General features: G+C 45.9%; 49 protein-coding genes. 3 read left to right on the top strand and 46 right to left on the bottom strand.

What is annotated here, in order from left to right:
- Window positions 1-1,212, top strand: a 1,212-nt coding sequence (locus R7P72_RS21900; protein ID WP_318110760.1) for an outer membrane protein transport protein, incomplete at its 5' end; no start/stop codon positions are given.
- 309 nt (window positions 1,213-1,521) lie between these two features.
- Complete coding sequence (locus R7P72_RS21895; RefSeq protein ID WP_005380525.1) at window positions 1,522-2,838, top strand: outer membrane protein transport protein; 1,317 nt, start codon at window positions 1,522-1,524, stop codon at window positions 2,836-2,838.
- 74 nt (window positions 2,839-2,912) lie between these two features.
- Here the strand turns inward: R7P72_RS21895 and R7P72_RS21890 are convergent, their stop codons facing one another.
- From R7P72_RS21890 to R7P72_RS21740, 31 genes are all read right to left on the bottom strand, one after another.
- On the bottom strand, window positions 2,913-3,686 hold the full coding sequence (locus R7P72_RS21890; RefSeq protein WP_005380523.1) for a VacJ family lipoprotein: 774 nt from the start codon (window positions 3,684-3,686) through the stop codon (window positions 2,913-2,915).
- A gap of 216 nt (window positions 3,687-3,902) precedes the next feature.
- Entirely contained in the window at window positions 3,903-5,117 is a 1,215-nt protein-coding gene (ccmI, locus tag R7P72_RS21885) for a c-type cytochrome biogenesis protein CcmI (protein WP_005380521.1), read from the bottom strand.
- Window positions 5,117-5,602, bottom strand: a complete 486-nt coding sequence (locus R7P72_RS21880; RefSeq protein ID WP_005380519.1) for a cytochrome c-type biogenesis protein — start codon at window positions 5,600-5,602, stop codon at window positions 5,117-5,119. The genes ccmI and R7P72_RS21880 overlap by 1 nt, the downstream gene beginning before the upstream one ends.
- Complete coding sequence (locus R7P72_RS21875; protein ID WP_005380518.1) at window positions 5,599-6,153, bottom strand: DsbE family thiol:disulfide interchange protein; 555 nt, start codon at window positions 6,151-6,153, stop codon at window positions 5,599-5,601. Before R7P72_RS21875 ends, R7P72_RS21880 begins: the two co-directional genes overlap by 4 nt.
- A gap of 1 nt (window position 6,154) precedes the next feature.
- Window positions 6,155-8,131 carry a heme lyase CcmF/NrfE family subunit gene (locus R7P72_RS21870; RefSeq protein ID WP_005380517.1) on the bottom strand — a complete coding sequence of 659 codons (1,977 nt, stop codon included), beginning with the start codon at window positions 8,129-8,131 and terminating at the stop codon, window positions 6,155-6,157.
- Entirely contained in the window at window positions 8,128-8,613 is a 486-nt protein-coding gene (ccmE, locus tag R7P72_RS21865) for a cytochrome c maturation protein CcmE (RefSeq protein WP_005380516.1), read from the bottom strand. The genes R7P72_RS21870 and ccmE overlap by 4 nt, the downstream gene beginning before the upstream one ends.
- The gene (ccmD, locus tag R7P72_RS21860) at window positions 8,610-8,816 is read right to left on the bottom strand and encodes a heme exporter protein CcmD (RefSeq protein WP_005380515.1); all 207 of its coding nucleotides are present in this window, start codon (window positions 8,814-8,816) and stop codon (window positions 8,610-8,612) included. The genes ccmE and ccmD overlap by 4 nt, the downstream gene beginning before the upstream one ends.
- A gap of 11 nt (window positions 8,817-8,827) precedes the next feature.
- Window positions 8,828-9,571 (bottom strand): heme ABC transporter permease, encoded by a 744-nt coding sequence (locus R7P72_RS21855; RefSeq protein ID WP_005380513.1) that lies wholly within the window; start codon window positions 9,569-9,571, stop codon window positions 8,828-8,830.
- Between the two features lie 109 nt (window positions 9,572-9,680).
- Entirely contained in the window at window positions 9,681-10,349 is a 669-nt protein-coding gene (ccmB, locus tag R7P72_RS21850) for a heme exporter protein CcmB (protein WP_005380512.1), read from the bottom strand.
- Between the two features lies 1 nt (window position 10,350).
- Window positions 10,351-10,968 (bottom strand): cytochrome c biogenesis heme-transporting ATPase CcmA, encoded by a 618-nt coding sequence (gene ccmA / locus R7P72_RS21845; protein WP_005380511.1) that lies wholly within the window; start codon window positions 10,966-10,968, stop codon window positions 10,351-10,353.
- A 290-nt stretch (window positions 10,969-11,258) separates the two neighbouring features.
- Window positions 11,259-11,753 carry a DUF2802 domain-containing protein gene (locus R7P72_RS21840; RefSeq protein ID WP_318110759.1) on the bottom strand — a complete coding sequence of 165 codons (495 nt, stop codon included), beginning with the start codon at window positions 11,751-11,753 and terminating at the stop codon, window positions 11,259-11,261.
- A gap of 13 nt (window positions 11,754-11,766) precedes the next feature.
- Window positions 11,767-12,261 carry a chemotaxis protein CheW gene (locus R7P72_RS21835; RefSeq protein ID WP_005380507.1) on the bottom strand — a complete coding sequence of 165 codons (495 nt, stop codon included), beginning with the start codon at window positions 12,259-12,261 and terminating at the stop codon, window positions 11,767-11,769.
- Between the two features lie 35 nt (window positions 12,262-12,296).
- A complete protein-coding gene (locus R7P72_RS21830) occupies window positions 12,297-13,337 on the bottom strand; it encodes a chemotaxis protein CheW (protein WP_182016282.1) in 1,041 nt (346 codons plus the stop codon).
- Window positions 13,327-14,106 (bottom strand): ParA family protein, encoded by a 780-nt coding sequence (locus R7P72_RS21825; protein ID WP_005380505.1) that lies wholly within the window; start codon window positions 14,104-14,106, stop codon window positions 13,327-13,329. Before R7P72_RS21825 ends, R7P72_RS21830 begins: the two co-directional genes overlap by 11 nt.
- An 8-nt stretch (window positions 14,107-14,114) precedes the next feature.
- On the bottom strand, window positions 14,115-15,227 hold the full coding sequence (locus R7P72_RS21820) for a chemotaxis response regulator protein-glutamate methylesterase (protein ID WP_005380504.1): 1,113 nt from the start codon (window positions 15,225-15,227) through the stop codon (window positions 14,115-14,117).
- 29 nt (window positions 15,228-15,256) lie between these two features.
- Complete coding sequence (locus tag R7P72_RS21815) at window positions 15,257-17,497, bottom strand: chemotaxis protein CheA (RefSeq protein WP_005380503.1); 2,241 nt, start codon at window positions 17,495-17,497, stop codon at window positions 15,257-15,259.
- A 9-nt stretch (window positions 17,498-17,506) separates the two neighbouring features.
- Complete coding sequence (locus tag R7P72_RS21810) at window positions 17,507-18,247, bottom strand: protein phosphatase CheZ (RefSeq protein WP_005380502.1); 741 nt, start codon at window positions 18,245-18,247, stop codon at window positions 17,507-17,509.
- Between the two features lie 118 nt (window positions 18,248-18,365).
- Complete coding sequence (cheY, locus tag R7P72_RS21805) at window positions 18,366-18,734, bottom strand: chemotaxis response regulator CheY (RefSeq protein WP_017635949.1); 369 nt, start codon at window positions 18,732-18,734, stop codon at window positions 18,366-18,368.
- A 45-nt stretch (window positions 18,735-18,779) separates the two neighbouring features.
- Entirely contained in the window at window positions 18,780-19,514 is a 735-nt protein-coding gene (locus tag R7P72_RS21800; RefSeq protein WP_005380499.1) for an RNA polymerase sigma factor FliA, read from the bottom strand.
- The gene (locus R7P72_RS21795; RefSeq protein ID WP_005380498.1) at window positions 19,507-20,394 is read right to left on the bottom strand and encodes a MinD/ParA family protein; all 888 of its coding nucleotides are present in this window, start codon (window positions 20,392-20,394) and stop codon (window positions 19,507-19,509) included. The genes R7P72_RS21800 and R7P72_RS21795 overlap by 8 nt, the downstream gene beginning before the upstream one ends.
- Window positions 20,395-20,408: 14 nt before the next feature.
- Window positions 20,409-21,926: a flagellar biosynthesis protein FlhF gene (gene flhF / locus R7P72_RS21790; RefSeq protein WP_005380497.1), complete on the bottom strand. Its 1,518-nt coding sequence runs from the start codon at window positions 21,924-21,926 to the stop codon at window positions 20,409-20,411.
- 28 nt (window positions 21,927-21,954) lie between these two features.
- Window positions 21,955-24,054 (bottom strand): flagellar biosynthesis protein FlhA, encoded by a 2,100-nt coding sequence (flhA, locus tag R7P72_RS21785; protein WP_025998722.1) that lies wholly within the window; start codon window positions 24,052-24,054, stop codon window positions 21,955-21,957.
- A gap of 210 nt (window positions 24,055-24,264) precedes the next feature.
- Window positions 24,265-25,395 carry a flagellar biosynthesis protein FlhB gene (gene flhB / locus R7P72_RS21780; protein WP_005380490.1) on the bottom strand — a complete coding sequence of 377 codons (1,131 nt, stop codon included), beginning with the start codon at window positions 25,393-25,395 and terminating at the stop codon, window positions 24,265-24,267.
- A gap of 3 nt (window positions 25,396-25,398) precedes the next feature.
- Window positions 25,399-26,181 (bottom strand): flagellar biosynthetic protein FliR, encoded by a 783-nt coding sequence (fliR, locus tag R7P72_RS21775; protein ID WP_005380489.1) that lies wholly within the window; start codon window positions 26,179-26,181, stop codon window positions 25,399-25,401.
- A gap of 8 nt (window positions 26,182-26,189) precedes the next feature.
- A complete protein-coding gene (gene fliQ / locus R7P72_RS21770; RefSeq protein ID WP_005380488.1) occupies window positions 26,190-26,459 on the bottom strand; it encodes a flagellar biosynthesis protein FliQ in 270 nt (89 codons plus the stop codon).
- 24 nt (window positions 26,460-26,483) lie between these two features.
- Complete coding sequence (gene fliP / locus R7P72_RS21765; protein WP_005380487.1) at window positions 26,484-27,353, bottom strand: flagellar type III secretion system pore protein FliP; 870 nt, start codon at window positions 27,351-27,353, stop codon at window positions 26,484-26,486.
- Window positions 27,340-27,753 carry a flagellar biosynthetic protein FliO gene (gene fliO, locus R7P72_RS21760; protein ID WP_005380480.1) on the bottom strand — a complete coding sequence of 138 codons (414 nt, stop codon included), beginning with the start codon at window positions 27,751-27,753 and terminating at the stop codon, window positions 27,340-27,342. Before fliO ends, fliP begins: the two co-directional genes overlap by 14 nt.
- A gap of 1 nt (window position 27,754) precedes the next feature.
- Window positions 27,755-28,165: a flagellar motor switch protein FliN gene (fliN, locus tag R7P72_RS21755; RefSeq protein WP_005380479.1), complete on the bottom strand. Its 411-nt coding sequence runs from the start codon at window positions 28,163-28,165 to the stop codon at window positions 27,755-27,757.
- Window positions 28,166-28,223: 58 nt separating this feature from the next.
- Entirely contained in the window at window positions 28,224-29,270 is a 1,047-nt protein-coding gene (fliM, locus tag R7P72_RS21750; protein ID WP_005380478.1) for a flagellar motor switch protein FliM, read from the bottom strand.
- Window positions 29,271-29,277: 7 nt separating this feature from the next.
- A complete protein-coding gene (gene fliL, locus R7P72_RS21745) occupies window positions 29,278-29,781 on the bottom strand; it encodes a flagellar basal body-associated protein FliL (protein WP_005380477.1) in 504 nt (167 codons plus the stop codon).
- Between the two features lie 85 nt (window positions 29,782-29,866).
- Window positions 29,867-31,720 (bottom strand): flagellar hook-length control protein FliK, encoded by a 1,854-nt coding sequence (locus R7P72_RS21740; protein ID WP_213907160.1) that lies wholly within the window; start codon window positions 31,718-31,720, stop codon window positions 29,867-29,869.
- Between the two features lie 280 nt (window positions 31,721-32,000).
- Here R7P72_RS21740 and R7P72_RS21735 point away from each other — a divergent pair, with 280 nt between their 5' ends.
- A complete protein-coding gene (locus R7P72_RS21735; RefSeq protein WP_005380475.1) occupies window positions 32,001-32,315 on the top strand; it encodes an NIPSNAP family protein in 315 nt (104 codons plus the stop codon).
- Window positions 32,316-32,355: 40 nt separating this feature from the next.
- On the opposite strand, the gene fliJ is transcribed toward R7P72_RS21735, so the two are convergent.
- From fliJ to R7P72_RS21660, 15 genes are all read right to left on the bottom strand, one after another.
- Complete coding sequence (gene fliJ, locus R7P72_RS21730) at window positions 32,356-32,799, bottom strand: flagellar export protein FliJ (protein ID WP_005380474.1); 444 nt, start codon at window positions 32,797-32,799, stop codon at window positions 32,356-32,358.
- A 6-nt stretch (window positions 32,800-32,805) separates the two neighbouring features.
- Window positions 32,806-34,125, bottom strand: a complete 1,320-nt coding sequence (fliI, locus tag R7P72_RS21725; RefSeq protein WP_213907159.1) for a flagellar protein export ATPase FliI — start codon at window positions 34,123-34,125, stop codon at window positions 32,806-32,808.
- A 3-nt stretch (window positions 34,126-34,128) separates the two neighbouring features.
- Complete coding sequence (gene fliH / locus R7P72_RS21720) at window positions 34,129-34,929, bottom strand: flagellar assembly protein FliH (protein WP_005380472.1); 801 nt, start codon at window positions 34,927-34,929, stop codon at window positions 34,129-34,131.
- 71 nt (window positions 34,930-35,000) lie between these two features.
- Window positions 35,001-36,056 (bottom strand): flagellar motor switch protein FliG, encoded by a 1,056-nt coding sequence (fliG, locus tag R7P72_RS21715; RefSeq protein ID WP_005380470.1) that lies wholly within the window; start codon window positions 36,054-36,056, stop codon window positions 35,001-35,003.
- Entirely contained in the window at window positions 36,049-37,791 is a 1,743-nt protein-coding gene (gene fliF / locus R7P72_RS21710; RefSeq protein WP_005380462.1) for a flagellar basal-body MS-ring/collar protein FliF, read from the bottom strand. Before fliF ends, fliG begins: the two co-directional genes overlap by 8 nt.
- 14 nt (window positions 37,792-37,805) lie before the next feature.
- Window positions 37,806-38,117 carry a flagellar hook-basal body complex protein FliE gene (fliE, locus tag R7P72_RS21705; RefSeq protein ID WP_005384482.1) on the bottom strand — a complete coding sequence of 104 codons (312 nt, stop codon included), beginning with the start codon at window positions 38,115-38,117 and terminating at the stop codon, window positions 37,806-37,808.
- A gap of 122 nt (window positions 38,118-38,239) precedes the next feature.
- Window positions 38,240-39,649, bottom strand: coding sequence for a sigma-54-dependent transcriptional regulator (locus tag R7P72_RS21700; protein WP_005380460.1), 1,410 nt, complete (start codon window positions 39,647-39,649; stop codon window positions 38,240-38,242).
- A 36-nt stretch (window positions 39,650-39,685) separates the two neighbouring features.
- Complete coding sequence (locus R7P72_RS21695) at window positions 39,686-40,717, bottom strand: sensor histidine kinase (RefSeq protein WP_005380459.1); 1,032 nt, start codon at window positions 40,715-40,717, stop codon at window positions 39,686-39,688.
- A gap of 199 nt (window positions 40,718-40,916) precedes the next feature.
- Window positions 40,917-42,383: a sigma-54 dependent transcriptional regulator gene (locus tag R7P72_RS21690; RefSeq protein WP_005380458.1), complete on the bottom strand. Its 1,467-nt coding sequence runs from the start codon at window positions 42,381-42,383 to the stop codon at window positions 40,917-40,919.
- Window positions 42,384-42,670: 287 nt separating this feature from the next.
- Window positions 42,671-43,081, bottom strand: coding sequence for a flagellar export chaperone FliS (fliS, locus tag R7P72_RS21685; RefSeq protein WP_005380457.1), 411 nt, complete (start codon window positions 43,079-43,081; stop codon window positions 42,671-42,673).
- Between the two features lie 12 nt (window positions 43,082-43,093).
- Window positions 43,094-43,399, bottom strand: coding sequence for a flagellar protein FliT (locus tag R7P72_RS21680; protein ID WP_005380456.1), 306 nt, complete (start codon window positions 43,397-43,399; stop codon window positions 43,094-43,096).
- 3 nt (window positions 43,400-43,402) lie between these two features.
- Complete coding sequence (gene fliD / locus R7P72_RS21675; RefSeq protein WP_005384492.1) at window positions 43,403-45,397, bottom strand: flagellar filament capping protein FliD; 1,995 nt, start codon at window positions 45,395-45,397, stop codon at window positions 43,403-43,405.
- A gap of 21 nt (window positions 45,398-45,418) precedes the next feature.
- A complete protein-coding gene (gene flaG / locus R7P72_RS21670; protein ID WP_005380451.1) occupies window positions 45,419-45,853 on the bottom strand; it encodes a flagellar protein FlaG in 435 nt (144 codons plus the stop codon).
- A gap of 92 nt (window positions 45,854-45,945) precedes the next feature.
- A complete protein-coding gene (locus R7P72_RS21665; protein ID WP_005380449.1) occupies window positions 45,946-47,076 on the bottom strand; it encodes a flagellin in 1,131 nt (376 codons plus the stop codon).
- 288 nt (window positions 47,077-47,364) lie between these two features.
- Window positions 47,365-47,526, bottom strand: a 162-nt coding sequence (locus tag R7P72_RS21660; protein WP_254845721.1) for a flagellin, incomplete at its 5' end; no start/stop codon positions are given.

The raw sequence follows: 47,526 nt of genomic DNA, 5'->3' as shown, positions 1-47,526 counted from the left end.
GTAGCTTTTGCCTCAGGTCAATCGATGGCAGCGGGTTTCCAAATCAACGCTCAATCAGCAACTGGCATCGGCCGTGCATTTGCTGGTGATGCGGTAATCGCAGATAATGCAGCAGTAATGGCTCGTAACCCAGCAGCAATGGCTCTGTTTGATAAAATGGAACTGTCGCTAGGTTTCGAAAGCATTACTTCAATGATTGAAGTGAAAGATGCGAAATATAACGTTAATACTCCTTTGGGCTCCAATACTGTAAGTGTTGCTGATACTGATGATGTGGGTGATACGTCAATAGCTCCAAACATTCACCTAATCGTTCCAGTAAATGACAAGTTTGCATGGGGCGTAAACGCATACTCTAATTTCGGCACTAAAACTGAATTTTCAGATAACTACACCGCAAAAGAGTACGGTGGTCTTACGGATGTAAAAAGCTTCAACTTTGGATTGGCGGGTTCTTACCGTTTAAACGAACAATGGAGCTTTGGTGCTGGTTTAGATTTAATCTACGGCCAAGGCACAATGAAGCGTACAACTAGCTCTTCAGTCCCAAGGGTTGGCGGTCAAAAAATTCTGGACGTAGATAAAGCTGATGGTTGGGCTGTTGGTTTTAACGTAGGTACTGTGTACGAACTAGATGAAAACAACCGTTTTGGTCTAGCGTATCGTTACAGCCCTGAATTTACGGCGAAAGACGACAAAGGTCAGGAAATCACGCTACCTCTACCAGATATGGCCGAGTTTTCCGGTTTCCACAAAATCCAAGACACTAAATTTGCTGTACACTACAGCATCCAATACATCGGCTGGAAAGATTTCGACCAAATTGATTTTGAGAACCTAAATCAGGGTTTACTTAAAGGTGGTTACTCGAAAGACTATCAATGGCAAGATGGCTGGCACTACGCAATTGGTGGTACTTACTACCTAAACAACAACTGGACACTTCGTGCTGGTTACATGTACGACACAAGCGCTCAAGATAAAGTAACGTCTATCTCGGTACCAGACTCAGATCGCCAGTGGTTCTCCACAGGTTTCTCTTACCATATTGATAATAGCTCAAACATCGATTTTGGCTTCACGTACTTGTTAGGTGAAGATGTAAAAGTTAATGAGAATACTCAATTAGCTCCTGGTCTTTCTACCGGTGTAACAGCAACAACTCATGCTGATGCAATTCTATTCGGCTTACAATACAGCCGTAGCTTCTAAACGCTTCGCTGTTAGTTAGTAGAAAAATACTTTATATAAAAGGCTGGATTTCCAGCCTTTTTTCATATCTGCGATTTATTGCCCACTCAATTTGAGTGAACACGTGTATCTAAATCTCACAATTAGGACGCACAGCTGTTCGCTGAATTCCGTTTACAAGCCTTTCACAGTTAGATTATTAAACCACATAAATAATATTTGAAAGGATAATATTCCAAATGACCACTTGCGCTGGATTTTCATTTCTAAAGTAAAAACTCTACCTTTAAACTTTCGTCCCACGTTATAAACAAATCAGCGAACATTCGAATGAAAACCAACAAGACTCTTCTATCAACAGCAGTGGCATTAAGCCTACTTGGCACAACGGGCATGGCTAACGCAGCAGGTTTCCAACTTGCTGAATATTCTGCAACAGGCCTAGGTCGAGCATATGCTGGTGAAGCTGCAATGGCTGACAACGCAAGTGCACAATGGCGTAACCCAGCAATGCTAACTTATTTGGAAGGCACTCAAGTGTCCGTTGGTGCAATCTATGTGAACCCAAATATTGATATTGAAGGTGATGTAAACTTCCACGGTAGCACTTCTTCTGCATCTTCAGATGACTTCGCACATGATGCAATCATTCCAAACTTCTACCTATCACACCAATATAATGAGAAATTCGCGATTGGTTTGGCATTTGGCACCAACTACGGCATGGAAACCGATTTAGGTAAAGGCTTTGGTGCATCGCACTTTGGTAACGAAGCAAGCGTAACGACAATGGAAGCGAACTTAAACGCAGCTTACAAAGTCAATGAATCGATCAGCGTTGGTGGTGGTATCCGTTACATCATCGGCGAAGGCAGCTTTGGCGCAGCAGCTCCTAAGAATAACGTTGTAGGGTTAAATCCTGAAACTAATCAACCAATCAGTGTTCCTCAAGGTACCGCTCTAAAATACATGGAAGGTGACGATACCGCTTGGGGCTGGCAAGTTGGTACAGCATGGCAGATCAATGAAAATAACCGTATCGGCTTCGCGTACAAATCTGAAGTTGAACTGAAGCTTGAAGGCCATGCTGAAGGTCTTGGTTTTGGCTTCGGTACTTCTGAACGCGACAACGGCTACATGTATCTAAACCTGCCTGCAACGGCTGAGTTGGCAAGCTTCCACCAAGTAACAGACCAACTTGCGTTACACGCAAGCGTTAACTGGACGGATTGGAGCTCTTTCGAGAAATTGGAAGCACGTCTAAATACTGCTGGCACGCATATGGTTAAAGTAGAAAACTGGGAAGACAACTATCGCTTTGCTGTTGGTGCTACTTACCAGCTTGATCCTAAGCTAGCGCTACGCACTGGTATTGCATACGATACTTCAGCGGTAAGCGACAAAAACCGCACGATTACTATTCCAGAAACTGACCGCACTTGGCTAAGTATTGGCGCAACGTACGATTGGACGAAAGACTTCAGCCTAGACGCTGGCTTCACCTATATTTTTGCGAAAGACGCACCAATCGTTGAGTCTCGTGGTTACAAGTCAGACGACACTGCAGAACAAGTCGGCGGCCAATTTGTAGGCGAAACTACGGGTAATGTTTGGCTAATCGGTGTTCAAGCAAACTACCGTTTCTAACCAAGCTGCAAAATACAAAAAAGGCTTAGCATCAGCTAAGCCTTTTTTCATTTCTCGATTATGAAGAACAACGCTTAAAAGTCTTCTAGATATTCATCTAAATACTCTTCTTCTTCGATGTTAACTTCTTCTACCGTTTCAACTTCTGCTTTAAAGTTTTGACGCTGGATATAAACATCGCGAGTTAGAATATATGGATCCGGCGACGAGTCTAGCTGCGCTTCTTGCGGTACTAATAAAGCACGCTTCTCCATTCCTTCAAACGCCCACTTACCCAAACTCGCCCAGAAGTTGAGATAAGAGAGGGGTAAATACGTACTATCTACGGTATCTGTCACTTCACGTAAGGTATACGGACCATAACCTGGAACCATGAAGTAAGGACCATTTCCAACACCATAGTGGCCTACTGCATCACTGAACGCTTTCTCGTCGTACTTCGTAATACCCGCGGCACTTGCAATATCGAATAAACCGAAAATACCGAACGTCGAGTTAATCCAAAAACGGTTAAAGTGGTCCACGGCTTTCGTACCATTACCCATGATTAAGTTATTAACCATGCTTGCTGGCTCATCTAAGTTCGATAAGAAGTTAGCAATACCAGAACGAATAGGAACTGGCGTGTATTCTACATACGCAAGTGATACAGGACGAACCAAATACGGATCTAAATATTCGTAGTTGAGTTCCCACATGGTTCGGTTAAAGCCTTCCAACGGGTCATACACATCAGAAGTCGTTTGATTTGTTTCTTGTCCTGTTACTGCTTCATCAGGCGCACTTGAACAGCCAACCAGTCCAACGGCTAACAGCAACAAGAAGGTAGATTTACCCTTGTTATACATTTTATTTTCCATAACGACTATTAATGTACCTAAGTCACCCCGATTAACCATAGTACGTATGTTGAGCAGGATACATAGTAAAGATGACTCAGATATGGGAATAAATAAAGGCCAGCAATCGCTGGCCTTCGGTATTCTACTCGATCGTTTAGAGTCATACCACTAAAGGCAACTGACTCTACCTCGTTGTCATGTTTCAGAGACAGATGTTAACAATTAATACTGCTGATCAATGGTCACTTCTACTGGTGCGCCAAATTCAACGACGTCACTTTCTCCGTGCCAATCTTGATCACGCGTTGCTACGTTACCGTCAGAATCTACACGCACACGGACGATTAGCTTATCGAGTGAAGATAACTTTTGCCCTTGCATCATGGCATTGCCATCATCTAATACGACTGTGCGAGGGAAAGTACCTAGCGGATAACGAGCAGCAGCCACAGGCATTGGAGAGCCATCTGAACGATGTACTGACACAATCAGAACTGCGTTTGGATCCAACTGAGCATTTGGTGTCACATTAATTGTCACAGCTACACTCTTATCCGGTGAAACCGCTTCGCCCATTTGCTTACGAGCACTCTCAATACTGCGTGACAACATCTCGTAGCGGCTATCTTCTGGACCAATCATTTGCTGCATGATTCCCCAATACTTGATGGCTGCCGGGAAGTCTTGACGCTCAAACGCATCGAACGCTAACAAAGAAAACACACGCAGGTCGACATAGTCTTGCTGCATCAGCTTGCCGAGTAATGAGCGAGCCGTCGCTTGATCCATTTCCTCTTGAGACAGCATCAGAGCTTGTGCATAACCCAACATCACATCAGGATCTTTGGGCTCTAGGCGGTATGATTTTTCCATCGCATCGATAGCCGTGGTGACATCACGATTTGCTAACGCAATACGACCTAGCAGTAACCAACCTGTCGAGTCTTCCGGCTGGTAATGTAAGCGAGTTCGAAGCGCAAGGGTCAAATCCGCCATTTCATCGTCACTCAGCGGCTCAGAAGAAGCCGACATCAGCTTTTTCGATAACTCAGGTAGATTTGCAGACACTTCTTGCCATTGAACAATATCGTCTGACGCGCCAAATTTATAATACAAACCATAGCTCAGCACCACCGTCAGAATTACCGATGGAACTAAAACCGCGATTGGAGAAACCTTGGTTTCTTTTTGCGCTTTATCACCAGGGATATCGTCAAGCAGTGATTGCTTTAGATCAGAAATCAGTTCGTCTTCACTTTCAACCAGACCTTCGTCAGTTTCTTCTGCAAGCTCAGATAGTCGGTCTTTATAAAATGCCTTGTTGAGCTCATCGCGTAACACATCATCATTGTTCGCTTTTTGTTTAATCAGCGGCAAAGCCACCAGCGCACAAGCAATAAGCGTGAGAGCAACGGTGGAAATCCAAAATAGTGTCATTACTTCTTATCTCCGTTGTTCTCTTCTTCAAGCAATGCTTTTAAACGAGCTTCTTTTTGCTCATCCCATTGCTCGTCACTGCTCGCTTTTGCCTTAACTTTAGATTTACGGCTACGCAGTACAATCAAACCAAAACCACCCAGTACTACAGCGAGTGGCCCGAGCCACAAAATCGCAGTCGCGACCGTAAATGGTGGGTTGTAAGTCACGAAGTTACCGTAACGGGCGATCATGTAATCAACAATCTCATCTTTGGACTTACCTTCTTTGGTCATTTCGTACACCTTATGGCGTAAGTCCTGAGCAAGTTCAGCGTTAGAATCCGAGATCGTGTTGTTCTGACATTTAGGGCAACGGAGCGTATGGCTTAACTCTTTGAACTGCTGTTCTTGTTCCAAATTATCAAACTCGTACACTTCAATGGCCGCATGAGCAGCAAGAGATAATGTCATCGCAGCAAAAACGGCAAGAATTAGCTTTCTCATTGCTTCGCCTCCTCAACCAATTTGTTGTAAAGCGGCTCCAGTGTTTCTGACCAATTACGTGGGTTTACATCCCCTACATGGCGATAGCGAATCACACCATTTGCATCAATAATGAATGTTTCTGGAGCACCATAAACGCCAAGGTCAAGGCCAAGCATACCACTGCCATCAAATAGGCTGATCAAGTACGGGTTGCCGAGATCATTCAGCCAACCTATTGCTTTATTACGATCATCTTTGTAATTCATACCGATGATCTTAACGCCCTTACCCGCCAATTCGTTTAGGTATTTATGCTCTGCATAACACGTTGGGCACCACGTTGCCCAAACGTTCAAGAGCAACGGTTCACCTTTAAAAATTGATTGGTCGTACTGTTTTCCAGGCTCAGCCAGGTCTTCTAAATGAAATTCAGGAACTGGCTTGCCAACCAAAACCGACTCCAATTTAGTTGGATCATCGCCCTCTTGGTTACGCATTAATTGGGTTGCGAAAATGCCCGCTAGAATCATGAAAGCGACAAGCGGAATAAATAAGATTTTCTTATTCATGTTATGCCTCCTGCTCTTTTGACTTCGCGTTTTTCTTCGGCGATTTACGGAAGCGGTAGCGTTTATCAGAAATCGCTAGTGCGCCGCCTAATGCCATAATCAAAGAGCCAGCCCAAATCCAACGAACGAACGGTTTATAGTAAATACGAACAGCCCAAGATCGGTTGTCGTCTAAACGTTCACCCATTGCAATGTATAAGTCGCGGCTAATACCACGGTCAATGGCTGCTTCAGTCATCATAGACTTAGCCGTACGGTAGAAGCGCTTCTCTGCGTGAAGCGTATTCACGTATTTGCCATCGTGTGTGATCTCAAAGTCTGCGATGTAGCCATCGTAGTTTGGACCATCTTTATCACGCAAGCCTGAGAAGTAGAAATCATAGCCTTGAATTTGGAAGTGTTCGCCAGGTGCTAAACGTACATCACGCTCGATGCTGTAGTTCTGTACCATCGCAATACCGATAACAGATACCGCCAGACCAACATGACCCAACATCATTGCCCAGTGGCTACGTTGCAGCTTGCGAACACCTTCACTAAAGCTATGACGGTGCGTTGCGCGCTCGTACAGTTCAAAGCCATGCATCGCAATAATCCAAATCGCCATCACCCAACCAATGTAAGCCATGGTTGAGAAGAAATCGGCAAACAGGTACACGCATAGCGCGGCCAAGGCGAAAGCAAGCACACCTGAAACGAGCATTGGTTTCACAAGTTTAGATAAACTGTCTCGCTTCCAGCGAATAAGAGGACCAATACCAAGCAGAAAAGCAAATGGCATCATTAACCACGCAAATAGCATGTCAAAGAATGGCGCACCGATAGAGACCGACCCCAAACCAAGCTGCTTGTGTACGAGCGGCAACAGTGTCCCCACTAACACCACAACAAGAGCGGCGATAAGTAATACGTTGTTGGCTAAGAGCGCATTTTCACGTGAGACTAAGTCGAAGTTACCTCGTACACGCACTGCTGCCCCTTTTACGGCAAACAGCAATAAAGAGCCGCCGATAACGAAAACGAGGAAGCCTAGAATAAACATACCGCGCGACGGGTCAGACGCGAACGCGTGCACCGATACTAAAATACCGGAACGGACTAAGAAGGTGCCCAACAAACTCAACGAAAATGCAGAGATTGCCAATAGTACCGTCCACGCTTTAAATGTGCCGCGTTTTTCTGTCACGGCAAGAGAGTGCATTAATGCGGTACCCGCTAACCAAGGCATGAATGATGCGTTTTCTACTGGGTCCCAGAACCACCAGCCACCCCAGCCAAGTTCGTAGTAAGCCCACCAAGAACCTAGTGCGATACCAAGTGTTAAGAATACCCATGCTGCGGTTGTCCAAGGACGAGACCAACGAGCCCAAGCCGTATCAAGGCGTCCGGTCATTAGGGATGCGATCGCAAAAGAGAATGCAACCGAGAAACCAACATAGCCCATGTAAAGCATTGGCGGGTGAACAATCAAACCAGGGTCTTGAAGCAGAGGGTTCAAGTCACGTCCGTCAACCGGAAAGAACGGTAACGTACGTAGGAATGGGTTCGACGTTAGGATGATAAACAGTAGGAAACCCACTGAGATCATGCCCATAACAGCAAGTACACGTGCAACCGACTCTTGCGGCATACCACGACTAAACGTCGCTACAGCGACAGTCCAAGCAGCTTGGATTAACACCCATAGCAACAGTGAACCTTCGTGTGCACCCCATACTGCGGTTAAACGGTAGTACCAAGGAAGCTGACTATTCGAGTTGCTCGCTACATACTGTAACGTGAAGTCGTTGGTATAAAATCCCCAACATAAAATGGCGAAAGAGAACAACAGCATCAGGAACATAGACCAAGATAGCGGTCGCGCTGTGTTCATGAGCATGGTGTTGTTATTCGCTGCTCCCCACAATGGCAATACGCTCAACAGCACTGCCATTGCAAGCGAAAGAATGAGAGCAAAGTGACCGACTTCAGCAATCATTGGCCGCTTCCTTGTTTTTGTTCGGTGCTGTATTGAAGCGGTTCATGCGTTTTCTTCATCGCTTCTGCAATTTCTGGTGGCATGTATTCTTCATCGTGCTTCGCTAGGACCTCAAATGCCTCAACTGTCGTGGCATCTTTCAGTACACCTTGAGCAACAATACCCTGCCCTTCACGGAACAAGTCAGGAAGAATACCGTCATAGGTAATCGTCACTTTCGGACCGACATCGTGCAGGTCAAAACTCACTTTCAAAGAATTAGGATCTCGACGAACTGAGCCCACAACCACCATTCCACCGATACGCAAACGCTGGCCTACTTCTGGCTTGGTGCCATCTGGCTTACCATTAACCAATTCCGTTGGAGTATAGAAAAGGTCCATATTTTGATTAAGCGCATAAAGTATCAAACCAATGGTGGCACTAATACCGATAAAGATCGCTAGTACAATACCTAGCCTCTTTTTACGTCTCGGGTTCATAAGGTGTTCTCCATGTTCTTCGCTGCGTCGATACGAGCTTGACGGTCAATTTTTGCTTTCACTTCTTTCAATAATGCATCACCGCGGCGAAGGCTAGTGATCAGAAGAATCAGCATGGATAAGAAAGTAATACCAAACGCACTCCATACGTATGATGCGTAGCCACCCATGGCAAAAAAGTCGCTCAGAGATTCAAAATGCATAATCAGTTACCTCACTGAGTTTGTTCTGTTGCGAGTTTGCGCACCCAGGGGCGGTGACTTTCTTTACTGATGATTTCGTTACGAAAACGGACCATCGTCACGGCACCAAAGAAGAACGCAAAGCCAAAGATGTTCAGCAATAACGGCCAAAGCATGTCGGATGAAATAGAAGGTTGTTCAAATTTCGTGATCGTCGCACCTTGATGAAGCGTGTTCCACCATTCCACGGAAAAGTGAATGATAGGTAGGTTTACTACGCCTACGATCGCTAAAATACCAGCAGCTTTTGCGGCGGTTTTTTGATCGTCAAACGCATGGTAAAGCGCAATCACACCAAGGTAGAGAAATAGAAGAATCAATTCAGATGTAAGACGGGCATCCCATACCCACCAAGTGCCCCACATAGGCTTGCCCCAAACAGCACCTGTAAGTAGAGCAATAAAAGTAAATACTGCACCAATCGGAGCCATCGCAAGTGCCGCCATATCAGATAGGCGAACTTGCCATACTAGGCCAATAAATGCAGCGATCGCCATCGACATATAAACGCCCATAGACCAAATAGCTGATGGGACATGAATGTAGATGATTCGGAAACTGTCACCTTGTTGGTAATCTGAAGGCGCAAATGCAAGCCCCCAAACCGTACCAACCGATAAGCATACGAGGGCCAATACAGAAAACCAAGGCAGAAACTTACCACTCAAACGATAAGCTGCTTCTGGCTTGGCATAAGGATGTAGCCATTTCCACATGTTTTGTTCTCACTCTTACTTCAGGGACACTGTCTAAAGGGTTGAGACCGTAGCAGTGCTTTAATAATAATTCTTTGATCAAGCGCCGCTTCATTGGCACTTTATTGAGTTAGTTAACACTAACTCGCAATGCGGCACTGATGGCAAAAGGCGTTAATGTCATCGCCCCCATTAGCATCGCACCTAAAATCGCTAGTTGACCGTTATACGCCATACCGAGTGCCGCAGCATCAATTGCCGATGTTGCGAAAATCAAAATTGGGATGTAGAGCGGAAGAATAAGCAAACTCAAAAGAACGCCACCCTTTTGTAACCCAACAGTCAACGCCACACCAATGGCGCCAATAAAACTTAGTGTTGGTGTACCGATCATCAAGGTTAATACAACCGATAGCCAAGTATTGAAGTCGAGCGAAAGTAAAACCGCCAATAATGGGCTAATTAAAATCAGAGGTAACCCTGTTAACAACCAATGTGCTATGACCTTTGAAACCACGACAAGTTGCAATGGAATCGGCATTAGCATCATTTGTTCTAGTGCACCGTCTTGAAAATCATCACGAAATAGACGCTCTAATGATAATAAGGCGGACAGCAATGCGGCAACCCAAACGATGCCCGCTGCAATACGTGCTAACAAATTAGGTTCTGGTCCAATACTCAGAGGAAAGAGAGTAATGACAATAATAAAGAACCACAGCGGGTTCAGAATGTCTGCCTGACGGCGAAATGCGATTAAGAGCTCACGACGAATGATGGTGGTCATCGAGGAAATCATATCAGTCACCCAGCTTTATTTTTCTAAGTTTCGGGCTGTCCGCAAACATATCTTGATGCGTCGTCAACACAACAATACCGCCATTATCAGCATGACTTGCGAACAAAGATTCAAGCACCTTGACACCTTGCTTATCAATGGCAGTCAACGGCTCATCTAAGATCCATAAAATTTGCTTACTGAGCCATAACCTTGCCAATGCGACTCGTCGTTGCTGACCTGCGGAAAGTTGTGCTACAGGCACATCTTCTCGGCCAGCTAATCCTACTTGAGTCAAAGCGATGAAGATTTCTTCGTCTGAAGAGCGATTATTTTGAATAGATTGATAAAAACGTAAGTTTTCTAATGCGGTAAGCTCTCGTTTCACTCCTGTTTGATGTCCTAAGAAAAGCAGATCTTGATGGAAAACATCACGAGATTTTTCAACCTCTTCGCCTTTCCATTTAATGACACCTTCTTCTCTATCACCTAACCCTGTCACAATCCGTAGCAATGTAGTTTTACCAGTACCATTACGCCCTTCGATCTGGACCAATTCACCAGGCTTAATTTCAAACTGCAGGTTTTCAAACAGAACCCTTTCATCACGGATTGCTGTCAGGTTAGACACTTCTAACATAGAGCTTCAACTAAAAAATGAACGAGCCGCTATATTAGCACAGCTTAGTTATGACAAAACAGGATAAGAGGGCTAGGTCACATGTAAGTTCATGTATTTTTGTTAATTAATCATCACACTTTAATAAAATTAACTATAAGTAGTTATAAGCGCTCATTTTGAATTTGAGAGGCCAGAGCTAAGAGCAAGATCGACTGAAGGTTATCTAGGGGTGTATTTAAGAAGAGCATTAGCGGCTAAAAACAAAAAAAGAGGCGTAATAACGCCTCTTTTTTATCGCTTGATAACCTTTAGCGTCGACGACGTCCACGCGTTGGATATTCTGCATCATCTGATGGCTGACCACTTAATGGTGGAATCTTCTCTTTCCCCGCCAGTTTCTTCTGCAGTGAAAGCATCAACTCAGCTTCGGCTTTTGGTAGTTCGCACTCTTCAATCAGCTCGTTGATATCAGCGCCAAGCTGTACCATTTTAGAAGCGCGACTGTACAAGCGACCATCAGTATCAGCGTGTTCGAGTTCGCGAATTCTCTCGTTTAAGTGCTGAATAATGTCTTGTTGCTCCGTCACTTTTTGTCCAAGACCAACGACAACCGAGCGCACTTCGAGTAACTGCTTACTCAACTTTTGCACTTCTTTATCTGCGTGTCGAGATTGAGCTCGTTGTTGGTCTAACTGCTTTTGTAACCCAGAGCGAATCCGCAGTTGCAAAACAACCAAAACTAACACAATAAAAGCGACGCCACCCGCAAGGAATGGAGCAGATAAAAGAGTGTCTTCAGCCATCATCATTCAGCCATTAAAGGTGAGCCATCTCGTCCCACTCGTCATCTGTTAGCAGCTTGTTCAAATCCACAAGGATAAGAAGCTTGCCGTCACGGTTGCTCACACCCTGGATGAACTTCGCACTCTCGTCGGTACCAACAGAAGGCGTCGTATCAATTTCAGAAGAACGCAGATAAACGACTTCTGCCACGCTATCTACTAAGATACCAATCACTTGACGCTCTGACTCGATCACAATAATACGAGTGTTGTCGGTGACTTCGCCTTCCATCAGGCCAAAACGTGAACGTGTATCGATAACAGTAACTACATTACCGCGTAGGTTGATGATACCAAGTACATAATCTGGTGCACCTGGAACAGGGGCAATTTCAGTATAACGAAGTACTTCACGAACTTGCATTACGTTGATGCCGTACGTTTCTTCTTCTAGCTGGAACGTCACCCACTGAAGAACTTCGTCATTCGATGCATCTTTCTTCACTTCTACTTCAAAAGCTTGAGACATAGTTAATCCTCGTTAATGTCGTTCCCGACTTAAATCTAATTCAGTGATTTGACATCTAAACCGGCGTTTAGCATGTCAATGAGCGCCTGGACATGAATTAAGGCGCACATTTTTTCTTTTACCATGCCCGCTAGCCAAGGGCGTTTACCCGCCTGCTCACGCCAGCGAACCTTGTCGATATTAAGCGTTTCAGTCCCCATTAATTGATTACTGGCCAACCCCCACATGCTCTCACCAAGCATGACGACATATTGGTAGTTATCTTTATAGCTATCATCACGAAGCTTATCTGCCATCACCCATTTTGCGGTATCGACGACATCAAACTGTTGCTCGCGATTTGTTTGTAGCCCCAAATACCAGGCGGGTTTTCCTATCAAATGGTTAAGCTCGCTAATGCGATGAATACCACCTAACTCATCAAGAGGTACAGCAAACGTGACACCATTCACATCAAAGTAAAGAACTTGGAAGTCCTCACTTCGCTTCGTGCTTTCCCAGACCGTTGGTATATCGGAATCTGCTTGTGTTTCGAGTTCAGTATCGACGTTCGATTCTATATTGATACTTTGTTCGATCACTGCGTGAGGTTCATCCACCTCTGGTTGAGCTTCCTCAAAAACTGGCTCATCAATCACCCAGTCCTGTATTTCCTCAACACCCTGAAGCTCAGGCACCTCACTAAAGGTTTGTACCTCAGGCTCAGCCGCTTTTATCTCTGCTGCAATATCAATCGTATTTTGTTCAAGAATACTATCAATATCCAACTCAGCCACTGGGTTGCTTGCTTCAAGCTGACTTAATAGCCTTTGAACATCTTCCAGGTTTGGAGCTTCCAACTCTGGCGGATATGTTTCTTGAAACTGGTACGTTTCTGGCTCCGAGTATTGTAGCTGCAATTCTGGCTCTGGCTCTGGCTCTGGCTCTGGCTCTGGCTCTGGCTCTGCAGATGATACCTCTTGAGCCAATAGGTCAAGGTCTTCCTCAAGAGTCGTTATTTCAGTTTCATCATCCAGTAATGCATTAAAGTAGTCATCAAGTGCTTGTTCACTGGACAGCACATCATTACTGCTCATCGAACGCCAACCTCTCCAGATAAATCAGTAGCTGTTTATAGGCAAACACACCACGACTACCAGATGCAAAATGCGACGCTGGCAAGTGCTTTAAACTGGCATCGCGGAACTTGGTATCAATAGGCACCGCTGAGGTCCACACTTGATTTGGGTAATCTTTTTTCAGTTGCATCAATGTCTGCAATGACGCTTTCGTGCGCTTATCGTACATGGTTGGGACGATAGTCACTTTGAAACCGCCCGGGCGAGATTTTTGCATAATGGTTAGCGTACGCATCATGCGCTCTAGACCTTTCATCGCCAAAAACTCTGTTTGAACAGGAATCAAAATTCGGTCACTGGCTGCCAACGCGTTCACCATCATCACGCCAAGGATTGGCGGACAATCAATCAACACATAGTCATAGTCTTGTGAGACAGTTTGCAGCGCCCGTTTTAAGATTAATCCCATACCACTGCGATTACCCATTACGCGATCAAGCGTGGCAAGGGACATATGCGCGGGAATGATATCCATTCCTTCCAGCTCTGTTTCTAAAATCAACGGCTTAACCGTCTCACGAGAAAACGTCTTCAACTGGAATAAATCAAATAGGCTCGAAGTTACTGCATCAGGATCATAACCGAGATAAGTAGTCAGTGAGGCGTGAGGATCAGTATCAACCATCAATACTCGATGGCCTTTTTGGCTCAATAAGCCCGCCAATGTCACTGTTGAGGTGGTTTTACCCACGCCTCCTTTCTGGTTAGCTACACTCCAAACAATCATGATGAATCCTAAGCTAGGCCAACTTCCACCAACATGCGTTCAGCAATGCGGTCAAGCGGTAAATCTTCTGAAGAAATGCCTGCTTTAGCAACCGCTTGGGGCATGCCATAAACAACACAACTTTCTTCATCTTGTGCCCAAATAGTTGAGCCTGAAGACTTCAACATGCGAGCGCCCTCACGACCGTCTGCACCCATGCCTGTCAACACTAAAGAGAGCACTTTGTCGCCATATACTTTTGCGGCAGAACCAAAAGTCACATCCACACATGGTTTGTAGTTCATGCGGTCGCCGCCATCAATAATGCGAAGACGAGCAGCGCCCGCTCGTCCATCTACCATCATTTGTTTCCCACCTGGTGCAAGGTATGCCACACCGGGCTGTAACACATCGCCATCTTGTGCTTCTTTCACTTGAATCTTACACAAGGTGTTCAAACGACTGGCAAACGCAGCAGTAAACGTTGCTGGCATGTGTTGAATCAATACAATCGGATGCGGATAGTTCATCGGCAAGCGCGTCAGAATTTTTTGTAGAGCAACGGGGCCACCTGTTGATGTGCCAATTGCCGTCAGTTGATACTTCTTACCAGAAGCACGGTACTTTGTCGCAGCAGGTCGAGTTGGTGTTGGAGTCACAGGTGAAGCCGTTCTTGAACCTAATGATCGAGTAGTCGTGCTGGTACTCGCTGTTGGGCGAGCGATAGGTCGACGCATGAAAGCGCGCTTCGAGGCAATCTGAATCACACGCTGTTGAAGTAATGACACAGCTTCTTCACGGTTACGCGCAATGTCCTCAAACTTTTTCGGTAAGAAGTCCAATGCGCCTGCATCTAGCGCATCAAGCGTAGCTTTCGCCCCGTCGTGGGTCAGGGACGAAAACATTAGAATTGGCGTTGGAGCAGCGGCCATTATTTCACGTACAGCTGTAATGCCATCCATAACTGGCATTTCAATATCCATCGTGATGACGTCAGGTTTGAGGGATTTGGCTTTCTCAACCGCCTCTCTACCATTTACCGCAACGTCAATCACTTCTAGGCGCGATTCTGAGTTGATGATTTCGCTCACGCGACGTCGGAAAAAACTCGAATCATCAACGACTAGTACTTTAATCGCCATCTTATTCCTTTTAATAACGTCAGCTTTGCTTAAAGGCGTGAAGCCGCAGCATATCGCTTAAGTAAATCAGGCACATCTAGAATTAATGCAATATGGCCATCGCTAGTAATTGTCGCACCAGCCATACCTGGAGTGCCCTGTAATAGATTATCGAGAGGCTTAATAACCACTTCTTCTTGACCAATAAGCGTATCCACAACAAAACCAACGCGTTGGTTACCAATCTGTACAATCACCACGTGACCGTGACCTGTACGCTCTTGGACGTTTTGCGATTTAGATGCTAACCAGTTTTGTAAGTAAAATAGTGGGATAGATTTCTCTCGCACAATGATCGTCAGCTGACCATCTACCACGTTTGTACGGCTAAGATCTAAGTGGAAAATTTCACTCACCGAAGCCAGTGGTAGAGCAAACGGATGACCGCCAACACCAACCATCAGAGTCGGTAAAATCGCTAACGTTAGTGGTACTTTGATCGTAATCTTAGTGCCCTTGCCTAGCTCAGAATCGATATCGATTGAACCGTTTAAGGTATTGATCGCCGTCTTAACCACGTCCATACCCACACCACGACCAGAGATGTCAGAAATTTTATCTTTACTTGAGAAACCAGGTGCGAAGATAAGGTTGAAGCACTCTTTGTCTGTTAAACGCGCCGCCGCATCTTCATCCATCATGCCACGCTTCACCGCGATGCCACGAAGTTTGTTCGGGTCCATACCGCCACCATCATCTACGATGGATAGTTCAATATGGTCCCCTTCTTGCGATGCTGACAAAATCACTTTACCTGTGCGTGATTTGCCTGCCTTCGCGCGTGCGTCTGGCATTTCAATACCGTGATCAACTGAGTTACGCACCAAGTGAATCAACGGATCGGCCAATGCTTCTACAAGGTTTTTATCGAGGTCGGTTTCTTCACCGCGCATTTCTAGCACGATGTCTTTATTTAAGTTACGAGCCAAGTCACGAACAACGCGTGGGAAGCGGCCAAACACTTTCTTAATTGGCTGCATACGCGTTTTCATTACCGCGCCTTGTAGATCCGCAGTTACCACGTCAAGGTTAGCGACCGCTTTGGACATCTCTTCGTTGTCGCTATTCAAACCAAGGCTTAATAGGCGGTTTCGAACCAATACGAGCTCACCCACCATGTTCATGATGGTATCAAGTGTCGAGGTATCAACACGAACGGTTGCTTCAGCCTGAGGTTTTTTAACCGCTGGTGCTTTAGCTTCTTCTTTTACCGCGACTGGTTTAGATTCTGGCTTTGGTGCTGGCGCTGCTTGAACGGGTGCTGGCTTAGCAACAGGCTCAGGTTTCGCAGGGCTTTGCTCTACGTTTGCTGACGCTGGCTTCGTTGCCATATCCAATTCTTCTAGCGTTGGACCTTTACCTGAACCATGTAGCTCATCGAGTAACTTTTCGAACTCTTCGTCCGTCATTAAGTCACTGTCTTGATTTGATGAAGATGACACTGGAGCGGAAGGCTCTGCCGCTTTAGGTGGCTCTACTGGTACGGATGCAGATGCAGCAGCCTCTGCCGTAGAAGGGCTTTTTCCTACACCGTGCAGTTCATCGAGTAAACGTTCAAACTCATCATCAGTGATATCACCACTTTCAACTGATGGTGCACTCGATTGAGGCGGTTCAGATGGCGTTGTAGGTGTCGCAGACATTGAGGTGCCTGGCGCTGAACCTTTACCATGAAGCTCATCCAGTAGCTTTTCGAATTCGTCTTGGGTAATTTCATCAACAGAGCCGACACTTGATGGTGCTGACGGCGCAGCAGGTTCTTCGATGATAGGCTCGGGAATAATAGGCTCTGGAGTAGCCACTGGTTCTTCAACTACGGTTGCCGCTACTTCATCTTCTGACTCAGGTTTGCATAGACGATGAAGTTCTTCAAGAAGCTCAGGGTCCGCAGCTTCTAACGGCTCACGATCTTGAACAGCCTGGAACTGGGTATTAACCGTATCCAAGGCTTTTAGCATCGTATCCATTAAGTTTTGCGTTACCGTGCGTTGACCGTTTCGTAAAACGTCGAACACGTTCTCCGCACCATGACAAGTATCGACTAGCTCTGCCAATGAAAGGAAGCCGGCACCGCCTTTTACGGTATGAAACCCGCGGAAAATAGCATTAAGTAAGTCTTTGTCTTCTGGGTTATTTTCTAATTCAACCAACTGCTCAGAAAGCAGCTCGAGAATTTCCCCAGCCTCAATGAGAAAGTCCTGAAGAATATCTTCGTCTAAATCGTAGCTCATACGTTACCTTTAAAATCCAAGACTGGACAACAAGTCATCGACTTCGTCCTGCGATGAAACCGCATCTTCTCTCAGTTCTGGATGAAGAATCGGGCCTTCGGCTTCGCTTGTTTGTGTATTCTTTTTATCTGCCGGTTCTGACAAAACTTGAATATGTTCTTCAAGTTTATTTCCAGAGAATACGGTTAGGATTTCCACTAAGCGGCCTTCAACTTCATTAACCAACGTAATTACGCGGCGAATGATTTGGCCAGTTAGGTCTTGGAAGTCTTGCGCCATGAGAATTTCGGTCAACTGGCCGCGCAATTCAGTGCTGTCCCCTTCGACTTGCACTAATAGCCCGTCGATTCGGTGGCACAGTGCTTTAAATTCGCTTAATTCTATGCGCCCGTGCATGAGTTCATTCCATTGAGGACGAACTTTTAGAAGGCAATCATGCAGGTTGTCAGCGATAGGAAGGCAGCAGTCGACCGCATCCATTGTTTTGTTGGCTGCAAGCTCTGTCTTCTCGATCACATAATTGAGACGATCCCTAGCGTTAGGGATTTCGTCTTTCGCAATTTCGGTCATGCGCTGATCGAGACTGAACTGCTTGAGTGATTCGTGAAGGTCTCGAGTTAACGCTCCAATTTCTTGCAGCATTGGGTTATCGGCACCTTCGTAGATCGAGGCAACAAGCATATTGGCTTGGTCTTGTTCCCCGTTTTCTAGCATTTGAACGAGTGACTTCGCCTGCTCTAGTGAGATCATTCTGAATAGACCCTTTTACGTTTAGTTCTTCTTATCGCTTTGAAAACGCTAAACGAGTCATTTAATAGGTATTTAATAATTGGTATGAATGACTCGAATAACAAAGAGAAAGAGAGAGTTATAAACGCTCGAAAATTTTATCTAATTTTTCTTTTAATGTTGCAGCAGTAAATGGCTTAACAATGTAGCCGTTTACACCTGCTTGAGCAGCTTCAATGATCTGCTCACGCTTCGCTTCAGCCGTGATCATTAGAACTGGCAGATGCTTAAGTTCTGCATCCGCGCGGATGTGTTTAAGCAAATCGATGCCTTGCATACCTGGCATGTTCCAGTCAGTTACAACAAAATCGAAGTCACCTTTTTTCAGCATTGGTAATGCGGTTAAACCATCGTCCGCTTCTTGAGTGTTATTGAAACCCAAGTCACGAAGCAGGTTTTTAACAATACGGCGCATTGTTGAGAAATCATCAACAATAAGGATCTTCATGTTTTTATTCAAAATTGCCTCCACTGAATCGTAAAATCAGTGTTTTTAGTCATTTTGTGTCCACGCACTGAGCTTGGTACGTAAACGTTGCATCGCTTGACTCAGTATTTGACTTACGCGAGATTCGCTTACGCCTAACACATCGCCAATTTCTTTCAAATTGAGTTCTTCATCATAATAAAGCGAAAGAACCAAAGCTTCACGCTCTGGAAGCTGTTTTATTGATTCAACCAGTGCTTTTCGAAATGATTCATCAACTACCCCTTTGAATGGGTTGCTGTCATCGGTTTCATCCGCCGGTGAAATCACATCATCAGAAACGCCTAAATCTTCAATACCGACTAATTTTGAGCAGTTGATATCGGTAAGAGCACTATGATATTGATCCAGTGTCATACCGAGATGCGTGGCTACTTCAGAATCAGTAGGATCTCGATTTAATTCGCCTTCCAGCTCCGCAATCGCTTGGTTAATCTCTCGATTATTTTTATGAACAGAACGCGGTACCCAATCGCCTTTACGCATGTCATCTAACATTGCGCCACGAATACGGATACCTGCATAAGTTTCAAAGCTCGCACCTTTAGAACCATCATAATTCTGCTGAGCTTCGATAAGACCGATCATGCCGGCCTGAATTAAATCCTCTACCTGAACACTCGGCGGTAAACGGCCTAGTAGGTGGTGAGCAATGCGCTTAACCAACACTGAATAACGTTCAATGAACGCCTGCTGGCTATTAAATTTGCCATGTTGGTCATAGGTTATCGCTTTATTCACCAAAAGGGTCCTCTGCGAATTCGGTACGATTTAGCAACCTTTCCACAAAAAATTCCAAGTGTCCACTTGGTGTTTTCGGTAGTGGCCACGTCAACGCTTTGTTTGCTAGTGAGCTGATAGCTAAAGCAGCAGGCGAGCGTGGGAACGCATCAACGACAATTTTTTGTCTTTTTACAGCCTGTCGTACTTTATCATCTAATGGAATACATGCTACGAGTTCAAGGCTAACATTCAAGAATCGCTCTGTGACTAGTGTCAACTTTGCAAACAATTCTCGCCCTTCACGGTAGCTTCTGACCATATTTGCTACAACTTTAAAGCGTTGAACTTGGTGTTCTTTACTCAACAGCTTGATTAATGCATAGGCATCTGTGATTGACGTCGGTTCATCACACACAACTACAACCACATCTTGAGCTGCTCGCGAAAAACTGATTACCATGTCAGAGATACCAGCAGCGGTATCAATCAGCAGGACATCCATTTCGTCTTCAAGACTACCAAATGCTCGAATGAGTCCAGCATGCTGAGCGTGAGAAAGCTCTGTCATGCTCTGTGTGCCAGAAGTTGCAGGAATTATCTTTATACCATAAGGCCCTTCGACAATCGCATCTTTTAGCTCACATTCACCCGCTAAGACATGTCCTAGATTACGTTTTGCACGAATTCCGAGCATCACGTCCACATTGGCCAGACCTAAATCAGCGTCGAGAACCATCACCTTCTTGCCTTGGCGAGCCATACAAATCGCCAGACCCAGTGTTACGTTTGATTTCCCCACACCACCTTTGCCGCCAGTAACAGCAATCACTTTGGTCAACGATGGTTGTGTTAAGCGACGGAGGCCGCTTGCTTGATCGTGTATCATATTCTCAGTCATAGTAGTCCGCCGCCTTAGAGTCCTTCACTGTCACTGTTCCAAAAGTGAGGTTCGTTCTCTGTCGACTTCTCTAACAGTTCATTTGCTTTCGCAAGCATATATTTTGGTTGCGCTATCACAATGTCTTCTGGTACGCGCTGACCATTAGCGATGTAAGCTACTGGCATTGCGTTTTGAATCACTACACTGATGAATTCGCCTAGGCTTAATGACTCATCAAGCTTCGTCATAATACAACCCGAAAGTGGTATACGTCGGAAGTGATCCAGCGTTTCTTGTAGAACACGACGTTGTGCGGTAGCCGGCAAAACAAGGTAGCTGTGAATCACTTCTCCGCTCTCTTGCATTAGAGTGTCGAGCTGCTCGGAAAGCCTCACATCTCGTTGCCCCATCCCTGCCGTATCGACCAAAATCAGTCTTCTGTTTCTTAGCTGATATATAACATCGGCTAACTCGTTAGAATCTTTAGCAACTCTTACGGGACAACCCATGATTCTTCCGTAAATTGAGAGTTGCTCATGTGCACCTATGCGATATGTATCTGTTGTCACAAGGGCCACATTGTCGGCACCGTATTCCATGGCTGCGCGTGCTGCGAGTTTCGCTACGGTTGTTGTTTTCCCAACCCCCGTCGGACCCAACAATGCGACTACGCCACCACGTTTTAAAATGTCCTGTTTAGGAATATTGATTTGATCCGCCACCAGCGACAATAACGCTTTCCACGCTCGCGCTGGCTTTGTATCTTCCGGGATATAACAGGCCATCTGGTCTGCTAACTCCGGAGAAACGCCCATTCGCTCTAAGCGCTTAATCAGCATTGCTCTTAGCGGCTCACGGCGTTCTACTTCTTGCCACATCAGGCCAGAAACTTGGTGCTCCAACAGACGACGAATTGACGTCATCTCTTCGCGCATGCTTTCTAGCTCATCGGCCGATTCGTCACGCTCATCACTTGGGCGACGTCGGTCATATCGCGTCGGGTCCAGCTTGGGCGTCGGACGTTCAAATCGATTGTCCTGTGCGATTAGCTTCGCCAAAGGTGAATCTGGTTGATATGGCGCTGGCTTTTCTTGGTTGTAGCAGTCGCGATGCTTATTTTGGCGTTGCAGCAAAGCAGAGAGCGAATCTTCATTTTCTGCTACGTGATCGTCAGCATCTGCTGCACCACCGCTATATTGCTTAAGCATATTAGCGAATCGCTGCGTCATTGAGCCTGTTTTTTCATTGTTACTGTTATTACTGTTCAGGCTAATTTTATCTTCATCTAAATGACGATCTTGGTAACGATCAGCAGAAGACGATGACATTTGACGATGTTCGTTATAGCGATTCGATTGAGAAGCACCGCGATTTTGCTGTGACGCTGCGCTTGCTTGAGACGGATTAGATTCACTATCTATCGCCGCAACAATCGCTACTCCACCAGCCACTTTCTTGTTTGACATGATCACCGCTTCCGCGCCTAAGTCCTCTTTCACTTGGAGCAGCGCCGTTCTCATGTCTTTGGCAAAAAATCGCTTTATTTTCAAACTATGAATCCATTAATGATGCGTGAGATCAGTTACCCACGGCTTGCACAATTCTGATCTGTTTTTCATCCGGGATTTCTTGGTAAGACAGTACCCGGAGATTAGGTATTGTGTTCTTCACAAATTTCGCCAACGTCGAGCGTAATACACCAGAAGTAAGCAGAACGGCAGGTTCGCCTTTCAGTTCTTGTTCCTGTGTCGCTTGGCTTAGTGAAGACTGCAATCGCTCAGCGAGTCCCGGTTCAATCCCCGCGGATTCGCCTCCTGATGCTTGCATAGTTTGATGCAATATTTGTTCCAGTTCAGGTATCAAAGTAATCACTGGTAACTCAGGCTCTATACCATTGATTTCTTGAACAATTAGACGTTTAAGACTAATTCGAACTGCTGCCGTCAATATGTCAGCTTCTTGACTCTTACTTGAGTACTCAGCCAAAGTTTGAACAATCGTGCGAATATCGCGGATTGGAATGGCCTCGTTTAACAAGTTTTGTAGGACTTTCACTACCACACCTAATGGTAATTGGTCAGGAACAAAGTTCTCGACTAACTTAGGCGCGCTGCGTCCCAACATTTCTAATAAATTCTCTACTTCTTCATGACCAATTAGCTGTGATGCGTTGTTGGTCAATAGCTGGCTTAGGTGCGTCGCTAATACCGTTGATGAATCAACAACCGTATAACCCAGAGCCTGCGCGTGCTCACGCTGATCTTCTCGGATCCATACGGCTTCCAGTCCAAAAGCAGGGTCAATGGTTGGCTCACCATCAATCATGCCATACACCTGACCTGGGTTAATCGCTAGCTCTTGATCCGGACGAATCTCTGCTTCGCCCACCGCAACCCCCATCAATGTAATTCGGTAACTGTTTGGGGTCAGCTCAAGATTGTCACGAATATGAACCGCTGGAATTAGGAACCCAAAATCTTGCGATAACTTTTTACGCACGCCTTTTACGCGCTCTAGCAGTTCCCCACCTTGGTCTCTGTCCACCAAAGGGATTAAGCGATAACCGACTTCCAAGCCAATAATATCGACTGGCTGGACGTCATCCCAAGACAGTTCGCGCTGTGAGGAAGGTTCTGTACCTTCGTCTGCTGTTGCTGGTAAAGCGGGCTCTTTCGCTTTCTGCTTCTGCCGTTTGTCGATGAAATATGCCGCTGCACCGGCCGCGACTGCCAGGCTCAAAAACGCAAAGTGTGGCATGCCCGGTACGATGCCCATCACACCAAGAATAGCCGCAGTAATCATCAGCGCTTTTGGGTTGTCGAACATCTGGAAGACCAGTTGTTCCCCCATGTCTTCATCGGTGTTTTGGCGCGTCACCATCATTGCCGCTGCAATCGACAGCAATAGCGATGGGATTTGTGCGACCAAACCATCACCGATTGTCAGTAAGGTATAGATTTCAATCGCTTCACCGAAACCCAATCCATACTGCGCCATACCGATCGACAGACCGCCGACGATGTTGATAAACAGAATCAAAATACCGGCAATCGCGTCACCTTTTACGAACTTCGAGGCACCATCCATCGAGCCATAGAAATCCGCTTCTTTGGTCACTTCAAAACGACGAACTCTTGCCTGCTCTTGGTCTATCAATCCGGCATTCAAGTCGGCATCAATCGCCATTTGCTTACCCGGCAACGCATCAAGCGTAAAGCGAGCACTTACCTCAGAGATACGACCCGCACCTTTGGTCACCACCATAAAGTTGATGATCATTAAGATGAGGAAAACCACTAGGCCGACCGCGTAGTTACCACCAATAACGACGTTACCGAACGCCTCAATTACGTTACCTGCCGCATTACCGCCTTCATGACCATGCAGTAAGACGACACGAGTCGAGGCAACGTTCAAAGCCAAGCGGAGCAACGTGGCGATCAGCAATACCGTTGGAAAAGCAGCGAAGTCCAAAGGGCGACGTGTGTAAACGGTCACTAACAACACCACCATCGACAGCGCGATGTTAAAGGTGAAGAACATATCCAGCAAAAATGCTGGAATCGGCAGTACCACCATCGCTAGGGTGGCCAAAACCATCACCGGAGCACCAATAGCTGGCATTTCACGTTGAGGGATTCGTGGCAATTTATCTGCAAACGGCAGGCTTAACTTCATACTGCGAGAGATCTCAATCGATTGAAGCGTCACGTAAGCTCTTACTATTAATACGCGACCGCTTTAGCCTAAAAGTTTAGGTAGGGTTGATAATTAAAGCGTTTTAAGCAATCTATGTACCATAATTAGCGCCAAAATAATGACTAAACACTCAAATAGAGCTTAGCTTTTGATCAAACGAGCTTTTTTAAGGCTTTACCGCTTTTCGTATCAATGACGGTGCTCGGGCGGGATTGGCAAATCATAATCTTGAATTTTCGGGCGCTGTCCACCTCGTTTTCGGTATTGCTTCAATTGGAATACAAATGCCAAAACCTGAGCGACGGCAGTAAATAACCCATCGGGGATCTCTTGCTCGAGCTCTGTCGTGTGGTACAACGCACGAGCCAAAGGTGGTGCGGGCACAATCGTAATGTCATGTTCGCGGGCGACTTCTCGAATCTTCATCGCCATGTGGTCAGTACCTTTAGCGATCACGACTGGCGCACGGTCTGTCTTCTGTTTATAACGAAGCGCTACCGAGAAGTGCTCTGGGTTAGTAACAATAACATCAGCTTGAGGAACGTCCGCCATCATTCGACGTTGAGCCGCTTCCCTTTGCAACATACGAATACGGCCTTTCACTTCCGGCTTACCTTCAGTCTCTTTGTATTCGTCTTTGACTTCTTGCTTGGTCATTTTTAACTGATCGGCGTGCTGCCAAATTTGAAATGGAATATCGATGGCAACCACAATCAATAGCGAGCAACTGATCAGCAAAATAAAGTTCAGCAAAATATCTAAAGCATGGAAGATGTTTTGCGGATACACATCCATGCTCAATTGAATCAGATCGGCCTGTGATGCTTGGATCAAATAGATGGCGACACCAGTGACCAGAACCACTTTAAGGATTGATTTGATCAACTCTACCCAGCTTTGCATTCCAACCATTCGCTTTAAGCCGCTAAGCGGATTCATTTTCGACAGCTTGGGCATGGCCGCTTGGGCAGAAAAACTGATTCCTCCCACACCTGCTGCTCCAATCATGGCGGCGGTAAACAATGTCGCTAACACCAAAAATAGTGGGAACAACAAATCACTCATCGCGCCCAAAGCGATATCAAACAGTTTTGCAGTATCGAAAATCTCTTCTCGTTGAAGATCAAATAAACGGCTCATGATGGAAAACAATGAACGTGCTAACGCCTCGCCAAACCACATCAATGAAATGGCGCCAACGATCAGCACAGATGCTGATGCAAGCTCTTTAGATCGAGCGACCTGCCCCTTTTCTCTGGCTTGTTGTAACCGTCGGGGCGTGGCTTCTTCGGTGCGTTCCTGACCGTCTGATTCTGCCAAATCTTAGCACTCCAAGCGAATAAGCCGACAAATCTGCGCCTCACCCACTGTCCAGAACATTTCATAATGACTGTATAGACCAGCCAGTATGTACCAACAAAGTAATAGACCCACCATCAAAGCAAAAGCAAAACCAAGCGAGAAGATATTCAGCTGTGGTGCGGCACGGGTCATTACACCAAACGACAAGTTAATGGTCAGTAGCGCAATAATGCCAGATAGAGACATACTCAGTGCCGTTTGGAACATAATACCAAGCCAGCCTGCCATTTCACGGAAATCAACCGCGTTGAGCGAGCCGGAGCCAATCGGCAAAGTTTTAAAACTGAACACCACCAATTGCAGCATTTTTAAGTGTCCATCGGTGGCAAGGAAAAACATTGTCGTTAAGAACATGAATAACTGGCCAAGCAATGGCGTGTTCTGACCATTTGCGGGATCAACCATAGAAGCAAAGCCCAAACTTGATTGCATACCCAATATTTGACCAAGTAGGACAAAGGTTTGAATCATAAATTGAGTAACCATACCCATCGCTATGCCGATGATTATTTGCTCGGCAATGGTCATGAAGCCACGAAACGAGAGTAGCTCAATGTCTTGAGGTACGGCGGGGATGGCTGGCATGACAGCGAAAGTGATGGCTAAACCGAGGTAAAGGCGGATTCTTGGCGAAACAAATCGGGCCCCGGTTACTGTCATCACCATCAACATGGATGAGATACGAACATAGGGCCAGAAGTAGTTTGCGATCCAATCTAAGACAACGCTAGTGGGGTACTCCATAGGCGCCTCTAATAAAGCACCTGAGGTAAGCGTTCAATCAAGCCATAGAAATATTCCATCAACATTTGCGTCATCCAATGCCCAAACAGCATCAGGGCCAAAAGCGTGACAATCAAACGCGGTAAGAAGCTCAATGTTTGTTCGTTGATGGATGTCGCAGCTTGAAAAATCGCGACTACAAGGCCGATAAGCAAGCTTGGGATGATAATAGCGCAGACCATGATAAGCACCATCCAAAGTGCTTCACGGAAAAGCTCGACAAACATTTCTGGTGTCATGTCTTATCCTCTATCTGCGCTTATCTAAAGGGCAAAGCTGCCCGCAAGTGTCGAGAGTATCAAGTTCCAACCATCGACCAATACGAACAACATCAACTTGAACGGCAACGAAACAATCATTGGTGACAACATCATCATACCCATTGCCATCAGTACCGAAGCGACTACAAGGTCAATAATCAAAAACGGCAAGAAGAGCATAAAGCCAATTTGGAATGCAGTTTTTAGCTCTGAGGTGATAAAAGCCGGAATCAACACCGCCATCGACACATCTTCTGGATTCTCGACTTGCTCTCCTGACATGGTTACGAACGTCTCCAAGTCTTTGATTCGGGTCTGCTTAAGCATAAATGCTTTCATTGGCGCTTGTGCAGCATCAAACGCTTCTCGCGCCGTGACTTGCTCGTTCAAATAAGGCTGAACAGCTTTGTCGTTGATTTCGTTCAGGACAGGAGACATAACAAAAAAGGTCAAAAACAGCGCAATACCAATAATAACCTGATTAGAAGGCGTTTGTTGCAAACCCATTGCCTGACGCAATATCGACATCACCACCACAATTCGAGTGAACGAGGTCATCAGAATCACCATGGCAGGCAAGAAGCCAAGCATGGTCATTAACGCTAAAATTTGTAGTGTAACCGAGTAGTCTTCACTGCCATCAGGGTTCGTGGTCATGGTGAATGCTGGAATACCACCGCCACTAGAAACGGACATAGCACGGCTAGCACCAGTATCACTTTGCATAGCCTGAACTGTAACACTACTTCCATCGGCTAAGTTATCTGGCAGCGCTGACTCCTCTGCTTCAGCAAAGGTAAATGAAGAAAACAGCACGCCGACAAAAAGTAACAACGTACTCAGGAGCAAACGAATTGGATTACCCTTTGTCATGTTTTTTGATCAGCTGGCTAAATTGAGTCGCAAAAGCATTGGTCGCCAACTCTTCCTCCTTCAGTGGCTTATCTAACTTGGCTAAAGTTTGGATCGATTGGCTAGTAATCCCAACCAAAAACTGTTCTTCACCCACTTGAACTACTGCGATTCTTTCTTTTGTACCCACTGGCAACTGACTCACTATACGCAAGCCCTTTTGTTGTCCCATCGCTGGCACTTGCATACGTTTCAGCAACCAAGCCAGCAAAAGAATCACGCCGATTACAAGCACAAGCGAGCCAAGTGTCGTCGCAAGATCCAGATTATTTGGTGCGGCAGCAAATGCATAAGGAGCACTTAGCATTAAGCTCAGTGCTCCAGTGATTTGCTTCAATCGCATTTTGATTGAACGACTCATCTTAACGCAGCTTCTTAATTCGTTCAGTTTGGCTGATCACATCCGTCAAACGGATACCAAACTTATCGTTGACGACCACGACTTCGCCGTGAGCAATCAAAGTACCGTTAACCAATACGTCGAGCGACTCACCGGCTAGACGATCCAACTCAACAACCGAACCTTGGTTAAGCTGCAACAGGTTCCGAATGCTAATTTGAGAACGACCGACTTCCATCGAAATCGTCACCGGGATATCCATAATAGTGTCGAGTTTACGACGCTCATCTTCGCTAATTGGGCTTGAAGTGTCTTTTAGCTCTTCCAGTGGCGCAGCCAATACTTCATCTACGTCTACAGAAGGGGCAGACGGGTCTTCGCCAAGAGCGGCTGCCCATTCGTCTGCTAGCTTTTGATCGTCACTTGGTTCCATTTTTCTATCCTGTGTTACGCCTAACTCATGCCATAGCATGTCTGTTTAATAAGGTATCTTAATGGTCTATATCGTCTTCACTCTCAAGCTCGGACATGATGTCTTTACCTAAGAAAGCTAAATCTGTTTTGACGACATGTGGGCGCTCAATTTCCTCAGAAATTTGCACCGCTAATTTGTCTTCCGATCGACCCATTTTTACGCGATAGGTCGGTAGGTCTTCCACAAACATCGTCGCATGTTCTGGCATTTCAATCGGGATGATATCGCCCGGTTGCAGCTCCATGAGATCACGCAAAGAAATGTCTTTTTCGAGCAAGTTCACGCGGAAGTTAACCGGACAATCCATGATCTCTTCACGTAGTGCTGAGCTCCAGCGAACGTCCGTTTCCATCTTGTCAGACTGAACACCTGCGTCCAATAGTTCACGGATAGGCTCAACCATGGAGTAAGGCATAACGACATGAAAATCGCCGCCACCGCCGTCAACTTCTATATGGAATGAACTCACGACAATCACTTCTGTCGGGCTGACAATGTTTGCCATGCTTGGGTTTACTTCAGAGTCGAGATATTCGAACTCTACCCCCATCACTGGCGACCACGCTTCTTTATAATCTTCAAATACAATTTTCAGTAACAACTGAATGATGCGGCGTTCCGTTGGGGTAAATTCGCGGCCTTCGATTTTGGCGTGAAATCGACCATCACCGCCAAAGAAGTTTTCTACCAGAATAAAGACTAAACGAGCCTCCATGGTGATCAACGCAGTGCCTTTTAACGGACGAAAACGCACCATGTTCAAACTGGTTGGCACGTACAATGTGTTCTGGTATTCACCAAACTTCATCATCTGCACGCCATTGATCGACACCTCTGCCGTTTTACGCAGCATATTAAACAGACTAATACGCATGTGCCGTGCAAAGCGCTCGTTGATAAGTTCGAGCGTCGGCATTCGACCACGTACGATTCTGTCTTGCGACGAGAAATCAAAATTGACGGCACCCTCAGTGTCGTTTTCTATCGGTTCATCGACGTCATCAACATCGTCAACCCCATGCAATAGCGCATCAATTTCGTCTTGGCTTAATAGATCGGTCACGTTTTACCTATTGAATAACAAAATCTGTAAACAGTACTTTTTCAATCACTGGCTTACCGACCGCAGCATTCAGCGCTGCTTTGATATCTTCGGAAGCACGATCGCGCAATTCCACTCGTCCTGTAGGAGAGCGCAATTGATCAACCGTCGCGGAAGCAAACGTTGATAGCATAGAGCTTTCAATCAGTGGCGAATGATACCGCGCCAACTCTTCATTTTCTGCACCGCGAACCATTAACTGCGCTTTAATTTGAACCAACCTATCGCGGCTATCCCCAGTAACGTTAAATACAAATGCCTGAGGAAGATTCACATACGCGATGGGCGCAGCATCCGATGCCTTCACTTGAGCCTGTTGAGACGATTCAGCCTGAGCAGGTTCATCAGAGCCCATTAGAAAAAATGCCGCTGCCCCGCCACCAAGTAGTAATACTACAACAGCGATGATGATGATAAGTAACTTGCTTTTTCCTTTCGGCGCATCGGCCCCTTGTAACTGTTCTTCTGCCATTCTTGTCTCTTATTGTTCTTTTGAGTTACCAAGACGTTTTAGTGAGTTGCTTGGTAACCGTATGCCATTGCCGTTAAACGGCCTTTTATGCGTAAAAACTAATTCCATCACGCTTTGAAGCGACATTCAAATCCAGATTGACATCAGATTCAAAACCCTCTTCGGACTGTCCAGAAAAACCGCCACTTTGCGCGCTTTGACCATGTTGTTCAGCAGTATACCTACCTTGTTGTTGCCCGCTGTTTTGTTGCTGGACGGAAGAATCAGCCAGCTGCATACCTTGTTGCGCTAGCATTTCTCTCAAACGAGGGAGCGTCTGTTCAATAATGTCACGAGCTTGCGGGTTGTTCACTGTAAAATGTACATTGGCAACGTCGTTATTCATGGTCATACGAATTTGCATACGACCTAACTCTGGTGGATCAAGACGAATATCGAGATTTTTCAGATTCTTCGACATCATCATTTGCACTTTTTCCGCAACTTGCTCGTTAGCTAGCTCTTTAGTTAGTTGCAACGGAAGCTGAGCTTGTTGTGCAGCATCAATACGCGCTTGTTGCTGCACATTAATTCCTTGCTGACCTGCCATAGCCTGAAGCTGTCCAGCGAAGCCATGTTGGAGGTCCGGCTTATCTTGTTTATCCGCAGTCGCCTTTAGCGCACCAGTCGCCAATGCTGCGTTCATCACTTTCTGGCTAATCTCTCCGTCTTTCACACCCTGAAGCGACGTCGGCACTTGCGCGGCTATCAACATATCGGGCGTTGGAGATAATGCGACTTTATCTCCACTATGAGCAGTTTGTGGCTGGGGTACTTGAGCCGCTGTATGCTGGATTTGCTGAGACACTGCCATAGGTCCAGCCTGGCGAGTTAAATTATGTTGTACTTGTTGCTCTGCGAGAATCTGTTTAATGTCATTAGGGAGCGCAATAAATTGGGCAAGGTCTTGATCAGGAATATCCGCCGTGATCCTTCCTTGTTTCAACCCTTCAATGATCTGAGCTTCTTGCTGAGTCAGTGGTTTTCCTTGCGCCAACTTAGTATCTATAACTTCAAGTTCATCCAAGGAGACTCGTGGAAGCGCGTCGATGTTGGAACCATCAACGTCTGTTAACAACGGCGACAGATCATTAGCTACTTCACCACTGACCGCGCTCTTAGCCGTCGGATGGCTGGCTTGTTTCGCTAGCTCTTGCCAAGCAGCAAACTCAGGCGAAAGTTTGTCGACATCGATAGGTTGACCATTCTTATCTAAAATTGGTTCTAAGTCTTGCCCTGGGATCATCTGTGCTTGTTCAAGCGAATGAACTAATGGCGTTTCATTCAAAGCCAACTCATCAAGGTTTGCCGAAACGGTTGCTTGCTCGTGGAACGAACGTACTAAATTCGCTCTCTGAGGCAAAACTTTGCCACTATCGATGGATGCATTACTCGCATTCAGGGTTTGATTCGCTTGTTCAATTCGACCAAGAAGCTGTTGTCCTTCGCCCATCGTGCTTTTTACGTCCATTGTATTTGATGGGTTACTCGTATCAATTGATGTTGATTTCACTTTTTCAATAGCTTCAACATCATGCTCCAAAGGTGTGCTGTTACTCGCCTTTTGTAAACTTACTTCTTCACTTAAGGTTGCATTCGGTTTGTTTGCTGATATTTCATCAAAATCATGGGTCCCGTCACTGACGGATTCTTGGCTTTCTTGCGCCAACAATTCGTCCGAGACGTTAGCAGAAGAAGTACTGCCTACATCCGCTCTTTCTTTTTCTTCAACCACTGTCGATTCTGTTGCTACTTTTTCGGGCTTTTGTTTACCAGCAAATGCATCGGTTAACGTTTCTAAAAATCCCTTGCTCTCAGTGCTCTCTGCGGACGCTTTAGCGGACACATCAGAAACTGGCGTCTTGGTAGTCGCAGATACATGGGACAAATTCACACTCATTTAGAAACTCTCGTTCTCGTGGCTCTGAGCGTATCGCTGACAGACAGCAATACTGGCGGCAAACAAAGGTCAAAAAGACCCGACACTGACAGCTAAAATGCAAAAATCACACCACAATATTGAGCCAATTCTCGGTAAGCTAATAGATGGCATGTTTATGTAACAAACATCAACAGTACTATCCGAGAACCTGGTTCCTAACATGATGTACAGCTACTTGATTGACTTTGAAAAACGATAAGCGTAAACAGACATTTGACTTAACAATTAAGGAATCACTTTGAAGATCACAGAATTACGCCAATATAGAATCAGAGCAGGCAAAACAGAACAGTGGCTAAGTTGGATGAAGGAAGAACTGTTGCCCTATCAACGCTCACAAGGCATGCGTGTACTGAATACTTACGTCCACACTGGTGATGATGGACATGACTATTTTGTTTGGCTTAGAGAGTTCGACAATGAACAAGCACGCCAGGCTCTCTACGAAAAAACATACAACGAGTGGTGGGTTCGCGAGATTCGACCGAAGGTATTTGAGCTAATTGAACAAGACTCAATCAAAGTTACCTTACTTGAATCGGTAGAGATGTAGTCAACTGCAACACCGTAATGCAATATCGAACCGATAACGTTTAGAAACGATGTGGTTTTCGACTGTAAAGTAAGGTGGAAAACTCGTCCATTTGCTTTTGTTCGCGCTTAGCTTCAGCAAGTTGTTTCTCTTTTTCGCGTTTGTCTATCATCCACTCATAGGATTTGCGTTCTTTACGCACGGTTAACCAATATTCTTTACAGTTTTCAACCTGCTCTTTGAAATGACTTTCTGCTTGCTTTTGCTTAGATAAAGTTTCATCTAGCTGGGTAAGGAATCGATTTAAGTGTCCATATTGACTTGCCGTTAGGCCCGCCTGACCACGGTCGACGAGCTGCTGGCAATAATCAAGCCGATACTTTTCAATTTGTTCAACCTGACGGTAATAATCTTCGAGTTCAGAACGCGCTTTGTTCAGTGCAAGCACAGCTTGGTCTTCACGATCCTTAGTTTGCTCAAGTAGAAACTCCATCGCATTATTCATGCGCTATCACCCACCCAAAATGTTTCTAAGCATATTGACGCACATATCATATGGCACTGATTCTTTCATGCTCTGCTGCAAGTATTCGTCTAACTTCGGTTTCAAAGTAAATGCGCCATCAATAGCAGGATCGGTACCCGGTTTGTACGCTCCAATCGAGACCAAATCTTGATTCTTGCGACAAATAGACAAGACCTGTCGCACCGCTTTTGACATCAGAACGTGCTCTTCGGTCGTGATTTGCGGCATAACACGGCTCACCGACTTCTCGACATCAATCGCCGGATAATGGCCTGCATCCGCCATTTCACGAGAAAGTACAATATGGCCATCAAGAATGGCTCGCGATGCGTCCGCTATCGGATCTTGCAAATCATCCCCTTCGGTCAACACGGTAAAGAACGCCGTAATCGAGCCTTGTTCGGCACTTCCATTACCCGCTCGCTCAACCAGCGCTGGCAGCTTGGCAAATACAGAAGGCGGGTAGCCTTTCGTCGCTGGCGGCTCACCAACAGAAAGTGCGATTTCACGCTGTGCTTGTGCAAAACGAGTCAACGAGTCCATCAATAGCAGAACATCTAACCCTTGGTCCCGGAAGTATTCAGCAATCGTTAATGCCGTTTGGCACCCCTTTAAGCGCATTAGAGGTGAAGCATCGGCAGGCGCCGCGACCACCACTGAGCGGCGACGACCGTCCTCACCCAAGATCTCTTCGATGAACTCTTTAACTTCACGTCCACGCTCACCTATCAGGCCGACGACCACAACCTGTGCGGTGGTGCCTCGCGTCATCATGCCAAGCGTGACCGATTTACCCACACCAGAACCTGCAAACAGACCGATACGCTGACCTTTACCAACCGTCAACAAACCATTGATGGCTTTTAGGCCAACATCGAGCGGTTCAGAAATTGGTTTTCGAGCCAACGGGTTGACCGGCTCGGCATTAAAAGAGGCACGGTGATCGGTATACAAAGGGCCAAGTCCATCAAGTGGATTCCCAACCCCGTCTATCACGCGCCCAAGTAACTCCATGCCGACAGGCAAACCAGCGTCACTGGTTAAAGGGGTGACTCTCGCGCCAGGTAAAATGCCCGTAATTTGTTCGCTTGGCATTAAAAATAGGTTGTCACCTGAAAAGCCGACAACCTCGGCTTCCATCTGACCTGACATGGTTTCCACTAAGCATAAACTGCCAATTGGTGCGCGACAGCCGGTCGCTTCCAACGTTAACCCAACCACACGCACCAGTTTGCCAGAGGCGACAGGGCGCGTCGTAAGGCCTTCAACTTTGTAGCTTTTTAAGCGGTCAGCGAGTGCTTGCATGGATTACTCACCCTCTTGATGACGGTTTGCGCCACAAAAGCTGTGCAATACGCTTTTGACGCGTTCTTCCATGCGATAATTAATGCTTGATTCACCGGCTTCAATCTGGACGTCACCTCGATTGAGCGATGGTTCAGCAACTAACGTCCAGTTGCGACAATCAAGGTCTTCTTCACCATAAGCTGAACGAATAATCGCGACATCTTCTGGATTCAGGTGCAAGGTAATAGGGTGGCCTGATATTGGTAGCGCCTCGACCGACTGCTTCACTGTATCTAAAATAATTTGAGGGTTGGTTTGTACTTCAACGTGCACCACTTCTTTGACTAAGCAGAGCACCATATCCACCAGCTGCTTTTCAACCTGAGCATTCATCAACTCCAAAGGTTGAGCAAACTGATTGGCCAAGTTCATAAAAGTTTCAACTTGCTGCTGAATGTATTCTTGCCCTGCAGTTACCCCTTCAGCTTTTCCGAGCTCGAGACCTTCAGCATGGCCGGCTTGCAACCCTTCTTCTTTACCTTTGTCGTAACCTTGCTTAAAGCCAGCTTCCTGACCTTGATGTAAGCCTTCTTGATAAGCACCTTGCTTAATCAGTTCAATTTGCTCTTCGGTTAGCGCAAGTGGCTGCTCTTCTTCAGGCTCATCAAAATTCGGCACCCATCCCGGGTCATAGTTGAACGCGGTTTGTTTTGCTTGTTTGGCTTTAGGCTCGCCATAATCAGGCAGCCCCCAACGTTGAGGTTCGATCATCGAATCATCTTCATCAGGACGGATAAATCCACGTTTTCTATCGCCAGCCATGGGTTACCTATTGTGTGTTCGATTAAGAAGTGAGGGTGCTCCGCAATAGGATAATTGCGAAGCAATAGAAATTATAAGAATTCGTCAGCACCGCCAGACAACATGAGCTCACCAGCATCCGCCATTCGACGGGCAATTGCTAAGATTTCTTTCTGAGCGGCTTCTACATCTGCCACTCGTACTGGCGGCATCGCTTCTATATCATCACGCATCATATCAGCAGCACGTTTAGACATGTTCTTGAAGACTTTCTCACGTAACGAGTCATCTGCACCTTTGAGTGCTTTTTGCAACACGTCTTGTGGTACGTCACGCAGCAACTTCTGAATACCTTGGTCGTCCACTTCGACTAAGTTTTCGAAGACAAACATTAGGTCTTGGATTTGCGTCGCCATGTCTTCGTCCTGATCGCGAATTTGTTCCATTAACAAACCTTCGACGTTGTTGTCTAGGTAGTTCATGATCTCCGCTGCTGCTTTCAGGCCGCCAATTTTGGCTGCTTGTGCACCCGCTTGACCCGCGAACTGTTTCTCCATGATTTCGTTCAGCTCTGCCAATGCTGATGGCTGAACTTCTTCAAGGTTGGCAATACGCATCATCAGATCCAAACGCACGCGCTCAGGGAACTGAGACAAAATCTCTGCAGATTGGTCTGCTTCTAAATAAGACAGTACGATAGTTTGAATCTGTGGGTGTTCATTGACGATAATGCTCGCCACTTGGCGTGGGTCCATCCATTTCAAAGAATCCAAGCCTTTTGAGCCCGTACCAAGTAGGATCTGGTCAACTAAGTTGTTGGCTTTGTCTTCACCAAGAGCGGCAACCAGTGCATTACGCATAAAGTCTTCGCTGCCCATACCAATGTTGGTGTATTTCTGGATATCCTCCAAAAACGCACGATGAACAGCAGATACCTTGTCTTGGCTGAGATCCTTCGCGCGAGCCATCGCACTACCAACACGCTGAACCTGTTTTGGTTCTAGGTGACGGATAATGCCAGCTGCATCTTGTTCATTAAGGCTCAGTAGCAAAATTGCCGCTTTTTCTTCGCCAGTAATGGTTGAAACATCCAGCTCTACTGGCATTCCCGCGGCGTTGTCATCTTGAGGTACGATATCGTTAGCCATTGTCATTCATCCAGTTTTTCACTACTTGAGCAGCCAGTTCAGGTTCATTCGCAACCAGAGCGCGAACCGCTTTCAATACATCTTCATCTTTATGAAGGTTTGGCAAATCAATACTTGAGCCAAACTCGAACAGTTCGCTGCTTTCGATGTCACTGCCAATCAAGCTAGTTTCACCATCCGCACCAATCGGCAAGCCGTCTGGTCCGTACATTTCGTCTTCATCATCGCTGGTAGGGTTAAGCAATTTCTTCATTGCTGGGCGAACCAGAACCAACACAACCACAATAATCACTAATGCACTTGCGAACCAACGAACCCAATCACTGAAGTTAGGGTGCTCCCAAATTGGTGGTTCTTCTAGCTGCTCAGCCTCTGGCTCAGCAAACTTTACACTCAATACATTCAGTAAATCGCCACGACCTTGATCAAAGCCAACGGTACCAATTAATACTTGGCGAATGGCATTGATTTCAGATTCGGACATTGGGGTATAAGTCACTTCACCCGTATCAGGGTTAACTTGACGACGGTCTTTAATCGCAACAGAAACGGTCTGACGAGCCACCGTCCCGGTCTGCTTTCGCTCGTGGCTGATGGTGGTATCTAGCTCAAAGTTACGCGTGGACTCTTTACGAACTGACCCCTGCCCCATGACAGAACCATCTTTCATTTGAGCCACATCTTGCGGAATTGAGGCATCCGCTGGAGGCTGATTACTCAACGCACCCGGAATACCCGCTACCATGTTACCGTTATTGTAATCTTCGAGTGCGTACTCACTGCGGGTCGCAGGGGTGTTCGGATCAAAGCGTTTGCGAGTTTGTTCAACCGCACTGAAATCCATTTGGATATCAACCTGCGCCGTATAGTTGCCATAACCTAAAATCGGTAATAGTACGGAATCAATTTTTTCGCGCAGCGCTTGCTCTTGGCTGCGTTCTAATTCTTGTTCTTTGCGTCGCGCCGCAGAAGCGGGATCTTGGGAGCCTGAGCTGAGTAAGCGGCCATGCTGATCTGTGACGGTAATTCGAGAAGTTTTCATTCCCGGCACGGCACTCGCTACCATGTCGACAATAGAATCCACTTCTTGCTGCTTAAGGTTCGTGCCTGTCGACAATGTCAAAAATACCGACGCAGACGCTTCTTGGTTATGACGCACAAACACGCTGTGCTTTGGCAGTGCCAATAACACTCGTGCTTTGCGAACTTGCTTCATTTCTTCAATTGCTTGAGCCAATTGGCGCTCTCGACTGAGTTTGAGACGCTCTTGCTCGAGACGTTGTGAAACACCAAAACCCATGTCTTGCAGCAAAATATCATCGCCTGCTTCTGTAGCTTGGTTAACGCCGGAACGAACCATGCCAAGTTTGATCGAGTTGTACTCACTCGATTCAACAGAAACAGTATTGCCATCAAGCTTATAATTGATTTTCTGCTGGTCCAGATAATCCAGAACGGGGATCAATTCTTCGGTCTCATACGCACCAAGTGGGCGCATCTCCGGTTCTTTGACCCAAAAGAACAGCATCACGATCAATGCAACACAGATGGATATCGACAGCACAAGCACAACCTGACGAAGTAAATCGAGGTCGCCCACTGCCATATCGAATTTTGACGCACTGCGCTCTTCTAGATCTGGATTTTGACTCTCCACATCCACATCGGAACTTGCTACCAGTGCACCATCTGAGCCGCCTTCAGTGACGGTTAAATCTGTAGACTTGTCTGCCACACTTATTACCTAAATTACACTGGCATGTTCATGAGATCTTTATATGCCTCAACGAGTTTATTGCGAATTTGAACCGTCGCATCAAAAGCGACACTAGACTTGTTACGAGCGATCATAACGTCAGAAAGGGATACATCGGCATCACCACGATCAAAACGGGTTTGTAAATCACCAGATGCTTTTTGAAGTGTGTTCACGTTATTGATGGCTTTAGTTAGGAGATCGTTAAAATCCGCTCCAACTTTCGCCCCACTTGCAGTAGGAGCCGTATTGGTTGCTTCTACCATCATGGCGCGCATTTCTGCCTGAATACCATCAATTTTCATTAGCACCTCTAAGCCAAAAGATTGACTATTAACAAAACTGATTATTGACACAGCAATTAACGTGCCATAAGACATTAGCAATCAATTTACTTACACTTTTCGTCTTATGGCCGTTGTCTGTGTTAATTCGGGATATCTATACCAGCATCACGCATTTTGGCAAGCTTATAGCGCAAGGTTCGAGGGCTTATACCCAGTTTCTCCGCCATTTCTTTGCGTCGACCATTACACTCAACCAAAGTCTCTAAAATAATGGCGTATTCTTGATCGCGCAGCTCGCTGCCTAAGCCTTCTCCACCAGTTACTGGGCGGCTGACACTCTCAGCTTGAGCAACTGGCTTAACATTGGGCACGACCATATCTGCATTTTGCACCACGTGTTGTAAGCTATTGGCATCTTGCCAATCTACGCCCTCAAGCAAAATGTGCTCAGCATCGATGTCGCCATTTTCACTTAATATCAGCGCTCGTTGAACCACGTTATCCAACTCACGAACATTACCCGGCCAAGGGTATTGCAATAGTTTTTCTAACGCAACGGTCGAGAATTGAGGCACTGGCATGCCCATTTTGCTGCAATGACGCTCAGCAAGATGCTTGGCAAGCGGTGCAATATCGCCTTTACGTTCTTTAAGTGCAGGCCACGCAATTGGGAATACATTCAGGCGGTAATATAAGTCCTCTCTGAAGTTTCCTTCTGACACGTATTGCTTAAGATCACGGTTACTAGTCGCTAACACACGAACATCTAACTTGATGCTTTTGCGACTGCCTAGGCGCTCTACTTCTCGCTCTTGCAAAACACGCAACAACTTCGCTTGCAGGTTCAAGTCCATTTCGCTGATTTCATCAAGCAAGATTGTGCCACCTTGCGCTTGTTCAAACTTTCCTGGGCATGCCTGAACAGCACCAGTAAATGCGCCCTTTTCATAGCCAAACAGTGTTGCTTCGAGCATATTGTCAGGAATCGCGGCACAGTTAATTGCGACAAAAGGACCATTTTTACGATTTGACGCGTTGTGAATATAACGCGACATCACTTCTTTACCTGAGCCACTCGGACCTAGCACCATAACATTCGCATCTGTACGCGCCACTTTATCGGCCAACGCGAGTAAGCTCAGACTTTTCTCATCAGCAACGATAGCGTCACCGTTGTCATCACTTTTTATCGGTGCATAACGACTGACCATATTTAGCAACACTTCTGGTGCAAATGGTTTCGCCATGTAGTCAATCGCGCCGTCTTTCATTGCCGACACGGCATCTTCAATATTGGCGTACGCCGTCATTAGCAATACTGGTAAGTTAGGCCAATTCTGCTTGATGCTTTTGAGCAGAGCTAAGCCACCCATACCCGCCATTTGCACATCAGAAACGACGATATCAACCGTATTCGATTTCAGCTTTAACAGTGCATCTTCAGCACAGTCCGCTTCCAACCACTCATACCCAGCCAGAGCCAGAGTATCGACTAGGGCTTCACGAAGACCTTCATCGTCTTCTACGATCAGCACTTTGCTTTGCGCCATTATGATTCTCCAGAAATTGTTATTACCAAAAGCCGCTTATTGCGCTTCTGTTTGCACTCGCTCTAGCGGAATGCACATGGTGAAGCAGGCTCCATCACCCTGCTCTGAAATAAGTTCCAATCGACCGTCATGGGCACGGCAAACCATTTGAACAACTGCCAACCCTAATCCAGTTCCTTGAGAACGTGTGGTAAAAAATGGCTCCATGATTTTGGCTTGCAGTTCTTCGGGCACTCCCGGTCCGCTGTCTTGCACAGAAATGCGTAACTCACCATTTACCGGGCGGAAAAAAATATCGACTTGCGATTCTTTACCAGACATTTGAATCGCATTCATGACCAGATTACTCAATGCGGATGCAATGGCGTTCGCATTGCCTAGTAGTTCAGTTTGTTCTTCTTCCACTTCTAGGCAGTAATCAATACTGTTGTTTTTTAGCGCGGTTTCGACCATCGGCTGATATTCCGCTACCAACTGGGCAATCGTAAATGGCTTAATGACTTTATTATCACCACCTTTAGCAAAAAGCAGCATATCATTAACCTGCTTTTCCAAATCGTGCAGTCGATCCATTAATTTGGTTTGGAAGCGATCTTTTGTCGCTGGAGGAAGATTTGGCGCTCCCAAATTGGATGCATATAACATAGCGCTCGACAGCGGCGTTCTTACTTGGTGAGCAAGCGACGCAACCATACGTCCTAACGACGATAAGCGCTGTAAATCACTGACACGAGCTTGAAGTAAACGGGTTTCGGTTAAATCGGTAATCAGGATCAATTGACCTGTTGTGGACGCCGAGATGGCGAGTCGAACTTTACGGCCATTACGTAATGAAACTTCGTGGCCATCATCTTCACGTGGGTCAAACACCGCCTGGATAACGTTGAACCATTTTTCGTTAACCAGTGGAATCTCAAGAATTCGGTGCGCTTCTGGATTTGCTTCACGGACTACTCCGTACGTATCGAGCAAAATCACTCCAGCAGGCATCACATCGAGCACCTGTTTGTAGCGCTCAACCTGATTCTCTACGGAATCTAAATGGGATTGATTGGTGTTGTTATCCATTACTGCCTGTCGAAATATCGCCGCTAAAACTAAAATAGCTTGGTAAGCAATTAGCGTACCAAGCTATTCTTTATATTTATCAGGATGTTAAGCTATCGACAATAAGTTGACACTCAGAGATAACGGTTTTGGATGCCAGAAAAACGATGTTAACTAGCACAAGTGATAATTCAGATATCGTCTTAAAACTTCACTTTACCTAGCGCTGTAAGTTGTACTTACGCATTTTTTCCACCAGCGTAGTACGTCGCATACCCAGCATGTCGGCCGCTCTTGCTACAACGCCACCCTGCGCTTCTAATGCTTGGCTGATCATATTAACTTCTAAATCAGCCAGCAGCTCTTTCAAATTAACCCCTTCCGGTGGCAGCGCTTGCGGGGCGTTCATGCTGTGATCAAGGTCGTCTTGATCTTCAAAGCTAAAATCTTCAGAGAAGATGTCTTGGAACACATCACGCTCTTGTTCTTCAACCGAAATAAACGGATTACTTTCTGGTTGGAACTCCGGGATATCACTGTAGCGATATTTGGTTGGTAAGTGGTTTACATCGACTAAGCTATTTGGGTACAGAATGATCATTCGCTCAACAAGGTTCGCTAACTCACGCACGTTACCCGGCCAGTTGTGCTCCATCAATGAATTGATCGCACGAGGGGTAAAACAGATAGGTTGTCCGCCTTCCGCCTCTAAACGTGTCATCAGTTCTTGCAGCAGCAATGGTATATCTTGTTTGCGCTCTTTCAGCGCTGGCATCTCAATCGGAAACACGTTCAGACGATAGAACAAGTCTTCTCGGAACGTGCCTTCTTCAATCATATTTTCTAGATTACGGTGTGTCGCCGCCACAACTCGAACATTTACCTTGATGGTACTATTGCCACCTACACGTTCAAAGCAGCGTTCTTGCAATACACGAAGCAACTTTACTTGCATCGACATTGGCATATCGCCAATCTCATCAAGAAAGATAGTGCCACCGTCTGCGAGCTCAAATCGACCTTTACGGGCAGTTAACGCACCAGTAAACGCGCCTTTTTCGTGACCAAATAATTCGCTTTCTAGGAGCTCAGGCGGTATTGCACCACAGTTAATAGGTACAAATGCGCCATCGCGGTATGAAGAGTGATAGTGGATGTTACGCGCAACAACTTCTTTACCCGTACCGGACTCACCTAAGATCAACACGTTTGCTTCCGTGTTTGATACTTGCTCAATCAGGTGTCGAACTTCTTGAATACCTCTACTTTGACCAACTAAGCTGCGAAAAAGCGTGTTTTTGCGTGCACTAGCAACAACATTCACTCCTTTTCGCCCCAGAAAATCTTTGCAGTGGCGTAACGCTTCACTAAGCTGTGGGTAATTAAGCGGCAGCTCTAGTTCACCAACAAAATTTGGAAGATCATCAACAGGCAAAGGAAAACGGCCCATGACTAGAAGAGGGATGTGGTAAGCGCTGTTTAAATGAGAGATAACCGTACTCGCCGCTTGACCTGCTGGAATATTACCAACAATACAGCACGACCATACGCTAGACCAATCAACATCGCTGAGCTGATCAGAACTGACCGCTTCGCAATTTTCTCCAACAAATTCCAATATATTGCTTAAATTTAAACGACTTGATGCGTCATCATCAATTACAAGCAGCTTTGCCAAACCATGCATAAGTAAGAATGATTGCCTTTATTTTAGGTGCGTTGCGGCCAAACCTTGATTTGCGCAATTGGGTGCTAAAGAAGGCAGAACCACCACACTCAATTTACGATAGACAAAATAGGAAAATCAGCAACAAAAAAGCCATTAGGGCTACTAATGGCTTCTATTTTATTTGAATATAAAAATAAGGCAACCAAGCAATGGAGAGGTGTGAGCTTGATAGAAACTTTGCTACACAACTCGTTGCGCAATTGACAAATATATTCGTCTAGTATCTTAACGCATTGTTTTGACTATTAAATACCAACTTCAGCAGCGGTAAGATTATGAAACTCTGTTGGGATTTGGTCCCAAGCGGACTTGATCTCACGGATAATGTCGATAACGTCGTCGATCAGCTGAGGCTCATTTTGATGGTTAGCAGCAGAAATTTGCGTGATCATAAACTCATACAGTGAATCTAAGTTTGAAGCAATATCACCACCGTCATCCATAGATAGACAGCTGCGTAGCGCGATAATGATGTCTAACGCTTTACCTAAGCGCTCACCTTTTGCTGGAATATTGCCTGCTTGCATGGCTGCTTTACCTTGAATAAGGCGCTCAATCGCACCAGCCATAAGCATTTGAATGACTTTGTGCGGAGAAGCCGCGCTAAGCTGGCTGTCGACTGATACCTTTTTGTATGCTTGCAAAGAACCGCGCATAGTAATCCTCTTTTAAATAAATTTTTTGTACTGCTGAAGTGAACGCTGGCCATAACGAAACTTATGGAGCTCTTTTCCGACCTTTGACGTTTCCGATTGCATCAGCTCGACAATTCTTTTGGTACGAGTTAGCAATGCTTGCCACTCTGCATCCTGCTTAACCAAAGGATTTTGATGAATAATTGGTAACAGGTTTTGCAATAACCGTTCCCTGATATCGACCAAGCGAAGAATTTCTTCAGCATTAAAATCAATTTTTTCTAATTCTTGCGTAATTAGTTGATCTATATCACTAATTTCCATGAGTTCTTTTTGCATTTATTAACCCAACGCACTCATCAAAGCGCCTAACTGGCCTTGCATTTTACCGGTCGCATCTTGCATCGCGGTAAACTTCGCATGAGTACGCTTCTCTAGGCTTTCCATGCGGCGATCTAATGCCGCTTGATCGTCACTCAAACGGTAGTTTTGTTCTGTGAGACTTTTTTCTCGAGTACGAATACTGCCTGTAATTCCTGTGATACCGTGAATCGCATCTTCTACTCGTTTAGCAAAACCTGTGTTGCCACCGAAGAACTTTTCTAACTCGTTGAAGTTATTGTTCAACTGGCGGTCTAGCATGTCATAGTTGATTTCTAGGGTGCCTTGACGTGTGGTCGTAATGCCAAATTCTGTTAAGGACTTTAGGTTTTCAGGTGCTTTATCGATTCGAGTAGAAAAGACCGATTTTAATCGTGAATCTGCACTGCGTACGGTGCTGTCACCTGACAACGGCCCTTTTTGGCCAGTTACCGGATCCACACTCGCCAACGCTTGGGAGGTTTGATAAAACGAGTTATACGCTGCCACAAAGTTTTCGATATCGTTGCGTACACTTTGACGGTCGTACTCGACACCAATTTCAGCAGGCGGTTTATTCGGTTCTGATTTGCCTTTTAGTGTTAAATCAACACCTTCGATCGCATCTTCAATCACATTGTTGTGGCTAGATAGCTTTGCCACGCCATCAAGCAGAACTTCTGAATCTTGCCCTGCTTGTACTTCTGTCATCCCAAGGTATTGTTCAAAAGCAGATTGTGCCTTTGCGATTTTCGCTTCTGCTTCATCAATTTTTTCCAGACGCTCACGTTCTTGAGGATCAAGTTTAGCGCGATGAATTTGCTTAGCTTGCGCTTCGGAAAGTTCACCACGTGCCACTTTTTCGTCTAACGCTTGCTTTTCACTCGCAATTTTTTGCTCGATTTCCGCTTTTTCTTGCTCAAGAAGCTGCTTAGCCTCTTTCGTCGTAACGTAAGAATCGGTTAGGGTGCCCGATGCGGCATTATTCCAGCCTGGTACATCTGGTGCCTTCTCTATTGCCTTTTCGTCGAGTTCAAGCTCTGGTTCTTCATAAGAGTCCAACAAAGTACCTGACGCAGTTTCTGTCCACCCTGGAATTCTGTCTTCAGGGCGTAAGCTCGCGCGTCGGTTGGCTTCATCAATGGCTTCTTGACCAGCTTTGGCTGCTTCTGCACCCGCCGCAGAGATTGGCGCTTGCGATGCATCATCTTGTACATCGTCTGCCGCTTTTTGCTCTTCTGGAGGTAGAGGATTGCCGTTTGCATCCAGCTCTTCTGCTGGTTGTTCCGGAAATTTAAGAGGACCTAAGACATCTTCCGCCGCTGAACGAGCTTCTTCAAGCGCGTTGACGCGGTCTTCAAGTGTTTGGTATTCGAAATATTTAAGAGGGTTGCCTTTTTCTGCCTCCACACTGACTCTGATTTGATGATCCTTACCAGAGAGGTTAGAAGCAAGGATAAGGCGTGGACCTTCGACGTCGTTAATAAGAGATGCACGAACGCCAGGGTTATCTTTAGCGCCATTGATGCCACGTACGACATCGATGAGCTTAGATCGGGAACGAACATCGATATTAAAACGCTCATCACCAAGCGAAATCTGCAGCTTACCAGGGCCAAATTTTGCGTCTTCTGGCAATACGTCAGAAGCGACTTTATGGCTCTGAGCAAGCTGCAACACATCGATAGCATATTTGCCAGCGATAGCATCTGTGGTTGCCGTGGCAGATACGATATTGTCATTGGTCGTTTCGACAGTGCGAACGGCAAATGCTTTCTCCTGACGAAAGTTCGCCATGAGATTTTTCATCGTATCCAATGATTCTCTGAGTCGCCCGTAAGCACTGATACTGGCATTAATTGTCGTGCGTTCGTTGTCGATGCGTTGCTGCTTTGGTACGCGTTCGGCATCCACAATTTTGCTGACCATGGAATTAATATCCATGCCGCCAGACATCCCCAAAGGGCCTAAACTCATCAAATCACCTCTAAAAACGACTTACACTTTTTCAGTCAACAACCCGCTGTTGGCTGTGTGCTCAGCTAGGCGACGCAATACCACTAGCATTTCTTCATCAGGAATTTGACGAATCACGTCACCGGTATTGGCTTCATAAATCGTCACCACATCTCGTCCGGATTCTTCATCCACTCGAAATGCGACTCCTTTGTTTATGGACGTGACAAATTCATTCATTTGCGCGACCAATTTTTCACGTTCTTCTTTGTTCAGTTCTTGACGGCTTTCAGCCATCTCGAGCGCAGCTTGAACAGAGAAGTCGTATTCGGTGTTTTTCGCTTTTTGCGGCGAAATCTCACCATTTGAATTTGCTGGGCTAGACGTGCCTATATCATTGCCATTTTTATTTGCAAACTTTGTGCCATTTGGCGTGCCGTAAGGCTGGATGTTCGATGCGTAGGAGGATATATCCATTACAATCTCCCTTCCACCTTATGGGCTAACGATAGAATCTATCGCTTTGGCGCCCCAGCACTAAGGTGTTGACCTCAGGCTGGGTTTACCACTTAGCCCAACAAGCTTAGCGCTGCAGATGGAGACTGCTTCGCTTGAGCCAGGATTGAAGTACTTGCTTGCTGAAGAATTTGCGACTTAGTCATCGCAGTGGTTTCCTTCGCGTAATCAGTATCTTTAATACGGCTTTTAGACGCGTTAACGTTCTCGTTAATGTTGTCTAGGTTGCTGATTGCGTGGTTGAAGCGGTTTTGGAAAGCACCGAGTGAAGCTCGTTGGCTGTCTACGGACTTAAGAGCACCGTCGATAACCGCTACTGCTTCTTGAGAGCCAGCTACTGTGGTTACGTCGATGTCTTTCACTGTTACGTCTTTCGGGCCACCAAAGCCGATCTCGTCTGCTAGGTTGCCAGAAAACTCAACATCACCTTCAACTTTTTGAGAAGAAGCAAATACTTGTAGTTTGCCATCTTCGCCAACAGAGGCTTTTACATCATCGTTTTGACCGTTGATGTATGTCGCTAGCTGCTCAATATCATCGCCTTGCTTAGCGCTGATTGATAGCTCTTTCTCTTCACCCTGCTTGTTGGTGTAGCTCATTTTGAACTCTGTTTTCTCACCAACAGTCCAAGATGCGTCTTTACCCTCTTCTGCTGCGTAGCTCTTACCACCCATTGCTGAAGTGTCTGAGCGTAGGTTACCCATAGAAAGCATCACTGCTTCACCTGAGTCCGCACCGATTTGGAAAGATTGAGTACCGTAAGTACCGTTTAGAAGCTTGTTACCACCGAAAGAGGTAGTTTCAGCAATACGGTTTAGCTCGTCGTTTAGCGCTGTTACTTCTTCTTGGATCGCTACACGTTCTGCTTTTGAGTTAGAGCCGTTCGCCGATTGAAGCGAAAGATCACGCATACGTTGTAGGATGTTGGTAGATTCATTCATTGCACCTTCAGCAACCTGTGCAATAGAAATACCGTCGTTTGCGTTTTTCACTGCCATGTCTAGGCCACGGCTTTGTGCATTCAAACGGTTTGAAATCTGTAGACCTGCAGCATCGTCTTTCGCGCTATTGATTTTATAACCCGAAGACAAACGCTCCATTGATTTTTGTTGACCGTCAGCTGCCTGGTTTAGGTAACGCTGTGCAGTCATCGCAGAAACGTTAGTATTAACGTTAATCGCCATAATTGATCTCCTTAAGGCTTTAGTGAATGTACCGTCGTGTCTCTCACCTCACTTAGGTACATCTCATTTCTCTCAGTCCCTTTAACGGCGACCGATGAATATCCTTTAGAAGAAATTTTCAATTTTTTGCGATTATTTTCTTTGGCTTACTGAAATGTGATGAAGCTCTAATGTCGTGATTCGCAGAAATCCTGGGGGCCCAAAAGACAGAAAAAAACCCAGCCGAAGCTGGGTTTACTCGCTCATCTCTCACCACGAGCCAATGAGGTTCTCGTCTTAGGTTTGAAATTAACCTAGCAGACTTAGCGCTGAGTTTGGCGCTTGTTTCGCTTGCGCAAGGATTGAGCTTGACGCTTGCGATAAAATTTGTGACTTGGTCATTGCCGTCGTTTCTTTCGCGAAATCTGTATCTTTGATACGGCTCTTCGACGCATTCACGTTCTCGTTAAT

The sequence above is a fragment of the Vibrio sp. Vb0888 genome, assembly GCF_033338835.1.
Lineage (GTDB): Bacteria > Pseudomonadota > Gammaproteobacteria > Enterobacterales > Vibrionaceae > Vibrio > Vibrio alginolyticus.
This window is presented reverse-complemented; position numbering and strand designations above follow the sequence as displayed.

Bases quoted from the DNA above. Each gene is read 5' to 3' on its own strand.
- R7P72_RS21895 (WP_005380525.1), top strand. From the start codon at position 1,522: ATGAAAACCAACAAGACTCTTCTATCAACAGCAGTGGCATTAAGCCTA.
- R7P72_RS21835 (WP_005380507.1), bottom strand. From the start codon at position 12,261: ATGTCTCAAGCTTTTGAAGTAGAAGTGAAGAAAGATGCATCGAATGAC.
- R7P72_RS21825 (WP_005380505.1), bottom strand. From the start codon at position 14,106: ATGATTGTTTGGAGTGTAGCTAACCAGAAAGGAGGCGTGGGTAAAACC.
- R7P72_RS21855 (WP_005380513.1), bottom strand. From the start codon at position 9,571: ATGTGGAAATGGCTACATCCTTATGCCAAGCCAGAAGCAGCTTATCGT.
- fliL (WP_005380477.1), bottom strand. From the start codon at position 29,781: ATGGCAGAAGAACAGTTACAAGGGGCCGATGCGCCGAAAGGAAAAAGC.
- fliP (WP_005380487.1), bottom strand. From the start codon at position 27,353: ATGACAAAGGGTAATCCAATTCGTTTGCTCCTGAGTACGTTGTTACTT.
- R7P72_RS21680 (WP_005380456.1), bottom strand. From the start codon at position 43,399: ATGCAAAAAGAACTCATGGAAATTAGTGATATAGATCAACTAATTACG.
- fliE (WP_005384482.1), bottom strand. From the start codon at position 38,117: ATGAAAATTGATGGTATTCAGGCAGAAATGCGCGCCATGATGGTAGAA.
- R7P72_RS21840 (WP_318110759.1), bottom strand. From the start codon at position 11,753: ATGGCTGAAGACACTCTTTTATCTGCTCCATTCCTTGCGGGTGGCGTC.
- R7P72_RS21870 (WP_005380517.1), bottom strand. From the start codon at position 8,131: ATGATTGCTGAAGTCGGTCACTTTGCTCTCATTCTTTCGCTTGCAATG.
- flhA (WP_025998722.1), bottom strand. From the start codon at position 24,054: ATGAAGTTAAGCCTGCCGTTTGCAGATAAATTGCCACGAATCCCTCAA.
- R7P72_RS21815 (WP_005380503.1), bottom strand. From the start codon at position 17,497: ATGAGCTACGATTTAGACGAAGATATTCTTCAGGACTTTCTCATTGAG.
- R7P72_RS21820 (WP_005380504.1), bottom strand. From the start codon at position 15,227: ATGGCGATTAAAGTACTAGTCGTTGATGATTCGAGTTTTTTCCGACGT.
- R7P72_RS21795 (WP_005380498.1), bottom strand. From the start codon at position 20,394: ATGACTGAGAATATGATACACGATCAAGCAAGCGGCCTCCGTCGCTTA.
- R7P72_RS21880 (WP_005380519.1), bottom strand. From the start codon at position 5,602: ATGAGAAAGCTAATTCTTGCCGTTTTTGCTGCGATGACATTATCTCTT.
- R7P72_RS21810 (WP_005380502.1), bottom strand. From the start codon at position 18,247: ATGATCTCACTAGAGCAGGCGAAGTCACTCGTTCAAATGCTAGAAAAC.
- fliQ (WP_005380488.1), bottom strand. From the start codon at position 26,459: ATGACACCAGAAATGTTTGTCGAGCTTTTCCGTGAAGCACTTTGGATG.
- R7P72_RS21875 (WP_005380518.1), bottom strand. From the start codon at position 6,153: ATGAATAAGAAAATCTTATTTATTCCGCTTGTCGCTTTCATGATTCTA.
- ccmI (WP_005380521.1), bottom strand. From the start codon at position 5,117: ATGACACTATTTTGGATTTCCACCGTTGCTCTCACGCTTATTGCTTGT.
- ccmA (WP_005380511.1), bottom strand. From the start codon at position 10,968: ATGTTAGAAGTGTCTAACCTGACAGCAATCCGTGATGAAAGGGTTCTG.
- fliJ (WP_005380474.1), bottom strand. From the start codon at position 32,799: ATGAATAATGCGATGGAGTTTCTACTTGAGCAAACTAAGGATCGTGAA.
- ccmE (WP_005380516.1), bottom strand. From the start codon at position 8,613: ATGAACCCGAGACGTAAAAAGAGGCTAGGTATTGTACTAGCGATCTTT.
- R7P72_RS21700 (WP_005380460.1), bottom strand. From the start codon at position 39,649: ATGGCGCAAAGCAAAGTGCTGATCGTAGAAGACGATGAAGGTCTTCGT.
- fliD (WP_005384492.1), bottom strand. From the start codon at position 45,397: ATGAGTTTAGGCCCTTTGGGGATGTCTGGCGGCATGGATATTAATTCC.
- R7P72_RS21665 (WP_005380449.1), bottom strand. From the start codon at position 47,076: ATGGCGATTAACGTTAATACTAACGTTTCTGCGATGACTGCACAGCGT.
- fliH (WP_005380472.1), bottom strand. From the start codon at position 34,929: ATGGCTGGCGATAGAAAACGTGGATTTATCCGTCCTGATGAAGATGAT.
- R7P72_RS21890 (WP_005380523.1), bottom strand. From the start codon at position 3,686: ATGTATAACAAGGGTAAATCTACCTTCTTGTTGCTGTTAGCCGTTGGA.
- fliI (WP_213907159.1), bottom strand. From the start codon at position 34,125: ATGCAAGCACTCGCTGACCGCTTAAAAAGCTACAAAGTTGAAGGCCTT.
- R7P72_RS21830 (WP_182016282.1), bottom strand. From the start codon at position 13,337: ATGAGCAGTAATGATGTGCTGTCCAGTGAACAAGCACTTGATGACTAC.
- fliO (WP_005380480.1), bottom strand. From the start codon at position 27,753: ATGAGTCGTTCAATCAAAATGCGATTGAAGCAAATCACTGGAGCACTG.
- ccmB (WP_005380512.1), bottom strand. From the start codon at position 10,349: ATGATTTCCTCGATGACCACCATCATTCGTCGTGAGCTCTTAATCGCA.
- fliS (WP_005380457.1), bottom strand. From the start codon at position 43,081: ATGCGCGGTTCTTTGCAAGCATACAAAAAGGTATCAGTCGACAGCCAG.
- ccmD (WP_005380515.1), bottom strand. From the start codon at position 8,816: ATGCATTTTGAATCTCTGAGCGACTTTTTTGCCATGGGTGGCTACGCA.
- R7P72_RS21740 (WP_213907160.1), bottom strand. From the start codon at position 31,720: ATGAGTGTGAATTTGTCCCATGTATCTGCGACTACCAAGACGCCAGTT.
- fliG (WP_005380470.1), bottom strand. From the start codon at position 36,056: ATGGCTAACGATATCGTACCTCAAGATGACAACGCCGCGGGAATGCCA.
- R7P72_RS21695 (WP_005380459.1), bottom strand. From the start codon at position 40,717: ATGGATAACAACACCAATCAATCCCATTTAGATTCCGTAGAGAATCAG.
- cheY (WP_017635949.1), bottom strand. From the start codon at position 18,734: ATGAAGATCCTTATTGTTGATGATTTCTCAACAATGCGCCGTATTGTT.
- fliR (WP_005380489.1), bottom strand. From the start codon at position 26,181: ATGGAGTACCCCACTAGCGTTGTCTTAGATTGGATCGCAAACTACTTC.
- flaG (WP_005380451.1), bottom strand. From the start codon at position 45,853: ATGGATATATCCTCCTACGCATCGAACATCCAGCCTTACGGCACGCCA.
- R7P72_RS21690 (WP_005380458.1), bottom strand. From the start codon at position 42,383: ATGCATGGTTTGGCAAAGCTGCTTGTAATTGATGATGACGCATCAAGT.
- fliN (WP_005380479.1), bottom strand. From the start codon at position 28,165: ATGGAACCAAGTGACGATCAAAAGCTAGCAGACGAATGGGCAGCCGCT.